47 protein-coding genes and 4 pseudogenes (1 of these 51 cut by a window edge) are annotated in these 57,350 nt (G+C 66.4%); 23 read left to right on the forward strand and 28 right to left on the reverse strand.

Features of this window, described 5'->3' with window-relative positions; genetic code table 11:
* Together SY91_RS26230 and SY91_RS26235 are read right to left on the reverse strand one after the other, a co-directional pair.
* On the reverse strand, positions 1 to 619 hold the 5' portion of the coding sequence (locus SY91_RS26230; RefSeq protein ID WP_012339104.1) for a p-hydroxycinnamoyl CoA hydratase/lyase. It extends 212 nt beyond the left edge of the window; the window shows 619 of its 831 coding nt (coding positions 1-619); its start codon is at positions 617 to 619; its stop codon lies off the left edge, out of view.
* A 237-nt stretch (positions 620 to 856) separates the two neighbouring features.
* Complete coding sequence (locus SY91_RS26235) at positions 857 to 1,360, reverse strand: MarR family winged helix-turn-helix transcriptional regulator (RefSeq protein WP_023476186.1); 504 nt, start codon at positions 1,358 to 1,360, stop codon at positions 857 to 859.
* Between the two features lie 283 nt (positions 1,361 to 1,643).
* Here SY91_RS26235 and SY91_RS26240 point away from each other — a divergent pair, with 283 nt between their 5' ends.
* Positions 1,644 to 2,864 (forward strand): DUF6402 family protein, encoded by a 1,221-nt coding sequence (locus SY91_RS26240; RefSeq protein ID WP_185921229.1) that lies wholly within the window; start codon positions 1,644 to 1,646, stop codon positions 2,862 to 2,864.
* Positions 2,865 to 3,348: 484 nt separating this feature from the next.
* On the opposite strand, the gene SY91_RS26245 is transcribed toward SY91_RS26240, so the two are convergent.
* From SY91_RS26245 to SY91_RS26275, 7 genes are all read right to left on the reverse strand, one after another.
* Positions 3,349 to 4,251 (reverse strand): SMP-30/gluconolactonase/LRE family protein, encoded by a 903-nt coding sequence (locus SY91_RS26245; RefSeq protein ID WP_023476185.1) that lies wholly within the window; start codon positions 4,249 to 4,251, stop codon positions 3,349 to 3,351.
* 56 nt (positions 4,252 to 4,307) lie between these two features.
* Positions 4,308 to 5,333 (reverse strand): L-arabinose ABC transporter permease AraH, encoded by a 1,026-nt coding sequence (gene araH / locus SY91_RS26250; RefSeq protein ID WP_043887509.1) that lies wholly within the window; start codon positions 5,331 to 5,333, stop codon positions 4,308 to 4,310.
* 36 nt (positions 5,334 to 5,369) lie between these two features.
* Positions 5,370 to 6,917: an L-arabinose ABC transporter ATP-binding protein AraG gene (gene araG, locus SY91_RS26255; protein ID WP_043887508.1), complete on the reverse strand. Its 1,548-nt coding sequence runs from the start codon at positions 6,915 to 6,917 to the stop codon at positions 5,370 to 5,372.
* A gap of 21 nt (positions 6,918 to 6,938) precedes the next feature.
* On the reverse strand, positions 6,939 to 7,952 hold the full coding sequence (locus SY91_RS26260) for an arabinose ABC transporter substrate-binding protein (protein ID WP_023476182.1): 1,014 nt from the start codon (positions 7,950 to 7,952) through the stop codon (positions 6,939 to 6,941).
* Positions 7,953 to 8,045: 93 nt separating this feature from the next.
* On the reverse strand, positions 8,046 to 8,975 hold the full coding sequence (locus tag SY91_RS26265; protein ID WP_023476181.1) for a Gfo/Idh/MocA family protein: 930 nt from the start codon (positions 8,973 to 8,975) through the stop codon (positions 8,046 to 8,048).
* 25 nt (positions 8,976 to 9,000) lie between these two features.
* Positions 9,001 to 9,930, reverse strand: a complete 930-nt coding sequence (locus tag SY91_RS26270) for a dihydrodipicolinate synthase family protein (RefSeq protein WP_023476180.1) — start codon at positions 9,928 to 9,930, stop codon at positions 9,001 to 9,003.
* 116 nt (positions 9,931 to 10,046) lie between these two features.
* Positions 10,047 to 11,798: an IlvD/Edd family dehydratase gene (locus SY91_RS26275; RefSeq protein ID WP_006480235.1), complete on the reverse strand. Its 1,752-nt coding sequence runs from the start codon at positions 11,796 to 11,798 to the stop codon at positions 10,047 to 10,049.
* Between the two features lie 114 nt (positions 11,799 to 11,912).
* Here SY91_RS26275 and SY91_RS26280 point away from each other — a divergent pair, with 114 nt between their 5' ends.
* Positions 11,913 to 12,863: a LysR substrate-binding domain-containing protein gene (locus SY91_RS26280; RefSeq protein ID WP_023476179.1), complete on the forward strand. Its 951-nt coding sequence runs from the start codon at positions 11,913 to 11,915 to the stop codon at positions 12,861 to 12,863.
* Between the two features lie 18 nt (positions 12,864 to 12,881).
* On the opposite strand, the gene SY91_RS26285 is transcribed toward SY91_RS26280, so the two are convergent.
* Entirely contained in the window at positions 12,882 to 13,358 is a 477-nt protein-coding gene (locus SY91_RS26285) for an OsmC family protein (RefSeq protein WP_023476178.1), read from the reverse strand.
* Positions 13,359 to 13,489: 131 nt separating this feature from the next.
* On the opposite strand from SY91_RS26285, the gene SY91_RS26290 reads away from it, so the two are divergent.
* On the forward strand, positions 13,490 to 14,131 hold the full coding sequence (locus tag SY91_RS26290) for a GntR family transcriptional regulator (protein WP_023476177.1): 642 nt from the start codon (positions 13,490 to 13,492) through the stop codon (positions 14,129 to 14,131).
* A 282-nt stretch (positions 14,132 to 14,413) separates the two neighbouring features.
* Here SY91_RS26290 and SY91_RS35205 read toward each other — a convergent pair whose 3' ends face one another.
* The 3 genes and pseudogenes from SY91_RS35205 to SY91_RS26300 all read right to left on the reverse strand — a co-directional run bounded on the left by SY91_RS35205 (position 14,414) and on the right by SY91_RS26300 (position 16,077).
* Complete coding sequence (locus tag SY91_RS35205) at positions 14,414 to 14,695, reverse strand: hypothetical protein (RefSeq protein ID WP_023476175.1); 282 nt, start codon at positions 14,693 to 14,695, stop codon at positions 14,414 to 14,416.
* Positions 14,696 to 14,701: 6 nt separating this feature from the next.
* Positions 14,702 to 14,779: pseudogene (locus tag SY91_RS35525) on the reverse strand (TetR/AcrR family transcriptional regulator); the annotation flags it as partial.
* A gap of 242 nt (positions 14,780 to 15,021) precedes the next feature.
* Positions 15,022 to 16,077 (reverse strand): LacI family DNA-binding transcriptional regulator, encoded by a 1,056-nt coding sequence (locus SY91_RS26300; RefSeq protein WP_043887506.1) that lies wholly within the window; start codon positions 16,075 to 16,077, stop codon positions 15,022 to 15,024.
* A gap of 189 nt (positions 16,078 to 16,266) precedes the next feature.
* On the opposite strand from SY91_RS26300, the gene SY91_RS26305 reads away from it, so the two are divergent.
* The 5 genes and pseudogenes from SY91_RS26305 to SY91_RS26325 all read left to right on the forward strand — a co-directional run bounded on the left by SY91_RS26305 (position 16,267) and on the right by SY91_RS26325 (position 22,624).
* Complete coding sequence (locus SY91_RS26305) at positions 16,267 to 17,424, forward strand: ABC transporter ATP-binding protein (RefSeq protein WP_023476173.1); 1,158 nt, start codon at positions 16,267 to 16,269, stop codon at positions 17,422 to 17,424.
* 9 nt (positions 17,425 to 17,433) lie between these two features.
* The gene (locus tag SY91_RS26310) at positions 17,434 to 19,428 is read left to right on the forward strand and encodes a beta-galactosidase (protein ID WP_023476172.1); all 1,995 of its coding nucleotides are present in this window, start codon (positions 17,434 to 17,436) and stop codon (positions 19,426 to 19,428) included.
* A 62-nt stretch (positions 19,429 to 19,490) separates the two neighbouring features.
* Positions 19,491 to 20,753: an ABC transporter substrate-binding protein gene (locus tag SY91_RS26315; RefSeq protein WP_023476171.1), complete on the forward strand. Its 1,263-nt coding sequence runs from the start codon at positions 19,491 to 19,493 to the stop codon at positions 20,751 to 20,753.
* A gap of 54 nt (positions 20,754 to 20,807) precedes the next feature.
* Positions 20,808 to 21,751: pseudogene (locus SY91_RS26320) on the forward strand (carbohydrate ABC transporter permease).
* Positions 21,752 to 21,772: 21 nt separating this feature from the next.
* Positions 21,773 to 22,624: a carbohydrate ABC transporter permease gene (locus SY91_RS26325; protein WP_023476169.1), complete on the forward strand. Its 852-nt coding sequence runs from the start codon at positions 21,773 to 21,775 to the stop codon at positions 22,622 to 22,624.
* A gap of 215 nt (positions 22,625 to 22,839) precedes the next feature.
* Here the strand turns inward: SY91_RS26325 and SY91_RS26330 are convergent, their stop codons facing one another.
* Complete coding sequence (locus SY91_RS26330) at positions 22,840 to 23,238, reverse strand: nuclear transport factor 2 family protein (protein WP_006480223.1); 399 nt, start codon at positions 23,236 to 23,238, stop codon at positions 22,840 to 22,842.
* Between the two features lie 82 nt (positions 23,239 to 23,320).
* Between SY91_RS26330 and SY91_RS26335 the strand changes: the two genes are divergently transcribed.
* Positions 23,321 to 24,262, forward strand: coding sequence for a LysR substrate-binding domain-containing protein (locus SY91_RS26335; protein WP_023476168.1), 942 nt, complete (start codon positions 23,321 to 23,323; stop codon positions 24,260 to 24,262).
* 38 nt (positions 24,263 to 24,300) lie between these two features.
* Here SY91_RS26335 and SY91_RS26340 read toward each other — a convergent pair whose 3' ends face one another.
* Positions 24,301 to 24,684 carry a hypothetical protein gene (locus SY91_RS26340; protein ID WP_023476167.1) on the reverse strand — a complete coding sequence of 128 codons (384 nt, stop codon included), beginning with the start codon at positions 24,682 to 24,684 and terminating at the stop codon, positions 24,301 to 24,303.
* A gap of 172 nt (positions 24,685 to 24,856) precedes the next feature.
* Positions 24,857 to 26,311, reverse strand: a complete 1,455-nt coding sequence (locus SY91_RS26345) for a DEAD/DEAH box helicase (protein ID WP_023476165.1) — start codon at positions 26,309 to 26,311, stop codon at positions 24,857 to 24,859.
* A 51-nt stretch (positions 26,312 to 26,362) separates the two neighbouring features.
* Here SY91_RS26345 and SY91_RS26350 point away from each other — a divergent pair.
* The 6 genes and pseudogenes from SY91_RS26350 to SY91_RS26375 form a co-directional block, all read left to right on the forward strand.
* A pseudogene (locus SY91_RS26350) lies at positions 26,363 to 26,660 on the forward strand (hypothetical protein); the annotation flags it as partial.
* Between the two features lie 25 nt (positions 26,661 to 26,685).
* Entirely contained in the window at positions 26,686 to 27,090 is a 405-nt protein-coding gene (locus SY91_RS26355) for a GlcG/HbpS family heme-binding protein (protein WP_023476164.1), read from the forward strand.
* Between the two features lie 39 nt (positions 27,091 to 27,129).
* On the forward strand, positions 27,130 to 29,304 hold the full coding sequence (locus SY91_RS26360) for a malate synthase G (protein WP_023476163.1): 2,175 nt from the start codon (positions 27,130 to 27,132) through the stop codon (positions 29,302 to 29,304).
* A gap of 558 nt (positions 29,305 to 29,862) precedes the next feature.
* On the forward strand, positions 29,863 to 31,428 hold the full coding sequence (locus SY91_RS26365) for a sensor domain-containing diguanylate cyclase (RefSeq protein WP_043887504.1): 1,566 nt from the start codon (positions 29,863 to 29,865) through the stop codon (positions 31,426 to 31,428).
* Between the two features lie 149 nt (positions 31,429 to 31,577).
* Positions 31,578 to 32,960 carry a cache domain-containing protein gene (locus tag SY91_RS26370; RefSeq protein ID WP_027806689.1) on the forward strand — a complete coding sequence of 461 codons (1,383 nt, stop codon included), beginning with the start codon at positions 31,578 to 31,580 and terminating at the stop codon, positions 32,958 to 32,960.
* A 31-nt stretch (positions 32,961 to 32,991) separates the two neighbouring features.
* Positions 32,992 to 33,639: a response regulator gene (locus SY91_RS26375; RefSeq protein ID WP_043887502.1), complete on the forward strand. Its 648-nt coding sequence runs from the start codon at positions 32,992 to 32,994 to the stop codon at positions 33,637 to 33,639.
* 354 nt (positions 33,640 to 33,993) lie between these two features.
* Here the strand turns inward: SY91_RS26375 and SY91_RS26380 are convergent, their stop codons facing one another.
* A complete protein-coding gene (locus SY91_RS26380) occupies positions 33,994 to 34,590 on the reverse strand; it encodes a phospholipid-binding protein MlaC (protein ID WP_006480212.1) in 597 nt (198 codons plus the stop codon).
* 326 nt (positions 34,591 to 34,916) lie between these two features.
* Here SY91_RS26380 and SY91_RS26385 point away from each other — a divergent pair, with 326 nt between their 5' ends.
* On the forward strand, positions 34,917 to 37,550 hold the full coding sequence (locus SY91_RS26385; RefSeq protein ID WP_023476159.1) for an MMPL family transporter: 2,634 nt from the start codon (positions 34,917 to 34,919) through the stop codon (positions 37,548 to 37,550).
* Positions 37,543 to 38,574 (forward strand): VacJ family lipoprotein, encoded by a 1,032-nt coding sequence (locus SY91_RS26390; protein WP_043887500.1) that lies wholly within the window; start codon positions 37,543 to 37,545, stop codon positions 38,572 to 38,574. Before SY91_RS26385 ends, SY91_RS26390 begins: the two co-directional genes overlap by 8 nt.
* Positions 38,575 to 38,687: 113 nt before the next feature.
* On the opposite strand, the gene SY91_RS26395 is transcribed toward SY91_RS26390, so the two are convergent.
* The 5 genes and pseudogenes from SY91_RS26395 to SY91_RS26415 form a co-directional block, all read right to left on the reverse strand.
* Positions 38,688 to 39,395, reverse strand: a complete 708-nt coding sequence (locus SY91_RS26395) for a phosphorylase (RefSeq protein ID WP_023476157.1) — start codon at positions 39,393 to 39,395, stop codon at positions 38,688 to 38,690.
* Between the two features lie 3 nt (positions 39,396 to 39,398).
* Positions 39,399 to 41,371: pseudogene (gene shc / locus SY91_RS26400) on the reverse strand (squalene--hopene cyclase).
* Between the two features lie 12 nt (positions 41,372 to 41,383).
* Entirely contained in the window at positions 41,384 to 42,637 is a 1,254-nt protein-coding gene (hpnE, locus tag SY91_RS26405; RefSeq protein WP_023476156.1) for a hydroxysqualene dehydroxylase HpnE, read from the reverse strand.
* Positions 42,638 to 42,650: 13 nt separating this feature from the next.
* Positions 42,651 to 43,499, reverse strand: coding sequence for a presqualene diphosphate synthase HpnD (gene hpnD / locus SY91_RS26410; protein WP_012339078.1), 849 nt, complete (start codon positions 43,497 to 43,499; stop codon positions 42,651 to 42,653).
* A 258-nt stretch (positions 43,500 to 43,757) separates the two neighbouring features.
* Positions 43,758 to 44,090, reverse strand: a complete 333-nt coding sequence (locus SY91_RS26415) for a hypothetical protein (protein WP_006480205.1) — start codon at positions 44,088 to 44,090, stop codon at positions 43,758 to 43,760.
* A 191-nt stretch (positions 44,091 to 44,281) separates the two neighbouring features.
* On the opposite strand from SY91_RS26415, the gene SY91_RS26420 reads away from it, so the two are divergent.
* On the forward strand, positions 44,282 to 45,166 hold the full coding sequence (locus SY91_RS26420) for an alpha/beta fold hydrolase (protein ID WP_023476155.1): 885 nt from the start codon (positions 44,282 to 44,284) through the stop codon (positions 45,164 to 45,166).
* 15 nt (positions 45,167 to 45,181) lie between these two features.
* On the opposite strand, the gene SY91_RS26425 is transcribed toward SY91_RS26420, so the two are convergent.
* Genes SY91_RS26425 through SY91_RS26435 form a run of 3 tightly spaced genes read right to left on the reverse strand, consistent with a single transcriptional unit; the run spans position 45,182 to position 47,107 of the window.
* Positions 45,182 to 46,123 (reverse strand): GGDEF domain-containing protein, encoded by a 942-nt coding sequence (locus tag SY91_RS26425; RefSeq protein ID WP_023476154.1) that lies wholly within the window; start codon positions 46,121 to 46,123, stop codon positions 45,182 to 45,184.
* The gene (locus SY91_RS26430; protein WP_011548760.1) at positions 46,120 to 46,746 is read right to left on the reverse strand and encodes a chemotaxis protein CheC; all 627 of its coding nucleotides are present in this window, start codon (positions 46,744 to 46,746) and stop codon (positions 46,120 to 46,122) included. The genes SY91_RS26425 and SY91_RS26430 overlap by 4 nt, the downstream gene beginning before the upstream one ends.
* On the reverse strand, positions 46,739 to 47,107 hold the full coding sequence (locus SY91_RS26435; RefSeq protein WP_011548759.1) for a response regulator: 369 nt from the start codon (positions 47,105 to 47,107) through the stop codon (positions 46,739 to 46,741). Before SY91_RS26435 ends, SY91_RS26430 begins: the two co-directional genes overlap by 8 nt.
* Positions 47,108 to 47,578: 471 nt before the next feature.
* Between SY91_RS26435 and SY91_RS26440 the strand changes: the two genes are divergently transcribed.
* Positions 47,579 to 49,828 carry a hybrid sensor histidine kinase/response regulator gene (locus SY91_RS26440; protein WP_043887498.1) on the forward strand — a complete coding sequence of 750 codons (2,250 nt, stop codon included), beginning with the start codon at positions 47,579 to 47,581 and terminating at the stop codon, positions 49,826 to 49,828.
* Positions 49,829 to 49,895: 67 nt separating this feature from the next.
* Here the strand turns inward: SY91_RS26440 and SY91_RS26445 are convergent, their stop codons facing one another.
* Positions 49,896 to 50,450, reverse strand: a complete 555-nt coding sequence (locus SY91_RS26445; RefSeq protein WP_006480199.1) for an NADPH-dependent FMN reductase — start codon at positions 50,448 to 50,450, stop codon at positions 49,896 to 49,898.
* A 368-nt stretch (positions 50,451 to 50,818) separates the two neighbouring features.
* On the opposite strand from SY91_RS26445, the gene SY91_RS26450 reads away from it, so the two are divergent.
* On the forward strand, positions 50,819 to 51,418 hold the full coding sequence (locus SY91_RS26450; RefSeq protein ID WP_023476151.1) for an RNA polymerase factor sigma-70: 600 nt from the start codon (positions 50,819 to 50,821) through the stop codon (positions 51,416 to 51,418).
* Entirely contained in the window at positions 51,396 to 51,614 is a 219-nt protein-coding gene (locus SY91_RS26455) for a zf-HC2 domain-containing protein (RefSeq protein ID WP_043887496.1), read from the forward strand. Before SY91_RS26450 ends, SY91_RS26455 begins: the two co-directional genes overlap by 23 nt.
* Before the next feature lie 145 nt (positions 51,615 to 51,759).
* Here SY91_RS26455 and arsC read toward each other — a convergent pair whose 3' ends face one another.
* Positions 51,760 to 52,116, reverse strand: a complete 357-nt coding sequence (gene arsC, locus SY91_RS26460) for an arsenate reductase (glutaredoxin) (protein WP_027808888.1) — start codon at positions 52,114 to 52,116, stop codon at positions 51,760 to 51,762.
* Between the two features lie 986 nt (positions 52,117 to 53,102).
* Between arsC and parA the strand changes: the two genes are divergently transcribed.
* On the forward strand, positions 53,103 to 53,765 hold the full coding sequence (parA, locus tag SY91_RS26465) for a ParA family partition ATPase (RefSeq protein ID WP_006480195.1): 663 nt from the start codon (positions 53,103 to 53,105) through the stop codon (positions 53,763 to 53,765).
* 23 nt (positions 53,766 to 53,788) lie between these two features.
* Entirely contained in the window at positions 53,789 to 54,850 is a 1,062-nt protein-coding gene (locus SY91_RS26470) for a ParB/RepB/Spo0J family partition protein (RefSeq protein WP_023476148.1), read from the forward strand.
* A gap of 92 nt (positions 54,851 to 54,942) precedes the next feature.
* Here the strand turns inward: SY91_RS26470 and SY91_RS26475 are convergent, their stop codons facing one another.
* Positions 54,943 to 56,310: a replication initiation protein gene (locus SY91_RS26475; RefSeq protein ID WP_006480193.1), complete on the reverse strand. Its 1,368-nt coding sequence runs from the start codon at positions 56,308 to 56,310 to the stop codon at positions 54,943 to 54,945.
* Positions 56,311 to 57,350: the final 1,040 nt, after the last annotated feature.

Here is a 57,350-nt window from a genome sequence, read left to right on the forward strand (position 1 = left end):
GCGCGGCGAGCGCGATCGTCGCGTCGCGCAGTTCGGCGAGCGGCACGCTGCTGTTCACGAGGCCCATCTCGGCCGCTTGTGCGCCGGTGAACGTGTCGCCGGTCATGATGTAGTGCAGCGCGCGGCGATGCCCGACCGTGTCCGCCATCGCCTTGCTGACGAGGTTGCCCGGCGGGATGCCCCAGTTGATCTCCGACAGCCCGAACACCGCGTCGTCCGCCGCGATCGCGAGGTCGCACGCGACGAGCGGCGAGAACCCGCCGCCGAAGCACCAGCCGTTCACCATCGCGATGGTCGGCTTGTTGTACATCCGCAGGCGGCGCCACTGCCATTCCGATGCGTCGCGGCGCACTTTTTCCTGCAGCGCGTCGGAGCCGCCGTCGATCTCGCGGAAATATTCCTTCAGATCCATGCCGGCCGTCCACGCGGCGCCCGCGCCGGTCAGCACCAGCACCTTTGCCTCGTCGTCGAACTCGACCGCGTCGAGGACTTCCAGCATCTCCCGGTTCAGCGTCGGGCTCATGGCATTGCGCTTCTCGGGGCGATTCAGCGTGACCCACGCGATGCCGGCCTCCACTTTCACTTCAACGGTCTGCCAACGGTTGTCGTACTTGCTCATGTCTGTTCCTGTCGTTCGTTTCCAGTGCGATTCGGTGCGCAGCATGCGTGCTGCGGACGACTTCATTTAATATCAGGCTACCTGATATTGCAAGCGGCACGAACGCCGGTGTAAACCCGGAGCGGAACGAGGAGAAAGCGCGGGGGAAATCAGGGCGCGGTCGGGCGAACGCCGATGGTGCGGACGCAGCGAGCGCGGGCCTGACGGCGGGCTCGCGTCGTGAAAACGGGGAAGCGGTCAGCCGCGCAGGTTGCGTGAGAACAGTTCGAGCGCGCGCTGCACGTGCGCGGCGTCGTCGGCCGAGATGTCGCCGAGCATGCGTGCCTCGACCGGCCGCAGCGCGGCTTCGCATTCGCGCAGCATCGCCGCGCCGGCGTCGGTCAGCGTCAGCAGGATGATGCGGCCGTGCGACGGGTCGGCTTCGCGCGTGACGAAACCGCGGGCGGCCATCACGCTCATCACCTCGTTCGCCGATTGTGGCGTGATCCACGAGCGCTCGGCCAGTTGCGCATTCGACGATGCGCCGCGCGCCTCGAGCACCGACAGCGCCGTGTATTGCGCGAGCGTGATGCCGAGCGGCGCGAGCGCGTCGGTCATATGGCGGCGCAGCAGCCGGTCGAGGCCGCCGATCACGTAGGTCAGGCGCTGTTGCACGCGCGCTTTCGGCTTGTCGGCCGGTGCGCGGGCGGCGTCCTTCGCGGCGGGTTTCGAACGAGCGGGCTTGGTCGGGGTGGAACTCATGGCGCGTGCTGGATGGAATTGCGGGCCATCTTACCAGCAGGTGGGGGGACGAACGCATAGTCGCGACATCACGCTCAGCGTCCCTCCATGTTCTCAGTTGCCTCGTATAAGTACGAAATTATCGGTCCGCACATCCATTAAATTACCAAAAACAATCGATTCTCATCTTGAAAATGGTTCGTCACTTCGTGATGGGGTAAAAGAACAGCTTCATTCCAATCTTCACAAGGCGGAGTGACTGCGATACCGGAACCAACAAAGGTTAATATGAGACGAGAATTTTATGGCTGACGTAAAAAAGATTCCTTACTATAGACCTCAAAAAGGGGTGCTAGGGCCAGAATTGAAGAAGTACGATGGCGCACAAGGATGCATCCCGCTCGAGACTCAAAAAACTGTATCAATCGATAAACTGGCTCCAGGCGAAAAGCCGCCGCCTCCCCCTCCACTGCCACTGCCACTAAAGCCGGTAGTGAAGCCGCCCAAAACTCGAAAGCAAGCAGAAGCACCGCAGTCGAAGACCAAAGAACCGCCAAGGCAGGACGAGGCCGAAGTTTGCGAGAATCCCCCGCCCTTTGATTTGCAAGATGTAGCTATTGCGATGGATAACTTGGGCTGGAGAGTGTCAGCCAAACTCGCACGCATTTGGTTTGCGAGTTCCGAGCATATTTATAATGATAATGCCAAATCAATTCAACCAATAAACAATGACAGTGTAACTTTTGACTGGACATTGAAATTTGGAAGTGTTCGGAGGAAATATGACAAGCTTCTTTCCGAGGATATTTATCGAGACGCCGCCATAGTCGAAGCAAAAACAAAAATTCTTGCAAAAATTAAAAAGACGTTTTCAGAAGATCGACAGGCAAACCTCAATATCAATACGACTCAATTTTTGTCTGACATTCGTCATTTCCATATAGATTGGCAATTTCAGCTTGCCTCAATCAGCAATTGGGACACACTCGAAAATCTCGCACCGACGGATCTCACGGGAGCCCTGGCGAATTTTAATATATACGCAGCCATAGGCAATCTTGAGATCACTGGCGAAAAATATTTCAGATATGAGAAAACGAGCAATTTTTATTGCGTAGACGCCATCGGAAAAATTACGCATGTGCACCTTTCCGTCAAAGACAACTACTCATTTAATGGAATTCAATATTTGGGGCATTGGAATAAGCGTGGTGTGATCATCGCGCCGGGGTCCGTGATAAGTGAGTCGGCGTCTAGTTCACCAAAGCGCGATACTGATGTGGATATCTGGGTAAAAAGCATCAACAAGCCCGTGGACACGAGAAAGAGCCTTTTCGGGAAGTTCAAAGAGCCCGACGTGTTCTATCCGATCTACAACTCCGACTATAGTCGATGGCGCGCCAAGCATCATAGGGGCGGCGACTTTATGATATATTCAAAACCCGTCTATCTAAAGCTGAAGAAACCTGTCGAAATAAAGCTTGGTGAAATATGCAGATTAGCGCCCTCCGAATCACTGGGCTAGCCATTCTTCTGTTTTTGCTGATTGGCTTTTCCATTCATATGACCAGACCAAATTATGGTCGGTGCGATTTTTTTGAAAAGGAACTGAATGGGGGAAGAAGGAATTTGGGGGCGTGGAATATTACGCAAAGTTGTGTGGAGCGAATGTTCGGAATGGGCATGAAGTGAGGCTTCAGCTTTTTGACGGAACCGGAGAATTGCGCGCTCAACGCTATTTTTCATACTATGTAAATTCAGCAACCGAGCGAGAACTGGTAGATGGTGCCGGTGGAATCATATATTACGATGGCTCGAGCAGTGATGTGATGCAGTTGCTTGCGATTCCGCCTACCAAGTGGGATCGGATTCGCGCCCAACTACCTTTATTTTAATTGTGGTGATCGTGTGCAAAAGAAAAGCCTCCGACCCTTCACAAGCCGGGGGCTTTCGTCGTTCTGCGCCACTTCGGGTTGCCAGCCGATAGCACCTGCCGTCCACACCGCCATTCATCCAGTACGAGTCCCCGCAAACCGCCCAGTCGGCAACCCCGCGTAGCGTGTCTGCGCGACGAACACGCCGCCCGCGTGCGCATCGTCGGCCAGCGCGTCATCGCTCAGGTCAACACGCGCACTCGTCACATACAGCCGGCCTTCACCGTCGATGGCAACGCAGCTCGGCTGCGCGGTCGGCACTTCAACGCGATCCGTCTCGATCCCGTCCGGCCCATAGCGCACGACGCGCCGCCCACCCCACTGCGCATTCCACAGCCCGCCGTCGCGATCGACGATCGAGCCGTCCGGGTCGCCGTCTACATCCGTCAGCCGCGCGAACGGCCGCACATTGGCCACATCGCCCTCCGCGCGGTAATCGCACACGAAAATCTCGCGCACCAGCGAATCGCAGAAATACATCTTCGAACCATCCGGCGAGAACCCGATGCTGTTCGCGATCGCGGCCGGCGGCAACGCGAGCCGTTCGAGCGTGAGATCGGAATTGAGCCGATAGAACCCGCCGACCGCGCGCGGCGGCTCGGCGCCTTCGTCCTTCATCCCGAACACGAACGCGCCGGCCCCGTCGCAGCGCCCGTCGTTCAGCCGCGTGGGCAGTTCAGGCTCGACGTCGACGATCCGCGTGAACGCGCCGCTGCGCAGATCGAAGAACGCGAGATGGGTCGCGAGCCCGACCAGCAGCACGTCTGGATCGTCGGTCAGCGCAAAGCAGGCGAGCCGCTCGGGCATCGCCCACTGCGCGAGATCCGAACCGTCCGCGCGACAGCGCCACAGCTGCGCGCCTTCGATGTCCACCCAGTACAGCGCGTGCGTCCTGTCGCACCACGTCGCGCCTTCGCCGAGCGTGTTGCGGCTGTCGGCCAGCAGCGTCGCCGGCGCGGCCGGATGAGTCTGTTGCATGCCGTCTCCCGATATCTGATCTGTCGCGTTCGCGGGCGGCCGCGCCATCACCAAAATCAGATCTTCATCGCGCGCCGCTGGTTGCGACGATACTGGTCGAACAGCACCGCGAGCAACAGAATTCCGCCGCGTATCAGATATTGGTAAAAGGTCGGCACGTTCAGCAGGCTCATCGCGTCCTGCACGGAACCCATGATCAGCACGCCGACCAGCACGCCGGAGATCGTCGCGACGCCGCCCGTCAGCGACACGCCACCGAGCACGCACGCGGAGATCACGCCGAGTTCGAGGCCGACCGACGTCTTCGGATCGCCGAGGCTCATCCGCGACGCGAGCATCACGCCGGCGAAGCCGGTCACGAGCCCCTGCAGCACGAACACGGCGATCTTGATGCGCATCACCGGCAGCCCCGCGAGCAGCGCGGCCTCGCCGTTGCCGCCGACGGCCAGCACGTTCTTGCCGAACACCGTCTTGCGCAGCAGGAAGCCGAACACGACGAAGCCGACGATGTTGCTCCAGATCGGAAACGAGATGCCCAGGAACGACCCGCCGCCGAGATCGAAGAAGCGCTCTTCGGAGATCATCACCGCGTCGCCGTTCGACGTGATGAACGCGAGCCCGCGCACGACTTCCATCATCGCGAGCGTGACGATCAGCGAGTTGATCCGGTAGCGCGCGATCAGCACGCCGTTCACGAGCCCCACCGCGCCGCCCGCGAGCACGCCGGCCGCGATCCCGAGCACGACGCTGTGCGTCGCGGTGATCAGTGTCGAGGCGACCACCCCCGAGAACGCGACGATCGACGCGACCGACAGGTCGACTTCGCCGAGCGCGAGCACGAACATCATCGTCACCGAGATCGAACCGATCAGCGTGACCGACAGCAGCAGGCCCTGGATGTTGCGCGGCGTGAGGAAGTCCGGCACGGTCAGCGACAGCGTCGCGAACAGCACCAGAAACACCATCACGATGCCGGAGCGGTTGATCAGCTGCCACACGCCGTTGCGTGGTCGCACGGGCGTGGCCGCGGCGGCGGCATCCGGGGACGGGGAAGTACGTTGGGGTTGCATTGCCTGGCTCATATCAGTTCACTTGCTTTCCGGTTGAACAGCACGCCGCTAGCGCGGCAGCGCGAGCTTGATCAGCGCGTCGGGCGTCGCGTGCGCCTTCGCGACCTCGCCCGCGATCCGTCCTTCCTTCATCACGACGATGCGGTCCGACACGCCGATCACCTCGGCCAGATCGCTCGACACGAGGATCACCGTGCGGCCCGCTTCCGCGAGTTCGTAGAACAGGTTGTAGATTTCGGCGCGCGCGCCGACGTCGATGCCGCGCGTCGGCTCGTCCATCAGGAACACGTCGATGCGTTCGGCGAGCCAGCGCGCGAGCACGACCTTCTGCTGGTTGCCGCCCGACAGCGCGCCGATCGGCGTGTCGCCGTCGCGGGTCTTGATCGCGAGGCGCTCGATGTATTTCTGTGCGAGTTCGCGTTCGCGTCGCCCGTCGAGCAGCACGCGCGCCGGGCTGAAATGACGGCGCGCGCTGATGTTCAGGTTGTCGGCCACCGACGCGATCGCGACGATGCCTTCCTGCTTGCGGTCTTCCGGGCACAGCGCGATGCCGGCACGCACCGCGTCGCGCGGGCTGCCGAACGCCACCCGCTTGCCGTTCAGCTCGACGTGCCCGGCGCTCGGTCGCACCGCGCCGTACAGCAGCTTCATCAGCTCGGAGCGGCCCGCGCCGACGAGCCCGAAGAAGCCGACGATCTCGCCGCGCCGCGCGGTGAACGACACGGGCTCGGCCAGCCCCGGCCCCGCCAGCCCTTTCGCTTCGATCAGCACGTCGCCGGCCGGGCGCGGCCGGTAGCCGTACACGTCCTCGATCGAACGGCCGACCATGCAGCCGATCAGCCGGTCGCGGTCGAGATCGGCGACGGAATCGAACGTATCGATGCGGCGACCGTCGCGAAACACCGTCACGCGGTCGCACAGTTCGTAGACTTCCTCCATCCGGTGCGTGACGTAGATGATCGCGCGGCCTTCGGCGCGCAACGCGCGGATGATCCGGAACAGTTGCGTGGTCTCGCGCGCGGACAGCGAACTCGTCGGTTCGTCGAACGCGATCACGCGTGCATCGCGCATCAGCGCCTTGCCGATCTCGATCATCTGGCGCTGGCCGATCGACAGATATTTCACCGGGATGCCCGGATCGATGTGCTCGCCGAGCCGCTCCAGCGCATCGAGCGCGCGTGCCGCGAGCGTGCGCTCGTCGACCACGCCGAGCCGGCTCGGCAATTGCCCGAGCATCAGGTTTTCCGCGACCGTCAGCTCGGGCACCAGATGCAGTTCCTGGTAGATGATCGCGATGCCGGCCTCGAGCGCCGCGCGCGTCGACGCGAAGCGCTGCGCGGTGCCGTTCAGCGTCAGCGTGCCGGCCTGCGGCTGGTTCACGCCGGACAGCACCTTCAGCAGCGTCGATTTACCCGCGCCGTTCTCGCCCATCAGCCCGTGCACTTCGCCCGCGCGCACCGACAGCGACACCGCGTCGAGCGCACGCACGCCCGGAAACGTCACGGTGATGCCGTCGAGCGCGAGCAGCGGGCCCTCCGGCGGCGTACCCGCTTCGGCGTCGTGGCCGGACGCGGCCGTCATCGTCTGCATCGTCATCGCGTTCTCGCCTCGCCCCGCTCAGATACCGAGTTCGGCGCGCACGGCCTGCCAGTTCGCGCGCGTCATCAGCTTGCCGCTCGTCTGCGTGTCGGCCGGCGGCGTCTTGCCGTTGCGAATCCAGTCGACGAGGTTCTGCGTGCTGTCCTTGCCGTGGTTCGTCGAGCTGACCGCGATCGTCCCGTAGAAGCCGGTCGGCTCCTTCTTCTGGAACTCGGCGAACGCCTCGCCCGCGCCGTTGATGCCGACGCCGATCACGTCGACCGCCGGGATGTGCAGCTGTTCGGTCGCGCGCACCGCGCCGAGCACGGTTTCCTCGTTCAGCGCGTAGATCACCCATTTCTTCACGTTCGGATGGCGCGCGAGCACCGGTGCCGCCGCGCTGAAGCCGCCTTCGTCGTCGGTCGTCTTCTGCGGCGCGTCGAAGATGTTCTCCTTGCGGAAGCCGTTCGCGAGCAGCGCCTGGGTCGCGCCGTCGGTGCGCAGCTTCGCGGTCGGCAACTCGTAGTTGGTGATGCGCAGCGCGCCGACTTCCTCCGGCTTCCAGCCGCGCCGCTTCATCTCGTCGGAGATCGCCTGGCCGACCTGGTTGCCGATCTTGGTCGCCGACATCCCGAGGTGCGGCACGTTCGGCAGCGGCTTGCCGCTCGAATCGACGAGCTGGTCGTCGACCGTCACGAACTTCATGTTGTAGCGCTTCGCGCGCGACGCGATCGCCGGCCCGAGACGCACGTCCGGCGCGCAGATCACGAAGCCCTGCGCGCCCTGCGAGCCGAGGTTGTCGATCGCGGCCAGCACCTTCTCGCCGTCCGGCGTGCCGATCTTCACGACCGAGAAATTCTCCTTCTGGCCGAGCGCCGACGCGGCGTTCTGCTCGTTGATGAACCACGCCTGCTCGGGCATCTTCACGAGGAAGCCGATCTTCAGCGGCGCGTCGGCGTGCGCGGCGCCCGTCATCCCGAGCGGCGCGATGCAAAGCGCGGCCAGCAGCGCGCGCAGGGTGTGTCGACGGATCGTGTGAGTCGTGCGGTTCATGGGTGTCTCCTTTGTACCGGCTGATGCCGTGATGTGTGCCGTAATCAATCATTCGTCGCGCGCGCTTCTTCGTACCGAAGCGCGCGCGCAGGTTCAGCGGCCGAACGCGTCGGTCTGCACGCGCCGGCCGAACAGGAAGGCATCGGCGACGAGCCGCAGCGGCCGCACGTCGACGTCGCTTTCGCCACGCGCGATCAGCGCGTGGAAGTGCGTATACAGCGCCGGGTACTCGCGTTCCACACCGATCTCGACCGGCTCGCCCGCGATCGACAGTTGCGCGCCGCCGCGGCTGATCGCGAGCACGCCGTCGGCCGTGTCGACCGCGATCTCCCATTGCTCGACCGGGCCGTGGCGCCAGTCGAATTCCGCGTGCACCGGCACGCCGTCGGTATCCGCGCAATCGAGTTCGGCCGCGATCGGCATCTGCGCGTCGCTCGGCACGATGAGCGTCGCCTCGCGCAGCACGAGCTCGCGCGGCAGGATTCGCGTGACGATCGACAGCGCGTTGATGCCCGGATCGAACACGCCGAGGCCGCCCGGCTCCCAGATCCACTGCTGCCCCGGATGCCAGCGTCGCACGTCTTCCTTCCAGCGCACCTTCACCGCGCGGATCGTGCGTTGCGCAAGCCACGCGCGCGCCGGCTCGACCGCGCTCGCGCAGCGCGAATGCCAGGTCGCGAACAGCGTGAGGCCGCGCTCGCGGGCCAGCGCGTCCAGCGCGGCCACTTCGCCGAGCGTCGCGCCCGGCGGCTTCTCGAGCATCACGTGCTTGCCGGCTTCGAGCGCCGCGCGCGCCTGCGCGTAGCGCACCTGCGGCGGCGCGCACAGCGACACGGCGTCGAGTTCGCGCTCCGCGGCCAGCAGCGCACGCAGATCGGGATAGTTGCGCACCCCCGCGACTTCCGCATGGCGGCTCGCGCAGGCGGTCAGCGCGAAGCCCGGCTCGGCGGCGATCGCCGGCAGATGCTGGTCGCGCGCGATCTTGCCGATCCCGACGACACCCAGCGAAATCGGATCACTCATCCTGCATGTCTCCTTCGTGAATCGCTCAGCGCGCCCAGCGCAGCACGAGCGGATCGAGCCGGCGCGCGATCGTGAGCAATTCCGCGCGCGTGTCCGGGTGCAGTTCCGGCATCGGATGCCGCGGCCGCTCGCACGCGATCACGCCGCCTTCGCGCATCAGCGCCTTCGCGGTGAGGATCCCGGACTGGCGGTTCTCGTGATTGATCAGCGGCAGCCATGCCTGGTAATGCGCGAACGCATCGTCGTGCCGGCCTTCGCGGAACGCTTCGAGGATCGGCCGGATGCCGTCCGGGAAGCCGCCGCCCGTCATCGCGCCGGTGGCGCCCGCATGGAGATCGGCGAGCAGCGTGATCGCCTCCTCGCCGTCCCACGGCCCCTCGATCGCGTCGCCGCCGAGCCGGATCAGTTCGCGCAGCTTGTTCGCGGCGCCCGGCGTCTCGATCTTGAAGTACGCGACCTGCTCGATCTCACGTGCCATTCGCGCGAGGAACGGCGCGGACAGCGGCGTGCCGCTCGCCGGCGCGTCCTGGATCATGATCGGGATGTCGATCGCATCCGACACGCGCGCGAAGAAATCGAAGATCTGCGCTTCCGGCACGCGGAACGTCGCGCCGTGATACGGCGGCATCGCCATCACCATCGCCGCGCCGAGTTGCTGCGCGCGCAGGCTGCGCGCCGCGCACACCTGCGTGCTGTAGTGCGACGTCGTGACGATCACCGGCACGCGGCCGGCCACGTGCTCGAGGATCGTGCGCGTGAGCACGTCGCGTTCGTCGTCGGTGACCGCGAACTGCTCGGAGAAGTTCGCGAGGATGCACAGCCCGTCCGAGCCGGCATCGATCATGAAATCGACCGCGCGCTTCTGGCTCGCGAGGTCGAGCTCGCCGGTGTCGGTAAACGTCGTCGGAACGACGGGAAAAATGCCGCGATGGCGCGGCGTGCTGCTCGATGTCATGGTTCGCGTCCTGCTTCGGCCCGGTTGTCACCGGCCGTCATGCGTTCACGGTTTCATGAAGCGCGGACCGGGAAGGCCCGCAACCGGCGGCGGCGCCTGTCGCGCCGCCCGCCTGCTCAATGCGAATGGCTCGGCACGTCCGCGCCGCGCGTGCCGACCAGGAAGTCGAGGTCGCACCCCTCGTCGGCCTGCAGCACGTGATCGATATACAGCCGCGCGTAGCCGCCCTTGCCGAGCTGGCCGGCCACGCCCGGCGCCGCGGTCGGATCGACGTCCGACAGGCGGCGTTGCAGTTCCTCATCCGTAATGTCGAGATGCAGCGTGCCGGCCTCGCAGTCGAGCTCGATCCAGTCGCCGTTGCGCACCGCGGCGAGCGGGCCGCCGGCGGCCGCTTCCGGCGCGACGTGCAGCACCACCGTGCCGTACGCGGTGCCGCTCATCCGTGCGTCGGAAATCCGCACCATGTCCTTCACGCCCTGGCGCAGCAGCTTCGGCGGCAGCCCCATGTTGCCGACCTCGGCCATGCCCGGATAGCCGCGCGGCCCGCAGTTCTTCAGCACCATCACCGAGCTCGCATCGATGTCGAGCGCTTCGTCGTTGATCGTCGCCTTGTAGTGGTCGAGGTTCTCGAACACCACCGCGCGGCCGCGATGCTTGAGTAGTTCGGGGCTCGCCGCCGACGGTTTCAGCACCGCACCGCGCGGCGCGAGATTGCCGCGCAGGATGCAGATCCCGCCGTCCGCGATCAGCGGCCGGTCGAGCGGGCGGATCACCTCGTCGTCGTAGTTCGGCGCTTCGCGCACGTTGTCCCACAGCGACTTGCCGTTCACCGTCAGTGCATCCGGGTGCGGCAGCAGCCCGCCTTCGCCGAGCCGGCGCAGCACGGCCGGCAGCCCGCCCGCGTAATAGAACTCCTCCATCAGGAAGCGCCCCGACGGCATCAGGTCGACGATCGTCGGCGTGTCGCGGCCGATGCGCATCCAGTCTTCCAGTTCGAGCGGCACGCCGATGCGGCCGGCGATCGCCTTCAGGTGGATCACCGCGTTGGTCGAGCCGCCGATCGCCGCGTTCGTGCGGATCGCGTTCTCGAACGCCGCGCGCGTCAGGATCTTCGACAGCACGAGCCCTTCGAGCGCCATCTCGACGATGCGGATGCCCGACATGTGCGCGAGCACGTAGCGGCGCGAGTCGACGGCCGGAATCGCCGCGTTGTGCGGCAGCGCGACGCCGAGCGCCTCGGCCATGCACGCCATCGTCGACGCGGTGCCCATCGTGTTGCAGGTGCCGGCCGAGCGCGACATCCCGGCTTCGGCCGACAGGAAGTGATGCACGTCGATCTCGCCGGCCTTCAGCGCTTCATGCAACTGCCACACGGCCGTGCCCGAACCGATGTTCTTGCCCTCGAGCTTGCCGTTCAGCATCGGGCCGCCCGACACGACGATCGCCGGCACGTCGCAGCTTGCCGCGCCCATCAGCAGCGCCGGTGTCGTCTTGTCGCAACCGGCGAGCAGCACGACCGCGTCGATCGGGTTGCCGCGGATCGCTTCCTCGACGTCCATCGACGCGAGGTTGCGCGTGAGCATCGCCGACGGCCGCAGATTCGATTCGCCGTTCGAGAACACCGGGAACTCGACCGGGAAACCGCCCGCTTCCGAGATCCCGCGCTTCACGTGCTCGGCGAGCTTGCGGAAGTGCGCGTTGCACGGCGTCAGTTCGGACCACGTGTTGCAGATGCCGATGATCGGCCGGCCGTCGAATTCGTGATCGGGAATGCCCTGATTCTTCATCCAGCTCCGGTACATGAAGCCGTTCTTGTCGTTCGTGCCGAACCATTGGGCGGAGCGCAGCCTGGGTTTTGTTGCCGACATCGTCAGTCCTGTGGTGACGGGATACCGGCGCAGTCTAGGCAGAATTTTGATAACTGGCTAATGACGATTTAGGCGATTACGATATCCATTCCGATATCGATATAAACCCGTACGATGACCGAAGCCAGCCCGTGGGGAAACCGCGCCCGTCTGAAGACGCGCCAGTTGCTGCTGGTCGTCGCGCTCGCCGACGAAGGCAGCATTCACCGCGCGGCGGCCGCGCTGAACATGACGCAGCCGGCCGCGTCGAAGCTGCTGCGGGAACTGGAGGAGTCGATCGGCGCGGTGCTGTTCGAGCGCCTGCCGCGCGGGATGCGGCCGACGTTGTACGGCGACGCGCTGATCCGCCACGCGCGCGCGGCGCTCGGCAGCCTCGACCAGGCGCGCGAGGAGTTGGCCGCGCTGAAGGCCGGCCATCTCGGCCACGTGGCGGTGGGGGCGATCACGTCGCCGGCCCTGCGGCTCGTGCCGCCGGCCGTCGCCGCGGTGAAGGGCACGCACGCGGGGCTGCACGTGTCGGTCGAGATCGACACCAGCAACGTGCTGCTCGAACATCTCGCGCAGGAAAAGATCGACATCGTGCTCGGCCGGCTGTCCGCCGAACATGACAAGCTGCGCCTGCGCTACGAGCCGCTGACCGGCGAATCGGTGGCCGCCGTCGTACGGCCCGACCATCCGCTGCTCGCGCAAGCGCCGGTTGCGCTCGCCGACGTGCAGCGCGCCGCGTGGGTCGTGCCGCCGGCCGGCAGCGTGCTGCGGCACCGCTTCGAGCTCGTGTTCCAGCGCGCGAGCCTCGCGCCGCCGGCGAACGTCGTCGAGACGGCCGCACTGCTGTTCATCACGCAACTGATCGAGCAGAGCGACATGATCGCGGTGCTCGCCGAGGACGTCGCGCACTACTACGCGCGGCACGGCATCGTCACGGTGCTGCCGCTGGAAATGGATTGCCGGATGGACGATTTCGGGCTCATCACGCGCACCGACCGGCTGCATTCGCCGGCCGTCGCGGTGATGGTCGATGCGATTCGGGCCGCGGCGCGGGAGGTTTACGGCGTCGCGCCGTGACCGCGCAGCCGCGGTTTCCTACTCCGCGGCCCACTCGATCACCGGTTCGCAGCGAATCGGGAAGTTGACCGAATTTGCGATATAGCACTGCGCATGCGCATCGTGATGCAGATGCACGGCCCGTTCGCGATCGTCGCCGGCCCGAATCGTCACCTGCGGCCGCAGCACGATTTCGGTGAAGCGGCCCGCTCCGGCGCCGTCGAGCATCGTGCCTTCCGCGTGGTCGACGTAGGCCAGCACACGGATGCCGGCCTCGGAACACAGGTGCAGATACCAGAGCTTGTGGCACGCTGACGCCGACGCGAGCAGCAGGTCTTCGGGGTTCCAGCGCGCCGCGTCGCCGCGGAACGCCGGGTCCGACGAACCGGGGATATCCGGCTTGGCCCCGGCGCGGATCACGTGATCGCGGCCGTACTCGCGATACCCCGACGTGCCGGTGCCGCGGTTGCCCGTCCACTCCACTGCGACGCGATAGTGATGTTCGCCCGATGCCATCTCGCTCTCCATTGATGTCGGTTGCCTTGACCGTGCCGGACGCCGTTGCGTGACGCCCGCCGATGATCGCCATTGTGGCACTGGATGGCCATTTGGTATACCATTATTCCAAAATGACGATACAGGCAGGCATGGAAGCCAAACTCGACTCCACGGCGGACGCGGTCGCCGCGTCGCTGCGCGACATGATCATCAACGGCGAGCTGGCGGCCGGCGAGCGGCTCGTCGAGCGCGATCTGGCCGAGCGGTTCGGCATCAGCCGGATTCCGATGCGCGAGGCGATCCAGCGGCTCGAACGCGAAGGCTTGCTCGATATCTTCAGGAATCGCGGCGCGGTCGTGCGGATGCTGAGCGCGTCCGACGTGCAGGAAATCTACGATCTGCGCGTGCTGCTCGAAGGCGACGCGATCTACCGCAGCGTGAAGCGGCTCGACGACGAGACGCTCGCGCGCGCCGAACTCGTGCATCGGCTGCTCGGCGATGCAACGGCGCCGCGCCGGCAGGGCGAGCTGAACCGCGAATTCCACGCGTTGCTGTATGCGTGCTGCGGCAACGCGCGGCAGTTGAAGTCGATCGCGGAGCTGCGCAGCCAGGTCGAACGTTACGAGCGCCTGCAGGCCACGCTGCTCGCGGATACGCCGTCGTTCCAGGTCGAGCACGAAGAGATTCTGCAGGCGTGCCACGAACGCAATGCACGCGCGGCACGCGCGATGACGGTCGCGCATCTCGAATCGGCGAGAAGCATCGTGCTGCGGCTCGTCGAAGGCGGCTGAGGCCGGCGCGACGATGCGCGCGGCCGACATCGTCAGCGGGATATCAGCGTGAAGCGCGGCGCTTGCCGGTTTTCGTGGGCGCCGGCGCAGGAGATTTCGCCATGTCCGCGATGTGCCGCAGCGCGATTTCGCGCCAGAGCGCGAACGCGGCCCGCGCCACGGCAGGGTCGCTGCCCGTCACGACATCGATGGTCAACCCGCGGATCATCGATCCGGCCAGTCACTGCAATTGCGTGATCTTGAGCGCAATCGCACGATCGAAACCCGCGACGGCATCGTCCATCAAGGCGCGAAACCCTCGTCGAACGGCTTGAGGATACGTGCCACGGCCTCGTCGAGTTCCTTGTCGGCGCGCCGCGCCAACTGGATCTCCATGCTGGCGGCGAACAGCGGCGTGCCGATGAGCGCGCCCGCGACATCCAGCATCCGGTCAATCCGCTCGAGCGGCGTCGTCGCGCTGCGCGACGCGCGTTCGAACTGCGCGAAGCGATCGCCGGTGAGCCGCTCCTGCACCGCGGCCATCAATTCCGCCTTGGTCGGAAACTGGTGCTGCAGCGCGCCCATGCTGACATCGGCTTCGCGCCGGATCGCGAGCGTCGTCGCGCCCGAATAGCCTTCCTTGTGCAGCAGCGATATCGCGGCGGCAATGACGCGTTCGCGCGTCGCGTGGCTGCGTTCCGCCTGCGTCTGCCGGCGTGCGCGCGGCGTGCCGGAAGCCGTTGCCGTACCTGTCTTGACGGTTTTCTTCGTTCACGTAGGGGATCGAGCGCCGAAGCGGGCGCGGGTCGGGCGTCGGGCGCAGCCGCTGGCGGTCTGGATCGCTGCCGGCGGCTGTCTACGGATGCGAACTCTACCGATGAACGTCGCCGCCACCTGGCCCGTTCGCGGCCTTACGTGCCGCGCGTGCGCCCGATGCGGCGCGTTGTGCGGCCGGGCACCGGCCCGGTCGTCCCGCGCACCGTCAGCGTCGGCAGCGACGCGACCCGCACACGCGATGCGTCGTCGCCCTGCCCGCCCGCCTCGCGCAGCGTATTGAGCAATTCGACCGCGATGCCGGCCGCCTCGGCGGTCGGGATCGCGACGGTCGTCAGCGTGGGCCGCGTGTCGCGGGCGAGATGGATGTCGGTGATGCCGACGATCGACAGATCGTCGGGCACGCGCCGGCCGCGATCGGCCGCCGCATGCATCGCGCCGATCGCCGGCAGGTCATTGGTCGCGACGAGCGCGGTCAGCTCGGGATGCGCATCGAGCAACTGCCCGGCCGCGCGCACGCCGCCCTCGATCGAATCGTGCCCGGCGCCGACGCGCGACGCGTCCACTCCGGCTTCGCGCATCACGTCGACGCAGCCGTCGTAGCGCGCGGCCTGCACGCCGTTTGCCGACCCGCCGACGATCACGCCGATCTCGCGATGGCCGAGTTCGAGCAGATGCCGCGTCGCGATCCGCCCCGCCTCGCGGAAATCGATCGCCACGCACGGCAGCCCATCGGGCGGCGCCTCGGGCCGCTCCCATAGGCACAGCACGACCGGCACGCCGCGCCGCGCGACGTCGAGCAGATCCGGCAAGTGCAGGTTCGCGTTGGTCACGAGAATCCCCTCGGAGATCGTGCCGGCGATCTGGTCGAGATACGCGCGCCCCTGCAACGGATCTTCGTTCGTATTGCAGACGATCAGGAACTGCCCGTTGCGGCGTACCGCGCGCTCGACCGCCAGCGCGAACTCCGGATAGAACGGATTCGCGATGCTCGATACCATCAGCGCGACCGTCGGCGCGCGCCCTTCCGCCAGCGCCCGCGCGGCGAGATGCGGCCGATACCCGAGCGCGTCGACCGCTTCGAGCACCCGCGCCCGCGTCGCGTCGCCGACCCGGCCGCGGTCGCGCAGCACGTTCGACACCGTCGCGGCCGTCACGCCGGCGCGGCGCGCCACTTCATCCAGTGTTGCCATCGTTTGCCCACTATATGAGACGTCGATCCAGTATTTGCTTCGCTCACCGAAGCGGCGCACTATCGCCGGACACCTTGCCGCCCGACCGACGGGCGCGACTCGGCCGCGATCGCATGGCCCCTTTTTTTGATCGCGATGATTAAGCGCTTAATCAAGCAGTACGGCGCATTAGAACATGGAGCGGAGACAATGGCGAGCATCTCGATGCGACGCGTGCAGAAAGCCTATGGCGAGCACGCGCCGGTCATTCGCGACGTCGATCTGGAGATCGGCGCGCACGAGTTCTGCGTGTTTCTCGGGCCGTCCGGATGCGGGAAATCGACGCTGCTGCGCATGATCGCCGGGCTCGAGGATCTGAGCGCGGGCGAGCTGTCGATCGACGGCCGCCGCGTCGACGACGTGCCGGCCGCCGAGCGCGGCGTCGCGATGGTGTTCCAGAGCTATGCGCTGTTTCCGCACATGACGGTGTACGAGAACATGGCGTTCGGGCTGAAGCTCGCGCGCGTGCCGAAGGCCGAGATCGACCGCAAGGTGCGCGACGCCGCGCGCATCCTGCAGCTCGACACGCTGCTCGAGCGCAAGCCGAAGGCGCTGTCCGGCGGCCAGCGGCAGCGCGTCGCGATCGGCCGCGCGATCGTGCGCGAGCCCGGCGTATTCCTGTTCGACGAACCGCTGTCGAATCTCGATGCGGCGCTGCGCGGCCAGACCCGCGTCGAAATCGCGAAGCTGCACCGGCAGTTCGAACGCGCGAGCGTCGTCTACGTGACGCACGACCAGACCGAGGCGATGACGCTCGCCGACAAGATCGTGCTGCTGCACGCCGGCGCGGATACCGCGCGGCACGGCAGCATCGCTCAGGTCGGCGCGCCGCTCGACCTCTACCACCATCCGGCCAGCCGCTTCGTCGCGGGCTTCATCGGCTCGCCGCGCATGAACTTCCTGCCGGCCGTCGTGACCGCGTGCGACGCGCGTCGCACGACCGTCACGCTCGTGCCGTCCGGCGAAACCTTCACGCTGCCGCGCGACGGCTCGGCGCTCTGCGCCGGCGCCGCCGTGACGCTCGGCATCCGTCCCGAACACCTGACGCTCGGCGCCGCTCTCGACGCGACGACGCTCGCGCGCGACGTCGCGCTCGTCGAACGCCTCGGCGAGCAGACGTACGTGCACCTCGATCCGTCCGGCCAGCCCAGCGCGACGCCGCTAATCGCGAAAGTACCCGGCGACGCGCCGGTGCGCACCGGCGAACGCGTGCACGTGCACGCGCCGGCCGCGGCCTGCCACCTGTTCACCGAAGACGGCCGCGCGGTGCCCGCGTGCGCCGACCTTCCCGTCCACCACTACGCATAAGGATCGGGCATGCGCCTCGGAGTCTGTTACTACCCGGAACACTGGCCGGAATCGATGTGGGCCGACGACGCCCGCCGGATGAAAGCGCTCGGCATCGAGCAGGTGCGGATCGCCGAATTCGCGTGGAGCCGCATCGAGCCGTCGCCGGGCGAATACGACTGGGGCTGGCTCGACCGTGCGGTCGACGTGCTCGGCGCGGCCGGCCTCGAAATCGTGATGTGCACGCCGACCGCGACGCCGCCGAAATGGCTGGTCGACCGCCATCCCGACATCCTCGCGATCGGTGCCGACGGCCTGCCGCGCAAGTTCGGTTCGCGCCGCCACTACGATTTCTCGTCGCCGGTCTATCTCGAAGCGTCGCGCCAGATCTGCACGGCGGTCGCCGAACGCTACGGTCGCCACCCGGCCGTGCGCTACTGGCAGACCGACAACGAACTCGGCTGCCACCAGACCGTCGTCAGCTATTCGCCGGCCGCGCTCGTGCGCTTTCGCGAATGGCTGAAAGCGCGCTACGGCACGATCGACGCGCTGAACCGCGCATGGGGCACCGTGTTCTGGAGCATGGAGTACCGCCATTTCGACGAAGTGGACGCGCCCGTGGGCACCGTGACCGAAGCCCATCCGTCGCATCGCCTCGATTACCGGCGCTTCGCGTCCGACGAGCTCGCACGCTATCACCGGATGCAGGTCGACGTGATCCGCGCGCATTCGCCGGGCCGCCCGGTCGCGCACAACTTCATGCAGCTCTTCACCGAGTTCGATCACTACGAAGTCGCGCGCGACCTCGATCTCGCGACGTGGGACAGCTATCCGCTCGGCGCGCTCGAGGAGCTGTGGTTCGCACCCGACGTGAAGGCGCGCTGGCTGCGTACCGGCCATCCGGATTTCGCGTCGTTCAATCACGACCTGTACCGCGGCATGTCGAAGCTGCCGTTCTGGGTGATGGAGCAGCAGCCGGGCCCCGTGAACTGGGCACACTGGAACCCCGCGCCGCTGCCGGGCATGGTACGGCTGTGGAGCTGGGAAGCGTTCGCGCACGGTGCCGGCTGCGTGTCGTACTTCCGCTGGCGGCAGGCGCCGTTCGCGCAGGAGCAGATGCACGCGGGCCTGAACACACCCGACAACCGGCTCGACGAAGGCGGCCGCGAAGCGCAGCGCGTCGCGCGGGAGATTGCCGCCGTGCTCGACGCCGGCGCCGATGCCGACGCGAACGGCGCGGTGCGCGCACCCGTCGCGCTGGTGTTCGACTACGACGCGAAGTGGCTGTTCGAAGTGCAGCCGCAAGGGGCCGATTTCCACTACCCGCGTTTCGCATTCGAGTACTACTCGGCGCTGCGTTCGCTCGGGCTCGACGTCGACATCGTTTCCGCGCACGCGCCGCTCGACGGCTACCGGCTCGTCGTCGTGCCGCCGCTGCCGGTCGTGCCGGACGATTTCGCGTCGCGGCTCGCCGCGTCGGGCGCCCATGCGGTGTTCGGCCCGCGCACCGGCTCGAAAACCATCGACCTGCAGATTCCGCCGGCGTTGCCGCCCGGCCCCCTCGCATCGATCCTGCCGATACGCGTGTGGCGCGTCGAGTCGCTGCGGCCGAACGTCACCGAACGGGTCGACGGCACGCTGCGCGACGGTTCGCCGCTCGCGGGCGACGCGCGTCACTGGCGCGATCTCGTCGAGCTCACCGACGACGACACGCGCAGCGTCGTGCACGCACGTTTCGCCGACGGTCATCCGGCCTGCCTGTCGCACGGCACGCTGCATTACTGGGCCGCGCTGTTCGACGAGGCGACCACCGTGCGCCTGTTCGCCGATATCGCGGCCGAAGCGGGCCTGGCCCCGACGCCGCTCGGCGACGCCGTACGCGTGAGCCGGCGCGGCGGCCTGACTTACGTATTCAACTACGCGGGCACGCCGCACACGATCGACGACGTGCCGCCGTCCGCGTTCGTGGTCGGCGCCGCGCAGGTCGAGCCGCAAGGCGTCGCCGTGTATCGAAGCCGTTCGTAGCAACCGCCCCGGCGCCGCCGCGCGCCGGTCACGCACAACGACACACAGGACTGGAGACACTCATGACCCATCGCCCCCTTCGCGTCGCTGCCCGCCAGGCGACCGCCGCCGTCGCCTTCGGCCTCGCGTCGCTCGCCATGACGACGCCTGCCGATGCCGGCACGCTGACCGTCAACATCGCATTCAAGGGCGCGAGCCAGCGCGCGGTGTGGCAATCGACGATCGAAGCGTTCCACAAGGCCCATCCCGACATCGACGTGAAGCCGACCTTCGTCGACGAGGAAGCGTACAAGGTGCAGCTCCCCGCGTGGCTCACCACCGTCGCGCCGGACATCGTGAACTGGCACGCGGGCGAGCGGATGGCGTATTACGCGAAGCGCGGGCTGTTCGAGGACCTGAGCGGCGACTGGACGAAGAACGGCTGGGACGCGATGTATGCGTCGACGCGCAGCGCGTCGTCCTATAACGGCAAACAGTACGCGGCGCCGACCGTCTACTACTCGTGGGGGCTGTTCTACCGCAAGGACCTGTTCCGCAAGGTCGGCATCGCCGACGAACCGAAGACCTGGGACCAGTTTCTCGATGCATGCAAGAAGCTGAAGGCCGCGGGCATCACGCCGATCGCGATCGGCGGCCGCGACGCGTGGACGCTCGCCGGCTGGTTCGACTATCTCGACCTGCGCCTGAACGGCAACGCGTTCCACCAGCAACTGATGGCCGGCGACGTGCCGTACACCGACCCGCGCGTGAAGAAGGTCTACACGACGTGGAAATCGCTGATCGACTCGGGCTACTTCATCGACAACGCGCTGTCCTACGATCTCGACGGCGCACAGCCGTTCCTGTTCCAGGGCAAGGCCGCGATGATGCTGATGGGCACCTTCATCGCGGCGGGTTTCCCGCCGAACGTGAAGCAGGAAATGGGCTATTACCGCTTCCCGATCATCGACCCGAAGGTGCCGACCGCCGAGGACGGCCCGGTCGAATCGCTGCACATCCCGACCAAGGCGAAGAACAAGGCCGACGCGCACACGTTCCTCGCGTTCGTCGAAACCCCCGAGATGGGTGCGAAGCTCGCCGAAGGGCTCGGCTCGCTGTCGGCCAACAGCAAGTCGCCCGAGCCGGCCGATCCGATCTCGCGCATCGGCTTCCGGATCCTCGCCGACACGAAGGGCGGCGTCGCGCAGTTCTACGACCGCGACATGACCAAGGAAATGGCCGACGAGGGGATGAAGGGCATGCAGCAGTTCCTCGCGAATCCCGCGCAGCTCGATACGGTGCTCGCGCAACTCGAACAGACCCGCAAGCGGATCTACAAGAAGTGACCGCGTGACCCAACCGGCGGCTGCGCGCCGCCGTGTCCGTTCAGGAGGCTTGCCGTGTCCAGTCCGATCACATCCCCCCGCCCGCCGGCACCGCGCCGCCGCCGCGCGGCTCATCCGCCAGCGCGCTGCCCGCGCGCCGCCCGTCGCCCGCCTTGCGGCGGCAACGGCGCGCCGCGTGGCTCTTTCTCGCCCCGGCCTGCGCGATGGTTGCCATTTATGTGATCTGGCCGATCCTGTCGACGTTGTCGCTGAGCCTGTACAACTGGGACGGAATGACCGAGCGCACCTTCGTCGGTCTCGCGAACTATGCGGAGCTGCTGCATGCGCCGACGTTCTACACGGCGCTGCGCAACAACGTGATCTGGCTCGTGCTGTTCATGCTCGCGCCGCCGCTCGGCCTCGCGCTCGCGCTGTACCTGAACCAGGCGGTCGGCGGCATCCGGCTCGTGAAGTCGCTGTTCTTCGCGCCGTTCGTGCTGTCGGGCGTGGTCGTCGGGCTGATCTTCTCGTGGTTCTACGATCCGACCTTCGGACTGCTCGCGCTCATCGCCGGGCACGGCATCCCGGTGCTCGGCGACGCGCGCTATGCGACCTTCGGCATCGTGTTCGCCGCGCTGTGGCCGCAAACGGCGTACTGCATGATCCTGTACCTGACCGGCCTCACGTCGGTCAACCCGGAACAGATCGAAGCCGCGCGGATGGAAGGCGCGCGCGGCTTCGCGCTGCTGTGGCACGTCGTGCTGCCGCAACTGCGGCCGACCACCTTCATGGCGATCGTCGTCACCGTGATCGGCGCGCTGCGCAGCTTCGACCTGATCTCGGTGATGACGGGCGGCGGCCCGTTCGAAAGCTCGACCGTCCTCGCGTATTACATGTACGACCAGGCGATCAAGTACTACCGGCTCGGCTATTCCGCATCGATCGCGGTCGTGCTGTTCGCGATCATGCTCGTCTACATCGTGTTCCAGTTGCGCCGGATGCTGCGCAACGAACAGTGACCTTCCGGGAGCCCACTCATCATGTTTCCGATACCCGTTGCCCACTGGAAGCCGATATCGCGCCGGCTGTACAAGCTGTCGCTGCCCGTCGCGCTCGTGATCTGGCTGCTGCCGATGATCGCGGTGTTCGTCACGTCGGTGCGCTCGACCGAGGAGCTCGTCGAAGGCCACTACTGGGGCTGGCCTCGGCATTTCTCGATGATCGAGAACTATCGCGACGCGCTGACGACGTCGCCGATGCTGCATTACTTCTGGAACAGCGTGCAGATCACGGTGCCGTCGGTCATCGGCTCGATCGCGCTCGCGGCGATGGCCGGCTTCGCGCTGGCGACCTACCGGTTTCGCGGCAATACCGTGCTGTTCGGCACGTTCGTCGCCGGCAATTTCGTGCCGGTGCAGGTGCTGATGATTCCGGTGCGCGACCTGTCGCTGCGGCTCGGCGTGTTCAACACCGTCGAAGCGCTGATCCTGTTCCACGTCGCGTTTCAGACGGGGTTCTGCACGCTGTTCCTGCGCAACTTCATCAAGCAGTTGCCGTTCGAGCTGATCGAGGCGGCACGCATCGAAGGCGCGGGCGAATGGACGGTGTTCTGGCGCATCGTGCTGCCGCTGATCCGGCCGGCGCTGGCCGCGCTCGCGATTCTCGTGTTCACGTTCGTGTGGAACGATTACTTCTGGGCGCTGTGTCTGACGCAAGGCGACGAGGCCGCGCCGATCACGGCGGGTGTCGCGGCGCTGAAGGGGCAATGGACGACTTCGTGGAATCTCGTATCCGCCGGGTCGATTCTCGCCGCGCTGCCGTCGGTCGCGATGTTCTTCGCGATGCAGAAGCATTTCGTCGCGGGGCTCACGTTCGGCGCGACGAAAGGCTGAACGCGCGCCGCTCGCGTTTCGAATCTCCCCCTCCGCATCGTGAGGTTGCCCGCTTCGGCGGGCTTTTTTCATGCTTTGCGGATCGGGGCGATGTCGGTTGGCGAGCCTGGCCCGCCATCCAGGCTTCAACGCCGTCAACCGATTAGATGCGCAGCTTGCTGGCGGTTTCGACGCGCCCGGACGTCTGGGCGCCACTTTGCTCGACATCGATTCGGCTACGCGTACTTGTCGCCGACCGTACTGCGAATCGGATGGGTGTCGTAGACGATGATCATCCGTTCGATGAGCCCCTGGATGTCGAACTCGAACACGTCGACGCACTCGAAGCGCGCCACCGAACCGTCTTTCAAGGCCCAGTCGTAGATGAAGTAACCTGTCGCACGTGGGGCCCCGGTTGCGCTGACGCAGATGTCGATCGGTGTAATTCTGCTGTCGCCCGACGCGGCGGCGACCTTCGAAAAGAAGGGCTCGGGCTGCATCCAGCCGAGAAATGGCGAGAAAATCTGCGCGTCCGGCGTGAATAACGCACAGATCGCACCGACATCGCCTCGCTCCAGTTCTCGAAGGTAAGCGCGAACCTGTTGCGTATGGAGTGATTCCGACGTTGAGTCCAAAACTATCCTCCGATCATTCGTTGACGACCCCGTTCACTCGCAAGAACAGGGCATCCGGTACACGCACGATAGCGACGCCCCGATGACCGAACAATCGAAAAATTTGCAACCCGGGTATGCCGCGCATGCATACCCGCTGGCCGACCTGACGCGGCCGCTCCCGCCGTTGGCGGCGATTCAGTCGTTCGTCGCCGCGGCACAGCTGGGCAGCGTCAGCAAGGCTGCGGATCATCTATGCCGCACGCAAGGTGCGGTCAGCCGCCAGATACAGCAGCTGGAAACGCATTACCGATGCGCGCTCTTCGTGCGCCATGTATCGGGCCTGACGTTGACGGCAGAAGGCAATGCACTGCTGACGGTCGCGGTCGACGTGCTCACGCAATTGGTCCGGCACGCGGACGTTCATGCACGGGCGACTTCGGTGCTCACGTTGAAGTTGCCGTCCACGTTCGCCGTCCGCTGGCTGCTCCCGCGGCTGCCGGACATTCATCGCGCGATGAGCGGCACGGAGCTTCGTATTTCGACATCCGCGGACGATACGCCGGATTTCACGACGTCCGACGTCGATGCCATCGTCGTGCGCGGCACGGGACAGTGGACCGGCATGGCGGCGATACCGCTGTTCTCCGAGAGGCTCACGCCGATGTGCGCGCCCGCATTGGCACCCTCACTGCGATCCGTTGCCGATCTCGCGCAGGTCGATTTGCTGCATCCCGGGCCGAGCCACGCAGAGTGGCGGTGCTGGCTCGATCATGTCGGGGCACGCCAGATCGACGCCGGACGCGGACTCGTATTCGATACCCTCGAATTGACGCTCGCGGCATCGACGGAAGGACACGGCATTGCCATCGGCGACCCGCGAATGGCGAGAGACCGGCTCCGTGCCGGATCGCTGGTGACACCGTTCGAGGATGTGGCTCAAGACGGCCTGTCCTACTTCCTCGTCTATCCGCCCCAACGGGCGGCACAACCGAAAATCCGCGCGCTCGCCGAGGTCTTGCTACGACTTGCGCGAGAAGACTGATTGATGGGCGGGAGTCGAGGCACCACGGTCACCCGTGGTCAGAGATCCCCGCGCACTTCGCCGGTTCCCAGCGCGCTCCGCTGCCGGTTGACTTCCGCCCACAGCTCGTCGCTGTCGTCCTCGCGCAGCACGACCATGCAGTCCAGTTGATCGTCGGTCACGCCGAAGTACGCCAGGATTTCCCGCCGAACCCCATCGACGAACTCCGCGTATTCCGGCGTTGCCTGGGCCCGCGCGTGCAAGGCGTCGTATTCCGCATCGTCCGCGCCGCCGCCGTGCTCGTCGATATAGCGCGAGATCCACTGGTCTCGTTCGTGGTCGTAATCCGCCTCGGCGCGCATCGCTTGCACGGCCGTGTACAAATCCAGTTGGGCAAACGCGGCGATCGCCGCCGTTGTCGCCTCGTCGAATGTCGTCGTCATTGCCTCTCTCACTTCAGTCATCGCACATCGTCGGTCATGCCGGGAAGCCTTGTCGCGGGCGGTTTCAGGTCGCTCACGAGAAAACCGGCTGCGCTGTTCCGAACCGCTCGTATTCGTTCATCGTATCGGACGAATCAATCCTGTCAGGCGCCTTGAACGGGAAGGGTTCGGGCTACCTGGACGGTTTGCCGGGCTTGCCCCGACCACCCGCCGATTTGCCGGCCGGCTTCCCCGCCGCCGCCTTGCCCGCCGGTTTGCTGCGCGGCTTCTGCACGCTGAACGGGCTCCCGATGGTGTAGTCCGTTCCCGTGCCGACGGCGGGCTTCGCATGCTGCGCCACGGGCTTGCGCTTGCCTTCGCCACCTTGCGTAGGCGGCTTCTTGCCCGGCTGCGCCTGTCTGCCGACCGGCGCAGCTTGCTGCACCTTCGGCTTCTTCGGCTTTTTCGGTTTCTTGATGATCTCGCCCGTCGCGCTGGTTTCCGGCACGCGGTGTTCGGCTTCGAAACCCGGCTCTTCTTCGCGCCGCAGCGTCTGCCGGATCAGCGCTTCGATCGCGGCGAGTTGCGGCGCTTCGTCGGCGCACACGAGGGATACCGCCACGCCGCTCGCGCCCGCGCGTCCGGTCCGGCCAATACGGTGCACGTAGTCTTGCGCGACGATCGGCAGATCGACGTTGATCACGAGCGGCAGATCGTCGATATCCAGCCCGCGCGCCGCCACATCGGTGGCGACCAGCATCTGTACTTCACCCGTCTTGAAACGCTCCAGCGCGCGCAAACGCGCGGGTTGCGGCTTGTCGCCGTGGATCGTATCGACCGCATAGCCGGCCTTCTCCAGCATGAGCGCCAGATAGTCGACGCCGTTGCGGGTCTTGACGAACACCAGCGCGTGCTCCCACCTGTTCTGGGCCACCAGGTGCATGAAGAGGTCGGGCTTGTTCCGCTTGTCGACCGGCACGACCCACTGCTTGATCTTGCTGGCCGTGGCATTGGGCGGGCTGACGCTGATATCGACCGGGCTGCGCAGAATGCCGGCCGCCATCTTGCGGATCTCGTCGGAGAACGTGGCCGAGAACAACAGCGTCTGCCGCTTGGCGGGCAACGCGGCAAAGACCGCGTCGAGTTCGCGCGCGAAGCCGAGATCGAGCATGCGGTCGGCTTCGTCGAGCACCAGCGTCTGCACCTGGTCGAACTGCACCGCGTTCTGGCGATTGAGGTCGAGCAAGCGGCCCGGCGTGGCAACGAGCACGTCCACGCCCTTGCGCAGCTTCATCATCTGAGGATTGATGCTCACTCCGCCGTAGGCGGCCAGAAATCGCAGATCGAGACCTTTGCCGTACTCGACGAAGCTTTGCAGCACCTGTTCGGCCAGCTCGCGCGTGGGCACCAGCACCAGCACGCGCGCGCGGTTGCTGGATACCGCCGGGCCGTGTTGCACCAGCCGTTGCAGCAGCGGCAGCGCGAAACCGGCCGTCTTGCCGGTGCCGGTCTGGGCCGCGGCCATGACGTCCTTGCCGCCGAGCACCACAGGAATCGCCTTGGCCTGCACCGGCGTGGGTGTCTGGTAATTGAGGCCCTGCAGATTACGCAGTAACGGCTCGATCAGGCCAAGCGAGGCAAAAGACATGGACGTGTTCCGGGCTAAAACCGCAATTCTAGCGGTTACCGGGTGACCCAAGCCCCGTCCGCTCACGTCCCTCGTTCGAGCCGCAACGTCGACGCGTGGTGGCCCGCGATCGCAGCCGGCGCGGAAGCGATCGTACTGACGCGAGCGGCTGCGGTGCGTTCGTGAAGGAATACGGCGACCTGCTGCGCTCCGACCCCGTCTATGCGGACAAGGCGGGTCGCGTCAGCGCGCCCGCACGCAGCCGGAATCGATTGTCACCGCCGACGTCGGCTGTCAGACTCATCTGCACGACGCGGGCCGCACGCCCGTGCGCCAATGGATCGAGCTCGTCGACAACCGGCTGGTCAACCGACCGCCGTTTCCGGAGGAACGCCATGCAAACGAAACCCGAACTCGAACTGGCCGATGCCGAGCGCATGCTCGCCGCCGCCCGCGCGGAAGCGGAACACCACGGCTGGGCCGTGTCGATCGCCGTCGTCGACGATGGCGGCCACCTGCTCGCCTTCGCGCGGCTGAACGGCGCCTCGCCGGCCAGCAGCACCATTGCGCAGGACAAGGCGCGCGCGGCGGCGCTCGGCCGTCGCGAGACGAAGGCGTATGAAGATATGATCAACGGTGGCCGCACCGCGTTTCTGAGCGCGCCGCTGTCCGGGTTGCTCGAAGGCGGCGTGCCGGTCACGGTCGGCGGCCGGATCGCAGGCGCGATCGGTGTGTCTGGCGTAAAGTCCGAACAGGACGCGCAGATCGCCCGCGCCGGTACACAGAGCGTCGCGGAATAACCAGCCAAACCGCGCGCATTTTCCCCGGGAGGAATCACGATGATCGACCAAGCAGGACTGCAAGTCGCGCCAGCGCTGAGCCAGTTCATTGAAAACGAAGCGCTGCCGGGCACCGGCATCGACAAGGCCGCGTTCTGGAGCGGTTTCTCGGCCCTGGTGCACGACCTCGCGCCGCGCAACCGCGAGCTGCTCGCCGAACGCGACCGCCTGCAGCAGGAACTCGACGCGTGGCATCGCGCGCACCCCGGCCCGGTACGCGACCATGCCGCGTATCGCGCGTTCCTCGAAAAAATCGGCTACCTCGTGCCGGTCCCGTCGAACGTCGCGGCAGCCACCGCGAACGTCGACAGCGAGATCGCCACGCAGGCCGGCCCGCAGCTCGTCGTGCCGCTGTCGAACGCACGCTATGCGCTGAACGCCGCGAACGCACGCTGGGGCAGCCTGTACGACGCGCTGTACGGCACCGACGCGCTGCCGGAAGACGGCGGCGCCGAACGCACCGCGGCCTACAACCCGACGCGCGGCCAGCGCGTGATCGACTACGCGCGCAACGTGCTCGACAACGCCGCGCCGCTCGCGAGCGGCTCGCACCGCGACGCGCTGCGCTACCGCGTGCAGGACGGCCAGCTCGCGGTCGAAACCGCGCAGGGCAACGTCGCGCTCGCGCAGCCGGCGCAATTCGTCGGCTACCAGGGCGCGGCCGATGCGCCGTCCGCGATCCTGCTGAAGCACAACGGCCTGCACCTCGAGATCCAGATCGATGCGTCGACGCCCATCGGCCGCGCCGATCTCGCGAACGTGAAGGACGTCGTGCTCGAAGCCGCGGTCAGCACGATCATCGACTGCGAGGATTCGGTCGCGGCAGTCGACGCCGACGACAAGGTCCAGCTCTACCGCAACTGGCTCGGCCTGATGCAGGGCACGCTGGTCGAGGAAGTCGCGAAGGGCGGCAAGACCTTCACGCGCCGCCTGAACGCCGATCGCGAATACACGACGCCGGCCGGCGGCACGCTGTCGCTGCACGGCCGCTCGCTGCTGTTCGTGCGCAACGTCGGCCACCTGATGACCAACGGCGCGGTGCTCGACCGCGACGGCAACGAGATTCCGGAAGGGATTCTCGATGGCGTCGTCACGACGCTGTGCGCGCTGCACGACCTGAAGGCGAAGCGCAATTCGCGCACGGGCTCGATCTACATCGTGAAGCCGAAGATGCACGGCCCGGCCGAAGTCGCGTTCGCCGACACGCTGTTCGCACGCATCGAAGATCTGTACAACCTGCCGCGCAACACGCTGAAGATGGGCATCATGGACGAGGAACGCCGCACCAGCGTGAACCTCGCCGCGTGTATCGCGGCGGCGGCCGCGCGCGTCGCGTTCATCAACACCGGCTTCCTCGACCGCACCGGCGACGAGATGCATACCGCGATGGAAGCGGGCCCGATGATCCGCAAGGGCGACATGAAGTCGTCGGCGTGGATCCAGTCGTACGAGCGCAACAACGTGCTCGCGGGCCTGTCGGCCGGCCTGCGCGGCCGCGCGCAGATCGGCAAGGGCATGTGGGCGATGCCGGACCTGATGCATGCGATGCTCGAGCAGAAGATCGCGCATCCGCGCGCCGGCGCGAACACCGCATGGGTGCCGTCGCCGACCGCCGCGACGCTGCACGCGCTGCACTACCACCTCGTCGACGTGCAGGCCGTCCAGCAGGAACTCGAGAAAACGCCGTATGCCAGCGAGCGCGACGCGCTGCTCGAAGGGCTGCTGACCGTGCCGGTCGTCGAGCGTGCCGCGTGGAACGAGGCCGAGATCCTGAGCGAGGTCGAGAACAACGCGCAGGGCATCCTCGGCTACGTCGTGCGCTGGGTCGAACAGGGCGTCGGCTGCTCGAAGGTGCCGGACATCCACGACGTCGGCCTGATGGAGGATCGCGCGACGCTGCGCATTTCGAGCCAGCACATCGCGAACTGGCTGCGCCACGGCGTGATCACCGAGGCGTTCGTGCTCGACGTGTTCAAGCGGATGGCCCGCGTCGTCGACCAGCAGAACGCCGGCGATCCGAACTATCGCCCGATGGCGCCCGGCTACGACCAGTCGACCGCGTTCAAGGCCGCGTGCGCGCTCGCGCTGCAAGGCACGTCGCAGCCGAGCGGCTATACCGAGCCGCTGCTGCATCGGTTCCGGCTCGCGTTCAAGGCGCAGCAGCACGGCGCATAAACCTGCGCAGGCGGGCGCGTCCCGCATGCGGGGGCGCCGGTTGTACACCGGCCTGGCGAAACGGGCAGCCTCACGGCTGCCCGTTTTTCATATTCGTGTTCACCCGATCGTTGAAACCGATAATCGGCACCTATCGCCGGCTTTCGCGTGCGACGGTCCGCCGATCGTTAATTCGCCGTTTCCGCGGCCGTATGGCGCCCCGCCTTCCGCCGCGCCGCAAAGCCTTGCGGGGCAACGCTTCCCCCGATATTTGCAAGTCCGGGATTACACCATAATTTGACCCCGATCAACCCGGCGCAACATTTTCCGCGCACGCAAACACGCGCGTTATACTCCGGGGAATTCGCATCGCGCGATTCATCGGATCGTCGAATTGCAGTAGACGTTTACCTATGAATATAGGGTTTATCCGGCCGCGATCGTCGATAATCGGTGCCCGTTTTCTCCGCTGAATGGAAGGCTGGCACGGGCAGGGCTGCGCACCGGATCGCCACCGGTAGTCATACGAACAATCGCATCGATCCGCCGCCCGGCGACGATGCCCCCGATCCACGGACCATGGCCGAAACCGACTACGCAATGCCCAGCGAATCCGGCCTGACGAGCCGTGTCGCCGCTCATCTGCGCCGGTTCCTCCTGCCGCACCTGATCTTCTATACGGGGCTGCTGATCGCGCTGATCCTGCTGCTCCTGTGCGGGATCGTCCTGTACGAAGGCCGTATCGATGCGCGCGACCGCTCGCGCAGCATGCAGCAAAACCTCGCGCTGATGGCGTCGTGGGACATCGAGCGCAACATCGAGATCTATTCGCTGTCGCTGCAGGCGGTGGTCGAAGGCGCGAACGACCCCGAAGTCACCAGGCTGCCGATGCCGCTGCGCCGCCAGGTGCTGTTCGACCGCGCGACGACGGCCAAGTACCTCGGCGGCATCTACGTGCTCGACGCGAAGGGCGACATCGCGGTCGACGGCAAGAGCGACGTGCCGCGCAAGGCCAACTTCGGCAACGAGCCGTACTTCACCGTGCACCGCGACCGCCCCGACGTCGGCCTGTACGTCAGCGATCCGTATCATTCCCGCCTGCGCGGGGGCTCGCCGAGCATCGCGCTGAGCCGGCGGATCACGCGGCCCGACGGGTCGTTCGGCGGCGTCGCGGTGATGTCGATCCGGCTCGAATATTTCCAGAACCTGTTCTCGCGCCTGTCGCTTGGCGATCGCGGTTCGGTTGCGCTGATCAACACGGACGGCAAGATGGTCGCGCGCGAGCCGTACGACCCCAAGATCGTCGGCCGCGACATCAGCCGCGCGAGCACGTTCCGGCAGTTCATGACCGCCAGCGAAGGCAGCTTCGCCGATACCGCATCGATCGACGGCGTGCGGCGCCTGTACGTGTTCCGGCACCTCGACGGCCTGCCGCTCATCGTCATGGTCGCGCGCTCGGAAGCGGACACCTACGCTGCGTGGTACGACCGTGCGATCCCGATCGGCTCCGCGATGGTCTTGCTCGCGATCGGCTTCGTCGGCCTGTCGCTGCTGCTCGACGTGCAGCTGCGCAAGCGCCACCGCGCGGAAACCGAGCTGCAGGCGCTCGCGCGCACCGACGGCCTGACGGGCCTCGACAACCGCCGGATGCTCGACGTCACGCTCGCGCGCGAATGGCGCCGCGCCGCACGTTCGCAACATGCGCTGTCGCTGCTGTTCATCGACGTCGATTACTTCAAGCACTACAACGACACGCAGGGCCACCAGGCCGGCGACGACGCGCTCGCCGCGGTCGGCCACTGCATCGCCGGCTGCCTGCGTCGGCCGGCCGACTATGCGGCGCGCTACGGCGGCGAGGAATTCGTCGTGGTGCTGCCGGATATCGACACGGACGGCGCGGTGACGATCGCCGAAACGATCCGCACGGGCATCCTCGATCTCGGCATCCGGCACGACGCCGGCACGGTCGGCCGGCTGACGGTGAGCATCGGCGTGACGACCAGCTATCCGGAGCGCGACGACAACATCCAGGCCGCGCTGAAGCTGGCCGACGAGGCGTTGTACCGGGCGAAGGAAGGCGGGCGCAACCGCATCGTCGTACAGGCGGCCACGTCGCCGGACGATCTCGAATCGCGGCAGGCCTGAGCGTACGGGCAACGGCTGGGCCGCCGCCGTCCGCGTGCAAAATCACCGACAATATCGGCTCGATACGCCACCGCGCCGCCGCGCGGCCGATGCGCGCGGCCAGCCCGCGCCTGACCGGCCGCACCCGTTCGCGGCCGCTTCGCACCACCATGAGACTCAAGGCAAAGATCTTCCTTCTGGCCATCGTGCCGTTCCTGCTCGCGATCGCCGGCATCGGCTTCGGCGTGCGCCAGCAGGCGACGTCGCTCGCGCGCACGCAGCACGCGACGATCCAGGCTGCGTACCTGTCGAGCAAGGAAGTCGAGCTGAAACACTACGTCGAGCTCGCGACGAGCGCGATCATGCCGCTCTACGACGCGAGCGGCCGCAATGCGCGCGACGATGCACTGCTGCGCACGCAGGCGCTCGCGATGCTGCAGAAGATGGATTTCGGCCCCGACGGCTATTTCTTCGTGTACGACCTGCACGGCAATTCGCTGATGCATCCGCGCGAGCCGGAGCGCGTCGGCCACAACTTCTGGTCGATGCGCGACCCGCAGGGCGCGCTGACGATCCAGAAGCTGATCGGCGCGGCGTCGCACGGCGGCGGCTACGTGCGCTACGCCTGGCAGCGGCCGTCGACGGGCCGCGTCGCGCCGAAGCTCGGCTATGTCGTCGCGCTCGAGCGCTGGGGCTGGATGGTCGGCACCGGCATCTATCTCGACGACGTCGACACCGCGCTGCAGCGCATCGACGCGCGCGCGTCCGCGAACATCGAACGCACGATGAGCTGGCTCACCGCGATCGCGCTCACCGGCGCGGCGGCGATCGCCGTATGCGCGCTGGTGCTGAACGTCAGCGAGTCGCGCAGCGCCGATGCGAAGCTCAAGCTGCTCGCGCAGCGCGTCGTCGAATCGCAGGAGCAGGAGCGCGCGCGGCTGTCGCGCGAACTGCACGACGGGATCAGCCAGATGATGGTGTCCGCGAAGCTGATGCTCGAATCGGCGCTCGCACGCTTCGAGCGCGGCACGTCCCGCGTGCCCGAAGCCGAGCAGGCGCTCGCGTCGGGCGTCGGGCGGCTCGGCGACACGCTGCGCGAAGTCCGGCGCATCTCGCATGCGCTACGGCCATCGATGCTCGACGATCTCGGCCTCGCGGCCGCGCTCGAGCAACTCGTGCGTGAACTCGGCGCCGAAAGCGGCATCGACATCGGCTATACGCAGGTCGCGCACAGCGGCACGCAGCCGCTGCCCGAAGCCGTCAACACCGCGCTGTTCCGGATTGCACAGGAAGCGCTCAGCAACATCGTGCATCATGCGCGGGCGTCGCGCGCGGCCGTCACGCTCGACGTCGGCGCGCACGCCGTCACGCTGACGATCGCCGACAACGGCTGCGGCTTCGACGCCGAACGCTCGCAGGCCGACGCGCGCCGCGGCATCGGCCTGCGCAACATGCGCGAACGCCTCGACGCACTCGGCGGCACGCTGACGATCACGTCGCAGGTCGGCCACACGATCGTCGCCGCGAGCGTGCCGCTGCCCGGCGCGGCGTGACGACGCGCCCTATCACAGGAGACTTTCACGCATGAGCGCCCCCGATACCGCCCGGCCCGCCGCTGCCCGATTGCTGCTCGTCGACGATCACCCGCTCGTGCGCGACGGCTTGCGGATGCGGCTCGAAGCGGCCGACCTGTCGGTGGTCGGCGAGGCCGGCAACGCGGACGAGGCGCTCGCGCTCGCCGAGTCGCTCGAGCCCGATCTCGCGCTGATGGACGTCGGCATGAACGGAATGAACGGCATCACGCTCGCGGGCGTGTTCCACGAGCGGTTTCCGGGCATCCGCGTGCTGATGCTGTCGATGCACGACAACATCGAATACGTGACGCAGGCAGTACGCGCCGGCGCGAGCGGCTACCTGCTGAAGGATTCGCCCGCGAGCGAGATCGTCCGCGCGATCGGCGCGGTGCTGGCCGGGCAGACGTTCTTCAGCGAAGGGCTGGCCGCGCGGATGATCCAGGCCAGCGCGACCGCGTCGCCGCTGGACCGCTTGACGCCGCGCGAGCGCGACATCCTCGACGCGCTGGCCGAAGGGCTGTCGAGCAAGCAGATCGCGCAACAGACGGGGCTGTCGGTGCGCACGGTCGAGACGCATCGGCTCAACCTGAAGCGCAAGCTGGAGATCGAAGGGCAGGCCGAGCTGATCAAGTTCGCGGTCGAGCATCGGCGGCGATAGAGCAAGCACGCCCGGATGGCGCGCCGGGACGCGCACATCACCCTCGAATTTCATACTTGTCCAATCGACCTCACCTTGGGGGCGATGGAATCCTCTCGCTTGCCGAAACGAGCACCGTGCTCGGATTTGCCTTCGCGGGCTGAAGAATAGGGCGGCGACGGGCGACACGGCAGAAGGTACTGTGCTCCTTGGCTACTTTGATCGCCCCTACGATGCTGTTTTTTCTCGCTTCGTATCCGATTCGCTCAGTCAGCATCGCGCAGGAGTCGCCCCCTCTCCACCGCTCGGCCGACCTACGAATAGAAAAGGCACCCGAAGGCGCCTTCCATGCATCCGAACTACGCGCAACAGCCGTCAGTTCGTCCGCGAATTGTGTTTCTGCAGATACGCGATCAGGCCGTCGATCCCGCCCGTCGCGAGCTGGCTCTTGAATTGACCCTGATAGACCTGGATCAGCCACGCGCCCGACATGTCGATGTCGTAGATCTTCCAGTCGTTGCCGACCTTGCCGAGACGATAGCCGACCGACTGGCTGTCGCCCGGCGTCGTCACCGTCGACTGCACGAGCGCGTCCGCGCCCGACGCGCCGCCCGGCTTGAACGAGAACTTCGCGTCCTGGTTGCCGAGCTGCGCGAGCGACGCGGCGTAGGTGCGCGTCATCAGCAAGCGGAACTGCTTGTACAGCTCCTGTTGCTGTTGCGGCGTGGCCTGCTTCCACGCGTCGCCGACCGCGATGCGGGTCGTGCGCTCGAAGTTGGTCACAGGCAGGAAGCGCTGCTCGACGACCTGCGTGATCTTCGCCATGTCGCCGCCGCGCGCGGCCGGATCGGCCTTCATCGCATTGACGGTACCCTCGACCGCCGTGCGGACGACATCGACCGGCGCGCTCTGCGCGAAAGCGGAAACCGACACGGCGGCCGCCGCGACGAAAGCAAACAGATGACGTTTCATACGAATTTCGCACTCGATGGGAAAAAACGGCCGGCTCTTTGCATCGGCCGGTGGAGCAAAGTATACCGGGCCTGACGCCCCGTTGCCGCCCGGTGACCGACTGTTACCTTTCAGCGCCGTTTGTCACAGGCCCTTGGCGGCGTGTCGACGCATCGCCGCGGCGATTATGTAAATATCCCCATACAAATGGACCGGCCGCGCGATCCGATTGCCACGCCGGTAGCAAATATCCTTCCCGCCCCGATTCTCCGCAACGTCACGACCGTCGCCGCGCCGCGCCGGTATACTTGGCTACTTTGCCCTAGCCAGCCGCTCCCCACCGCCACATGGTGACATCTCTCATCGTCCGACTCGTTGCGTGGTCGGTGCGCCGCCCCGTCTGGGTCGTCGTCCTGTCGCTCGTCATCGCCGCCTTCAGCGGCGTCTACGTCGCGCAGCATTTCAAGATCAACACCGACATCAGCAAGCTCGTCGATGCGGAGCCGCAATGGGCCGCACTGAGCAAGGCGGTCGACAACGCGTTCCCGCAACGCAACGGCACGATCCTCGCCGTCGTCGAGGCACCCGCGCCCGAATTCGCGACTGCCGCCGCGCATGCGCTCACCGAAGCGCTGCGCAAGGACGCCGATGCCGGCCGTATCGGCCCGGTCGCCGAACCGGGCGGCGGGCCGTTCTTCGAGCACAACGGGCTGCTGTTCCTGTCGCCGCAGGAGGTCTCCGATACGACCGCGCAGCTCGCGAGCGCCCGCCCGCTCGTCAACGAACTCGCGAAGAACCCGAGCCTCACCGGGCTCGCCACCACGCTGTCCACCACGCTCGGCCAGCCGCTGCTGACCGGCCAGGTGAAGCTGCCCGCGATGGCGAAGCTGCTCGCGCGCAGCGCCGCGACGGTCGACGACGTGCTGGCCGGCAAGCCGGCCGCGTTTTCGTGGCGCGCGCTGGTCGACAACGACGCGGCGCGGCAGCCCGCGCGCGCGTTCGTCACCGTGCAACCGGTGGTCAACTACGGCGCGCTGAAGGCCGGCGCGGCAACGAGCCAGGTGATCCGCGACGCGGCCCGTTCGCTCGACCTCGAAAAGCGCTACGGCGCGGCCGTGCGCCTGACCGGCGAGCAGCCGCTCGCCGACGACGAATTCGCGTCGGTGGAAGACGGCGCCGCGCTCAACGGCGTGCTCACGCTGCTCGCCGTGCTCGTGATCCTGTGGCTTGCGCTGCGCTCGAAGCGGATGATCGGCTCGGTGCTCGTCACGCTGTTCGTCGGCCTCGTCGTGACGGCCGCGCTCGGCCTCGCGATGGTCGGCTCGCTGAACATGATCTCGGTCGCGTTCATGGTGCTGTTCGTCGGCCTCGGCGTCGATTTCTCGATCCAGTACGGCGTGAAGTACCGCGAGGAGCGCTTCCGCGACGAGCGCATCGATCACGCGCTGATCGGCGCCGCGCATTCGATGGGCATGCCGCTCGCGCTGGCCACCGCGGCCGTCGCGGCGAGCTTCTTCTCGTTCATCCCGACCGCGTATCGCGGCGTGTCCGAGCTCGGCCTGATCGCGGGCGTCGGGATGTTCGTCGCGCTGCTGACCACGCTCACGCTGCTGCCCGCGCTGCTGCGCCTGTTCGCGCCGCCGGGCGAATCGAAGACGCCGGGCTTCCCGTGGCTCGCGCCGGTCGACGATTACCTCGATCGCCATCGCAAGCCGATCCTGATCGGCACGCTCGCGGTCGTGATCGGCGCGCTGCCGCTGCTCGCTTTCCTGCATTTCGACTTCAACCCGCTGCACCTGAAGGACCCGAACAGCGAATCGATGGCGACGCTGCTCGCGCTGAAAGATTCGCCGGAAGCCGCCGTCAACGACGTCACGCTGCTCGCGCCGTCGCTCGCGCAGGCCGAGGCGGCCGCGAAGCGGCTCGACGCGCTGCCCGAAGTCGGCCGCACGACCACGCTGTCGACCTTCATCCCGGCCGACCAGCCGGCCAAGCGTGCGGCGATCGCCACGGCCGCGAGCGAACTGCTGCCCGCGCTGACGCAGCCGGCCGCGCCGCCCGCGACCGACGCGCAACGCGTGGCCGCGCTCAAGCGCGTGTCCGACCTGCTGGGCTATGCAGCCGAAGATCACCCTGGCCCGGGCGCCGCGGCCGCGCAGCATCTGTCCGCGTCGCTCGCGAAGCTCGCCGCCGCCGACAGCGCGACGCGCGACCGGGCCGAGCGCGCGTTCTCCGATACGCTGCGCATCGCGCTCAACCAGCTCGCCGCGCTGCTGCAGCCGCAGGACATCACGCGCGAATCGCTGCCGCCGCAGATCGTGCGCGACTGGGTCGCGCCGGACGGCCACGCGCTCGTGCAGATCTCGCCGAAGGTGCCGAAGGGCGTCGATCCGAACGACGACACGATGCTGCGCCGTTTCGCCAAGGCCGTGAAGGCCGCGGAACCGGGTGCGACCGGCGGGCCGATCTCGATCCTGCATTCGGCCGACACGATCATCAACGCGTTCCTGCATGCGGCGCTGTGGTCGATCATCTCGATCACGGTCCTGCTGTGGGTCACGCTGCGCCGCTTCGGCGACGTGCTGCGCACGCTGGTGCCGCTGCTCGTGTCGGGCATCGTGACGCTCGAGATGTGCGTCGTGCTCGGCATGTCGCTGAACTTCGCGAACATCATTGCGCTGCCGCTGATGCTCGGCGTCGGCGTCGCGTTCAAGGTGTATTTCGTGATGGCGTGGCGCGCGGGGCAGACGGGGCTGCTGCATTCGAGCCTTACGCACGCCGTGCTGTTCAGCGCCGCGACGACAGCGACCGCCTTCGGCAGCCTGTGGCTGTCGCACCATCCGGGCACGTCGAGCATGGGCAAGCTGCTCGCGCTGGCCCTGACCTGTACGCTGATCGGCGCCGTGGTGTTCCAGCCCGTCCTGATGGGCAAACCGCGCGTCAAACGCGCCAAGAACCAATCGCAAGGAATCAATGAATAAGGTGCGAATCATTGCGGCGACCGTCGCCGCCAGCGCGATGCTGACCGGCTGCGCGACGGGACCGAACCGCAACCCCAACGACCCGCTCGAACCGATGAACCGGGCGATGTACAAGTTCAACGACACGGTCGACACGAACATCGCCCAGCCGATCGCGAAGGGCTACCAGAAAGTCACGCCGACGCCGGTGCGCACCGCGATCAGCAACTTCTTCTCGAACCTCGGCGATCTCGGCAACATGGCCAACAACCTGCTGCAGTTGCGCATCACCGATGCGACGCAGGATCTGATGCGCGTGGCGATGAACTCGCTGTTCGGCGTCGCCGGCCTGATCGACATTGCGACGCCGGCCGGGCTGCCGAAGCATCACCAGGATTTCGGGCTGACGATGGCGCGCTGGGGCATGCCGTCCGGCCCGTACCTCGTGCTGCCGGTGTTCGGGCCGAGCACGATCCGCGACGGCGTCGGCCGCGCGGTGGACGTGCGCTTCAACCTGCTGAACTACATCGAGCCGGCCGCGCGCAATCCGATGTACATCGCGCAGTTCATCAGCGCACGCTCGGACCTGCTCGGCGCGACCGACCTGCTGAAGCAGGCCGCGCTCGATCCGTATTCGTTCGTGCGCGACGCGTACCTGCAGCAGCGCAAGTCGCTCACGTATCACGGCCAGTCGGCATCGGCCGCCGCGCCGAACTACGCGGAGCCGGGTGAAGCCGGCGCGGTGCCGGCGGCCACGCCGACCACGCCGGGCGGCTTGCCGAACTATGAGGATCCGGGCGAGTCGGGCGGCGCATCGGGCGCGGCGCCGAACAACGCGCCGGCCGCGCCGGGGTTGCCGCAATACGACGATCCGGGTGCGGATAGTGCGATGCCGGCGAGTGCGCCTGCTGCTGCGCCGGTCGCTGCGTCGGCTGCTGCACCTGCAGCTGCGTCGGCCGGTGCGACGACGGCGCCGGCTGCCAATGGCGCGCCGATCGCGCCGGCGATGCCGACGCTGCCCGCGAGCCGTCCCGCCGCGCAGTAACGCCGCCACGGCGGCCGCGCAAAAGCAAAGAGCGCTGCATCATGCAGCGCTCTTTTTTTGTCCGCGCGAAACGGCAGACCGAAAGGCGGGGAGAAGGCAGCGGCGAATGCCGCTCAAACGATCCGCATCGCGCCCGCCCGTCCGAACGCATGCCGTGCCTGAATCAGCGTCGTGCGCGCTGCGCGCGCATCGCTGGCAACTTGCAGCAGCGGCCCGAGCTGCGACGGCTGCTTCAGCAGTTCGCGCAGGATCGGCAGGATCGCCGTGCTGCCGTCGTCGCGCAGGCCGGCCGTCGCTGCGCTCGGCAGCGTGCGCCACGCCGGATCGACGATCGCGCGGCACACCGCGAACGGCACGCCGCGTGCGGCCGCGAAGGCCGCCGCGATATGCGACTCCATGTCGACGGCCAGCGCGCCCTTCGCGTGATGCAGCGCCGCCTTGTCCTGTTCGCTGACGACCGGCGCGCCGACGGCCGCGATCGTGCCGCGCGTGACGCGCGCCCACACCGGCGTGTCGTGCAGCGCGGCGACGAGCCGCGTGCTCCAGCCCGCGTCGGTCTCCACGCGACCGAACGGCCCGTCGATCGCGTTCGCGATCACGAGCGCACCGGGCGCAAGATCCGGTGCGAGCCCGCCCGCCGTGCCGAAGCTGACGATGCCCGCGCAACCGCGCGAAGTCGCCTCGGTCAGCGCCCGCTCGAGCCGGTCGGCCCGCGCGGCGAACACGGCCTCGACGCCGTCGCCGCGCGCGATGCGCGCCTCGAACGCCATACCGGTCACCGCGATGACGGGCAATACGCCGTCGTGCTGCGTCGTCGCCACGCGTTACATCCCGACCGTCACGCGCGTCGCATTCGCGCGCTTCAGGTTGCGGTAGCGCGCCAGCGCCCACAGCGGGAAGAACTTGCGATAGCCGTGGTAGCGCAGATAGAACACGCGCGGGAAGCCCGTTGCCGTGAAGCGCGTCTCGTCCCACAGCCCTTCTTCGTTCTGCTGGGCGACCAGGTAGTCGACGCCGCGCGCCACGGCCGGGTTGTTCACTTCGCCGGCCGCCATCAGGCCGAGCAGCGCCCAGGCCGTCTGCGACGCCGTGCTCGGCGCCTGCTCGTAACCGCGGTAGTTCAGCTTGTAGCTGTCGCCGTCCTCGCCCCAGCCGCCGTCCTTGTTCTGGATCGACAGCAGCCACTGCGCGGCGCGCTTCATGCGCGGGTCGTCCGGCGTCAGGCCGGCCGCATTCAGCGAGCACAGCGCCGTCCACGTGCCGTACACGTAGTTCATCCCCAGCGGCCGTACCAGCTGCCGTCCGGCTCCTGTTCCTTCAGCATGTAGTCGAGCGCGCGGCGCGCCGGCTCGCTGTTCAACGGTGTCTCGCCGAGCTGCGACAGCATCGACAGGCAGCGGCCCGACACGTCGGCCGTCGGTGGATCGAGCAGCGCGCCGTGATCGGAGAACGGGATGTTGTTCAGGTAGTACTGCGTGTTTTCCGGTTCGAACGCGCCCCAGCCGCCGTCGCTGCTCTGCATGCCGACGACCCATTCGCGCGCCCGCGCCATCGATTCGCGATACGTGTCCGACTGCTTGAGCTTTTGCGCGCGATCCATCGCCATCACGACCACGGCCGTATCGTCGACGTCAGGGTAGTGCGCGTTCGCGTACTGGAACGCCCAGCCGCCGGGCCGCACGTTCGGGCGGCGCGAGATCCAGTCGCCGCGCACGTCGAGAATCTGCAGCGGGCGCAGCCATTCGAGGCCGCGCAGCACGGCTTCCTCGGCACGCGCATCGCCGGTCTCGAGCAGCGCATGCGCGACGAGCGACGTATCCCACACCGGCGACAGGCACGGCTGGCAATACGCCTCGTCGTCGTGCACGACGAGCAGCTTCTCGAGCGCCTTGCGCGCGATCGCGCGGTTCGGATGATCTTCCGCATAGCCGAGCACGTCGTACATCATCACCGCGTTGGCCATCGCCGGATAGATCGCGCCGAGGCCGTCCTCGCCGTTCAGGCGCTCGTCGACGAACGACACGGCCTGACGGATCGCCCGTTCGCGCGTATAGCTCGGGAACAGGCCGTCGACCGCGCGCAGCGCATGATCGACCACGCGGAAGAACGCGAACCAGCCGGCGCTCTGATGGCCCTGGCGCGGCAGCAGCCCGGCATTGACGGGCGGATCGATGAACAGCTCGTCGATGCGCACGCCGCGCGGGTTCTTCGCGAGCGGACGCTTCGCGTTCAGCACGAGCAGCGGCACGATCACGGTGCGCGCCCAGTACGACACCTTCGACAGGTGGAACGGGAACCACTGCGGCAGCAGCATGATCTCGACCGGCATCATCGGCACCGCACGCCACGGAATCGCACCGTACAGCGCGAGCTGGATGCGCGTGAACACGTTCGACATCTCGGCGCCGCCCATCGCATGGATGGCACGGCGCGCGCGCTGCATGTGCTCGGCGTTCTCGTCGTCGCCGATCACCTTCAGCGCGAAATACGCCTTCACGCTCGCGCTGATGTTCGGCGCGCCGTCGGTGAACAGCGGCCAGCCGCCGTCGGCCTGCTGGATGCGGCGCAGATACTTGCCGATCTTCTGTTCGAGCTCGAGGTTCGGCGTCTCGCCAAGATAGTGGACGAGCAGCACGTATTCGGCGGGAATCGTCGAATCCGCCTCGAGTTCGTAGACCCAGTGGCCATCCGCTTGCTGCGCGGCGAGCAGCGCGTCGGTCGCACGCGCGACAGCCGCGTCGACGCCGGCCGGCACGGCGCCGGCGGACAAGGTAGCCATTTCGGTGAGATCGTTCATCGGTCCCTCTCTTTATTGCGTCTGGAGCACGTCCGCGGCCAGCTGGCCGGAACGGATCGCGCCCTCGATCGTGGCGGGCAAGCCGGTGGCAATCCAGTCGCCCGCGAGTACAAGATTGGTCCAGCGCGTACGCACGGCCGGACGTTTCATTTCCTGCGACGGCACCGCCGCAAAGCCCGCGCGCGGCTCGACGACGAGCTGCCACGCGGGAATGGTTTCCGGGTTCGCGCCACTCACGCGCGCGACGTCTTCCCAGATGCGCCGCGCGAGCGTGTCGCGCGGCATGTCGAGCCAGCGGCCCGCATCGCGGATCGTCGCCGCGAGCAGCCCGTCGCCGGTCCGCACCGCATCGACGACGCCGTTGACGACGGTCGTCTGCAGCGGATTGCCGGTCGACGCGTCGACCGCGAAATACGCGGTCACGGCCGCGCTGAACGTGTCGGGCGCCGCGAGTTCGGGCACGAGCGGCTGCGCGACCTCGGGCGGCACGGCCAGCACGACCGCGTCGCCCGGCGCGAGATCGATGCGCTCGCCGCCGATCGACACCGCATCGACCGCATTGCCGTGCGCGCCGAATTCGAACGCGTCGAGCCGCGAATTCAGGCGGATCTGCGCGCCGCCGTACTGCAGCATCCGCAGCGCCGGTTCGACGAACGCGCTGCCGAGCCCGCGACGCGCGACGAGCGGGCGGCAGCCGGGGCCGCCCGCGGCAAACGCGCCGCACAGCGCGGCGCGCGCGAGCTCGGCGCTCGCGTGGCGCGGCTCGATATTCAGCACCCCGAGGAAAAACGGCCGCAGCCAGCGATCCCACAGCACGCCGTCGCATCGCATCGTCTGCGCGAGCGAGCGGCCCGTGCGGGCGAACGCGAGCGGGGCGAGCGCGAGGTAGTCGAGCGGCGTCGTGCCCGGCGCGCGCGACGCGGCATCGAACAGCCACGACGGCCAGCGACCGTTGCCGAAGCGCAGCGTCCAGCGCTGCTGCGACGCGACGTCCACGACCGGGAATTCAGCCAGCGCGGGCCCCGCGAGTTGATCGAACGCGCCGATCGCGCGCAGGTAGCGCTGCGTCGCGGGCTGCCCCGCGAAAACCGTATGCAGCCCGCTGTCGAGCGTCGTGTTCAGCGTCCCGTCGAACCACGAGCGGCAGCGGCCGCCCGCGTGTGCATGCGCGTCGTGCAACACGATGCGACGCCCGCGACGTTGCAACTCGACCGCGGCCGACAGGCCCGCGAGTCCTGCGCCGATCACGTGGACGGTTCTGGGCATCGCCTCGGCCGACTCAGAACAGCGCGTAGCGCGCGGCGATCATCAGCATGCGCGCCTTCGGCTTGCGCAGCGGCGCGCGCGGCGCGGCAAAGCCGCGTGCGATCGCGGCCTCGAGAATGCAGCGATACGCGCCCGACATGATGCGCGGCGCCTTCACCTGCGCACGCGGACAGGTGTCCATCACCGCGTCGGCCTGGCGGAAGTGCTCGAGCGCACGCTCGACGAGCGTCGCGCACACGCGCGGCAGCGCCGGATCGCGCACGATCGTCGCCGGATCGGTGATCGCGATGCCCTCGCGCGCGAGCAGCTCGCGCGGCAGGTAGCACCGGTTGATCGCCGCGTCGTCGTCGATGTCGCGCAGGATGTTCGTCAGTTGCAGCGCGCGGCCCAGGTGGTGCGACAGCGTGATCCCTTCGGCTTCCGGCATCCCGAAGATCCTCACCGACAGCCGGCCGGCCGCGCTCGCCACGCGATCGCAGAAGAGGTCGAGCGTCGGCTCGTCGGGCGCGCAGATATCTTCGGCCGCATCCATCGCCATCCCGTCGATCATCGCGTGGAAATCGTCGCGCTGCAGGTTGAACGCGCGAATCTCGCGATCGAGCGCGACCAGGTGGCGCGGCGGGCGACCGGCGAAGCAGGCGTCGATGTCCGCGCGCCAGCGATTCAAGCCCGCGTTGCGCTCGGCGCGCGGCAGGTCGCTGTCGGCGATGTCGTCGACCGCGCGGCAAAACGCGTAGACCTGGAACATCGCATCGCGCTGCACGGCCGGCAGGATGCGCATCGCCAGATAGAAAGAACTGCCCGATGTGACGGCAGCGGCGTCGGTTTCTTGTTCGTCCACGACGGAATGGGAAACGGCCAAGACGAGCTCCACGGAGACACCCACGCGGGGCGATTGAAGAAGCCATGCCCGGCTGGGATGGTCAGGGCGTCGAATGCGTGCGGGATAGGCGAACGATCGACGCAGACAGGCACAAATTACCGGCCGGAAGCCGGAATTGGCCGAAAGTATAGCAATCTTTGAAGTTCGATGGCGGACACGCGCCATGTGTGGCGGGGTGTTGAGCGCCCTGGAGAGGGCGGCGCGGCCGGCCTCGGCGAATGGGCGTCGCGCGGCGCGTCAGCCGTAGACGATGTCGCGCTGCAGATCGAGTGCGATGAGCCCCATTTCGCGTGTGAGCTGCAGCATCGAGCGGCGCTCGAGGCGCGAGCCCATGAAGCTCGTCACGCGGCCGTCGGGTTCGGCGGTGAACTGGAAAACCGCGCCGCCCGTACCGAACCACGCGCCCGGCACGTCGGGCGATTCCTGCCAGTCGATCTGCTCGAACACGCGCGCGATGCCCGCGCGCACCAGGTCGCCAGGGCCGATCGGCGGCGCGATGTCGCCCAGGTCGTCGAGCGAATAGGGGCCGGGTTTGTTCGGCTTCCGGTAGAAGAGATAGTCGACGTTCATGGGGCGCAATCGCGAGTAAAGCAACAAATTAGCGTGCTTCGGCACAAATTCAAATCAGATATGGACGAAATGTGGCCTGCGCGACACAAAAGGGGCGGATCGTTGCCGCCCGGGAGACGCGCCGCGCGAGCGCGTTTCGATGGCGGCGGGTTCGTCTAAGATGACACCTTTCTCGAAAAAATACGGACACCATGGAGACGAACGACACCGCCAACCCGCAGTCCGATCATCCCGTTTTCGTGCTCGTGCACGGCGCGTGGCATGGCGCGTGGTGCTACGCCCACCTGGCGGCCGCGCTGGCCGCGCGCGGCTACCTGTCGATCGCGCGCGACCTGCCCGCGCACGGCATCCATGCGCGCTTTCCCGCGTCGTACCTCGCCCGGCCGCTCGACAAGGACGCGTTCGGCGCCGAGCCGTCGCCGGTCGCGAACACGACGCTCGACGATTACGCGACGCAGGTGATGCAGGCCGTCGACGACGCATACGCGCTCGGCCACGGCAAGGTCGTGCTGGTCGGGCACAGCATGGGCGGCCTCGCGATCACGGCGGCCGCCGAACGTGCGCCGGAAAAGATCGCGAAGATCGTCTATCTCGCGGCCTTCATGCCCGCGTCGGGCGTGCCGGGTCTCGACTACGTGCGCGCGCCGGAAAACAAGGGCGAGCTGCTCGGCCCGCTGATGCTCGCGAGCCCGCGCGTGGCCGGTGCGCTGCGCGTCGATCCGCACAGCGGCGATGCCGCGTATCGCGAACTGATGAAGCGCGCGCTGTACGAAGACGTGCCGCAGGCCGACTTCGATGCGGTCGCGAACCTGATGAGCTGCGACGTGCCGGCCGCGCCGTTCGCAACCGCGATCCCGACGACCGCCGCCCGCTGGGGTGCGATCGACCGTCACTACGTCAAGTGCCTGCAGGATCGCGTGATCCTGCCCGCGCTGCAGCAGCGCTTCATCGACGAAGCCGACGCATTCGCGCCCGGCAACCCGACCCACGTACACCAGCTCGACAGCAGCCATTCGCCGTTCGTGTCGCAGCCGGCCGTGCTGGCCGGCGTGCTCGCCGACATCGCGAAAAGCTGAGGGGGGCGGGCGCGGTCAGTCAGCGTACGCGACCGACCGATCGCGCCCGAGCCGCTTCGCACGATAGAGCGCGGCGTCGGCCTCGTTGACGAGTACGTCGCAGGTCAGCGCGCCGGCTTTCGCGCAGGCGCCGCCGACGCTCGCCGTGACCGGCACGCTGACGCCCTCGGCATCGACCGGCATGCTGCCGATCGCCTCGCGCACCTTGTCGGCCACCCGCATCGCCTCGTCGAGATTCGTGCACGGCAGCAGCAGCGCGAATTCCTCGCCGCCGAAACGCCCGAACGTATCCTGCGCGCGCACGATCGACGCGACGCGGCGCGCGGTCTCGCGCAGCACGGCGTCGCCCGCCGCATGCCCGAAGCGGTCGTTGATCGTCTTGAAGTGATCGAGGTCGAACAGCAGCACCGACAGGTCGCCGCCGTAGCGCTGCCAGCGCGCGAATTCGTCGCCGAGCCGCGCCTCGAAGAAGCGCCGGTTCGCGATGCCGGTCAGCCCGTCGCGGTTCGCGTGTTCGCGCAGCTTCGCGACCGCTTCCTCGCGCTCTCGTTGCATCACGCTCACGTGCGTGACGTCCGAGATCGTCACGCACACGGCCTCGACGTCGCGGCCGCGCGTGAGCGGCATGAACGTGCAGTCCTGCTGCATGTAGTCGACGCCGCCCGTGATCGGCCGGTCATGCTCGAAGCGGAACAGGTAGGGCCGCTGCTCCCACGAGCTGAACGCGAAGCTGCCAAGCTGGAACACGCTCTCGAGCTTGCGCGACAGCCACGCGCGCGGCAGGTCCGGAAAGCGGTCGAAGATGTTGCGGCCGATCACGTCGGCGGCCGGGATGCCGCTGTGGTCCTGCATGAAGCGATTCCACATCAGGACGGTCATCGAACGGTCGAGCACGAACAGGCCGAAGCCGACCCGCTCGATCACGAGGTCGCTCAGCGACGGGGCGGCGGCCGTCATAGCGCGGACAGCAACGCGTCGAGCGCGTCGCCCATCAGCCGGATCGAATCCTCGGCCATCAGCATCACGAAATGCGCGCGGAACGTGTGGTCCTCGAGCCCGAAGTTCACCTCGAGCAGCAGCGCGACGCTCCACCCCAGTTCGTTCGGCTGGAAGACGTCGTCGAACGACACGTTCGCACCGAGCAGCCCCGGCGGAAAGAACACGGGCTTGCGGCCGAGTTCGTCGAGGATCGACGCGACGCAGGCGCCCATCAGCACGTTCGCGACGTCGAACACGATCTCGTCCGGCGTCGCCATCCCGCCGTACACGCCGTCGCCGAACGTGCGGTCGACGACCGACATGAGCCGCGCGACACCCGCCGTGCGGCACAGCACGATCGCCTCGCCCTTGATGTCGGAACGGAAGCCCTGGCGCACGGCGGTCACGTTGTCGTGGATGCCCGTCATCTCGCGCAGCGCGTCGCCCGCGTCGGCCGCTTTCACGACGCGCACGCGCGGCACCGACAACTCGATGAAATGCCCGAGCAACAACGCCAGCCGCGCGGCGGCGCGGCCCATTGCAAGGTTGGCGATTTCCTGCAACGCGTCGCGTTGCTCCGCCGTGAACACCGATTCAGGCATACAACCCATACTCCTTGAGAATGGGCAGCAATGCCTCCGACGTCACGGGCTTGGCAACGAATGCGATCGCGCCCAATTCACGCACGCGTGCTTGCGCCTGCGGCTGGATATCGGCGGATACCACGATCACGAACGTGTTCAGATCTTCGTGGCGCAGTGTTTCCAGGACCTGATATCCGCTCATGTCGGGCATCGTCAGGTCCAGAAACATCACGGAAGCTTTGCCGTCACGATAGAGCGCCAAGGCCTCGCGACCATTCGCTGCATACGCGACGTCAACGTCCCAGTCTCCCGGCAGCGCCTTTGTCAGAAGTTTGCGAGCGAGCAGCGAATCGTCGGCAATTACAATCGGCAAAGGCATGGGGCGATGCGGTATACGGAATGGTCTCTCTCGCGTTAACGACCGCGCGGCGCTCTTCTTTAGTGCCTTGCGTTTCGGGCGCGGCCAACCGCCTTGCGACCAGGCACGGGCGCCGCGACGCAGGTGCGCGCGACGCACCGCGCGGCAATCGCCGACGGGCGCATGTATCTGTCATAGGGAAAGCAAGGCGCGATTCTCGGAGTAAACCGGAGGCGATGCAACTCGCCATTTTCACCATTTCGAACAGAATCGGTCCGATCGCGCGTGATTCCGAAAACAGCCGCGACCATTTTCGAGATAAGCACGCAAAATTTTTCCTTGTGTACGTTTGCGCTGCCGGATTCGTCGCGTTTTCAATCTGACGGTTTACCTCTGTCATATACGACAGGTTTGCGCCCGTACGGCACCGCACGGCGGACCGCCGCAACTCGTTTATGATGGCAGACACCTCTGCCTCACCCGCTTTCCTCGATGACGTCCGAACGGCCTGCCGACTCCCGCGCCCCTGCCCCTTCTCCCGCCGACGACTGGCAGGATGACGGCAGCTACGCGTCCGGCGCACCCGAGCACGATTTCGCGGTGCGCCGCGTGACGCTGATCGTGCTGCTCGTCGCGGCGATCGTGCTGCCGTGCATCTACGTGGTGGTGATGGCGTACAACGACCTGAAGGCGCGCGAGGCCGCCGCGAGCGACGTGACGATGCGCACGGTGCGGGTCGCCGAGGAACACGCGCTCAAGGTGTTCGACCTGAGCGAAACGCTCGATGCGCGCATCGTCGACCTCGTGCAGGACATGGACGACGCGACCGTGCGCAGCAAGGAGTCCGACATCCACGAAGCGCTGAACACGATCGGCGGCGGCTATCCGCAGGTGGCTGCCGTGTCGATCTTCGGCGCAAGCGGGATGCTGCTCGCCAACAGCCTCTACTATCCGGCGCCCTATGCGTCGATCGCGAACCGCGACGATTTCGCCGGCATCCGCGACGGCAAGGTCATCGAACACATCTCGCGGCTGATGATGGGGCCGCTCAAGCTCGAGAACATTCCCGTCTTCAACACCGGCGTCGCGCGACGCCATAGCGACGGTTCGTTCGCCGGCATGGTGTCGATCGCGCTGAAGTCGTCGTATTTCAATGCGTTCTACCGCGACCTGCTCGGCGGCGCGAGCACGCCGATGACGATGGCGCTCGCGCGCTCGGACGGCGCGGTGATCGCGTCGTATCCGCCGCCGCCGTCGCTCGCGCACACCGATCGCTCGGTCACGTTCGGCAACCCGCGCAACGATCCGCGCGCGGGCGTGGTGCGCGTGGGCCACGACGGCGCGAGCAGCGAGATCGTCGCGTATCGCCAGGTCGGCAGCTATCCCGTCTACGTGACCTGCGCGTACCGCACGTCGGCGATCTGGCATGAATGGTACGAACACCTGAGCGTGCTGTTCATCTCGATGTTCGCGCCGTCGGTCGCGCTGTGGTCCGTGATCTGGCTGTCGCTCAAGCGGCTGAAGGCGGAAGAGGAAGCGTGGGACCGCTGGCAGGCCGAAGCGTCGATGCGGCGCTCGATCGAATCGGCGTACCGGCAGTCGCGCAAGATGCAGGCGCTCGGCAACCTCGTCGGCAGCGTCGCGCACGACTTCAACAACCTGCTGATGATCATCTCGAGCAACGTGCAGATCGCGCGGCGACGCGGGGTCCAGCATCTCGACAAGGAGCTCGGCGCGATCGAGCGCGCGTTGAAGAACGGCCAGTCGCTCACGCGTCAGCTGCTCGGCGTCGCGCGCAAGCAGCCGCTGCACAACGAGACGATCGACATCGGGCAATGGGTCGGCACGTGCCGCGAACTGCTGAAGACGTCGCTCGGGTCGAAGTCGTCGCTGGTCGTCGCGATCGAGCCGGGCGTCTGGCCGATTCGCGTCGATGTCGCGGAGCTCGAGCTCGCGGTGATCAACCTCGCGGTCAACGCGCGCGACGCGATGGCGACCGGCGGACGCTTCACGGTCGGCGCACGCAACGTCACGCTGCGCCGCGAGGACGGCTTCCCGCTCACCGGCGACTTCGTGCAGATCTCGCTCGACGACACGGGTTCGGGCATGGCGCCCGACGTGCTCGCCCGTGCGTTCGAGCCGCTGTTCACGACGAAGGCGCAGGGGATGGGGACGGGGCTCGGCCTGCCGCAGGTATTCGCGTTCTGCGAACGCTCGGGCGGCCTCGCGACGATCGACAGCGCGGTCGGCGCGGGGACGTCGGTGCGTCTGTACCTGCCGCGCGCGCGGGCCGAGGACGTCGTCGCGCGGCCGGCAGCCGTCGCGCACGACGCGGGCAACGGCGCGCTCGCCGGTCTGCACGTACTGCTGGTCGAGGACAACGACGAAGTCGCGGCCGGCACGGAAGCGCTGCTGTCGCTGCTCGGTCATCGCGTGACCTATGCGCCCACCGCCGACGACGCGTTGCGCCTGATCGAAGGCGCCGCCGCGAACGACGCGTTCGATCTCGTGATTTCGGATATCCACATGCCGGGCCGCCTGAACGGCATCGACCTGGCAGAAGCGGTCGAAAAGCGGCCGGGGAAGCTGCCCGTGATTCTCGTCACGGGTTATGCGGAGGAGCTCGACCGTACGCGCACCGTCAACGTCCGCGTGCTGTCGAAGCCGTTCGACATCGCGCTGCTCGACGAGATCCTGCAGGGCATCCGCGAAGCGCGCGACGCACGACACGCCGGCGCGTGATCCGCTCTTGGTTGGGGGCGCCGCCGCGACGGCGTGAGCGCGCGCGGCGGCGGTCAGGCCAACGAGGTCAGGCCGATTTCAGCAAGCGCACCCAGCTCGCGTAGCGATCGACGAAGCCCTGCAGGAACTTGCGGGTGTCCTCGCTGACGATCTGCCCCTGGTCGTCGATGCGCGCCGGGTCGTGCTTGATGAACATCTCGGGCTGACCGAGCGTCTTCACGTCGAGGTACGCGAGCACGTTGCGCAGGTGCTGCTGTGCGAGCGCGGTACCCACCGCGCCCGGCGACGTGCCGAGCACCGCGCCCGGCTTGCCCGACCACGAGTTGGAACCCCACGGGCGCGAGCCCCAGTCGAGCGCATTCTTCAGGACGCCGGGAATCGACCGGTTGTACTCGGGCGTGACGAACAGCAGCGCGTCGGCGGCTTCGATCGACTGCTTGAAGCGTTTCGCGACTTCCGGGAAATCCGCGTCGTAGTCCTGGCTGTACAGCGGCAGCTCGCCGATCTCGACGAACTCGAACGAAAAATCGGCGGGGGCGAGCGAGATCACGGCGTGCGCGAGCGCGCGGTTGGTCGAAGCGCGACGCAGGCTGCCGACGACGACCGCAATACGATAGGACATGGCATTCTCCTTCCGGTGAGTGAGGAATCGGATCGATTGCTTCCGAATGGGCGACAAAGGTCTGTTTATAGGCAAGCCAGCCCGCGAGCCGTCCCACGGGGCCGTCCGGCCGACTTTCCACAAGGTTTTCCACAGAAATTGTGGATAACTCGACCGTTATGTTCTGACGTTACAGATTGCCCGACGCGCATCGCCGGCGACGCGCGAGACGGGGTTCGGCAAGCATAGCGCAGCACGGCAGCCGGTTCCGCGAATTCGTGACGGAACATTGCGTTGCAGGCGGAGACCGCGCCCAGTAAGCTGCACGCACCGCGATGCGTCCGCTCCGTGACGCACGCGCGATCGCTTCGAGACACCGCCATTCACCCATGCTGTCCGCACACGACGACCCCGCCTATCTCGCGCAACTGCGGCACGACCTGCTGCGCTTCGCACGACTCCAGCTCCGCGATGCCGACGCGGCCGAAGACGCCGTGCAGGAAGCGCTGACTGCCGCGTGGTCGCATGCCGGCGAGTTCGCCGGGCTGTCGGCCCACAAGACTTGGGTGTTCGGCATCCTGCGCAACAAGCTGATCGACGTGCTGCGCGCACGGCAGCGGATGGTGAGCCTGACCGCGCTCGATGCGGAACTCGACGGCGAATCGATACTCGATCGCGAATTGTTCAAGGACAACGGGCACTGGGCCGCGCATGCGAAACCGCGACCGTGGCCGAAGCCCGACACGCTGTTGCAGCAACAGCAGTTCTGGACGCTGTTCCAGGTGTGCCTCGACCATCTGCCGGAGCAGATCGGACGCGTGTTCATGATGCGCGAATTCCTCGATGTCGAGATCGCGGACATCTGCAACGAATTGACGCTGACGACGAATCATTGCAGCGTGCTGCTGTACCGGGCGCGCACGCGCCTGCGAACCTGTCTGAGCGAAAAAGGACTGACGACCGAAGATGCTGCCGGGGAAATGTACTGACGTGACACGCCTGCTGTCGGATGCGCTCGATCGGCATCTGACGCTGCACGAGCGCCTGCAGGTGCGCGTGCATCTGCCGACCTGCAGTGGATGCCGCGCCTATCGTGGGCAGATCTCGCTGTTGCGGATGGCCGCGAAGGCGGCGGCGGGGCGGGAGCCGGACGATGATGATGGGACGTCTTCCGGTAAAAGCTAGACGCCGCGGTGGCGACATATCGTTCCGGGGGCGGGTGGCGGCGCGGGCAGCCTGACGGTCGCGTCGGTCTGGATTGCCGTTGTTTACGTGTGCAGGGCTGGGCCAGGCCGCGTTGATGCAATAAGAAAAATACGCCGGGCAAGAATTATTCGAACAACGCCTTCACCGACTCGGGCGGACGACCGATAGCCGCCTTGCCGCGGTACACGACGATGGGGCGTTGCAGCAGGATCGGATGAGCGACGATCGCCGCGTAGGCTTCAGCGTCGGTCAGGTCCGCACGGGCAAGGTTCAGTGTCTTGTACGGCTCCTCGCCGTCGCGCAGCATGTCGCGGACCGGACGGCCGAGTTGCCGATGCAGCGTTTCGAGCTCCTCGACTGTCGGCGGCGTCTTCAGATACTCGACGACGTTCAGCGGCGCGCCGGCCGTATTCAGCGACTCGACCAACGCAAGCGTCTCGCGGGACTTCGAGCATCGGGGGTTGTGGTAGATCGTGATCATCATTCAAGCCTGGATGGTGGAGCCCTGTATTGTAGCCAGTCTGCGTGGGAGGCTCGGCGGGCGGGGCAGCTGAGATCGTGTGGCTTTCCTCGTGGCAGTGGGTCGCTGGCGTGATTCGGTTTAGTGATGCGTCGTGATCGCGAGACGGCGAGTGTTTGATGTCGTGGGACACACCTGAGCGAGTGGTTGTTTATGCGCATAAAGTGCGGGCACGCAACGGCTTCATGGAGACAGGGACTTGCGATTAGCCCGCCTAATGTCTCGTGAGGGCTGTCTCGGGCGGCGAAAAGAGAGCGGGGATCGCGGGACACTTGGGGTCGGTTTATGCGCATAAAGCCTGTGATTGTCAGGCGAGGTGAGATGCGGCTCCAGGCGTAGACGTATGTCGACAGGGATACGGCACCGGACGACGGTCGTATCGATAGGCTATCGTCCCAACATCATTGCGTGCCTGACGTAGGCCAGGTCTCTGCCTTGCCCTCCACTGCAGGCCATCGTTGCGTCCGGTTTATGCGCATAAACGCTGTGGGCAAACGGAACGTTGCCTCGATGCATACACGTTCAACGACGTGCCTCGTGGCCGTGCGTCTGCCTCCGGCCAGCAGAACACACTTCTCTGTGGCGTATCCCGAGCGCTCCAGCCACGAAGTCGATCACCCCGATCGCCGCGGACTTTATGCGCACAAACTTCCGGCTCCTCGGCCACTCGCCGCGTCCAGCGAGAGGGCAGCACACCGAGACATCGCCGCGACGAACCGCCCCGGCGTTGGAGCACGAGAGATCCACCATCGAGCACTGCATCGACCGCTCTACATCAGTCTCGCCATCTCCCACACGCCGTCCCAACCAGCAATCCAACCTCCACCATCCCGTTTATGCGCATAAACCGATAGTCCGAATGGCCAACGCGTAGTTGTTGAACGACAATTTCATTGAAATTCAAATATCGTCCTGTAGAATTCCAACGACCAAAACAGGAGTGAAAATTGGCCGCGGAAATCATTGCAGTCACTCAACAAAAAGGTGGCGTCGGCAAAAGCACGATTGCCATGCATCTCGGCGCCGCGTTCCATGAAAAAGGGAAGCGCGTCCTCGTCATCGACGCAGACCGTCAAAACACGCTGGTTCACTGGTCGAGCGCATCCGGCGACAGCGACAACGGCATCCCGTTTCCGGTCGTCAATCTTGCCGAAGCCGACGGCCAGATCCATCGCGAGATCAAGAAGTTCATCAACGACTACGACATCATCGTCGTGGACTGCCCGCCGTCGATCACCGAAAAAGTCTCCGGCGTCGTCCTGCTGGCCGCATCGATTGCCGTGATCCCGACATCGTCGTCGCCGGCCGATTACTGGTCGAGCGTCGGGCTGGTCAAACTGATTCAGCAGGCGCAGGTGATGAACGAAGACCTCCGCGCGGTCTTCCTGCTGAACAAGACCGAAGAGAAGCGCATGCTGACCCGCGAGCTCAAGCGTGCACTCGAAGAACTCGGCTTCCCGCTGCTGAAGACGCAGATCCCGACTCGGGAAGCGTACAAGCAGGCGATGGCGCTCGGTCAGACCGTGCTGCAAATGAACGATCGCGGCGGCAAGCTGGCCGCCGCCGAAATTCGCGCATGTGCCGACGAAATCGTCGCCATGCTGCCCTGACTTTATGCGCATAAAGGAGTCACATGAAACCCTCCCAATTCGCCAAAGGATTCCAAGCGCGCCCGGATATCACGACGAGCGAGAAGCGCACCGCGCTTGATCGGCTCAATGCGATCGACGGCATCGTCAAGTCCGAGACGCCGACCCCGGTGCCGACCAAATCAGCGAAGAAGGACATCGCACCGCCGCCTGCTCCGGAATTCGCGATCGATCCGTCCATCGACGAATCGCCGCAATACCGCGCGTGGCGCCTCGAGAATCGCTATGCGCCCGGGCAGGTGATCGAACTGCCGCTGAAGTCCATCAAGCACAGCCCGTTCAACCCGCGGCACTTCTATCTGAAATCGTCGATTGCCGAACTCGCGGTCAACCTTGCGAAGCAGGGGCAGCAGCAGGCGATCCACGTAATTCCGGATTACGACAATCCGGGCACGTATTTCGTCAGCGACGGTGGCCGCCGCGTGCGGGCGCTGAAGGAAGCGAACAAGGAGTCGGTCAAGGCGATCGTGATCGACGTGCCGATCGGCATCCAGAGCTACAAGCTCGGCTACGACCTCAACGTTCAGCGCGATTCGCAGACGGTGTTCGACAACGCGGTCGTGTGGCGCCGCTTCCTCGACGACAAGCATTTCCAGAGCCAGAAGGAGCTCTCCGAGCATCTCGGCCTCGACGAGTCGACGGTGGCCGTCGCGCTGTCGATCGGCAAGTTGCCGGAAGCGATCATGCAGGAAATGGTCGCGCGTCCCGATCGCTTCGGGTCGAACATGGCGTATCAGGTCGGCCGCTATCACAATGCGCGCGGCACCGAGGCCACGCTGCGGCTGATCAACAAGATCGTGTCGGACGATCTCAGCACGCGCCAGGTGTCGGACATCGTCAAGGGCCGCGTCGCGGCGCAGGAGACGCCGAAGGCCGCGGGCCGTCAGCGCTATGCGCAGCGTCTCGAGATCAAGCTTGGCGGCAAGTCGGTCGGCGACCTGAAGTCGTATGGCGAAGACCGCATCGAACTGCGCCTGCGTGGCCTCCCGAAGGACAAGCGCGACGCGATCCTCGAGCAGCTCGAGCGAATGCTGTTGTCGGAGTAAGGGAAACGGCCGGCAAGGCCTGGTGAGGCCGCCGGCCCTGCCCGATCGGGGGTGGGGACCGGCGGTGGCCCGTCAGCGGGCCTGAGCGGGCCTCAAGCGGCCCGCGACTGGTTCAGCGTGAACGACAACAGGTCGCCATCCGTCGGCTCGCCCCAGGTCTTCTGGGCCAGCCAGTCGAAAAAGGCCGTCTCGGCCAGCTTGGAATCGAGGCCGCGCTTGCGCCAGTCGTCGCGCAGATGCGAGCCCATCGTCGGCAACGCCTCGGACTCGAACGACTCGCGCGCCACTTCGCGCTCCGCGTCGCCCTGCTCTTCGTACAGCACCTTCGCTTCCTTGCGGCGGAACGCTGCGAACTCGCTCAGCAGGCGCGCCTTCAGATCGTCCGGCTGCGCAGCCGCAACCTTCGCGGAAGGCGTGCCGGCCGGCAGCGCGTCGACCGACTCCACCGGCGGCGCATAACCCTTCTTCAGCGCGTCCTTGAACAGCGCCGGCGCGCTCCGCACCGGCGGCAGCGTCGTGCTGCGCATCCGCTGCTCGGTCATCTGCAGCGCGGCGCGAATCCGGTTTTCCTCGCTGTCCGCATAGAGCGTCTGCGCTTCCTTCAGCGGGATCCCGAGCTTCACCATCCGGTCGACCAGCGTGCTGTCGAACACGTTCGGGTGCTCGTCGAGCGCGAGCATCGGCTGCTTGCGCTCGGTCACGCGGAACTGGATCTCGGCCACCCGACGCCCTTCGCGGTGCTCGATCAGCTCGACGAAGATGTTGGTGACCGCGTTGACTTCCGCGATCGCGGGACGCAGGTAGTCGCGCTTGAAGTACTTGTACTCGCGCTTCGCTTCGTCGCCGGCTTCCGTGTCGGGCGTGCCTGACAGGATCGGCCGCCACCATTCCCACGGCTCGCGCATCGTCAGATGACTCGGGTTCGTCAGGTAGCGCACGCAGATCTCGTACAGCGCGAGACCGGCGCTGCTGCGCAACTGGCTCTGAAACTGCAGGCTCAGCCGCGCATACTGGACCGGGTCGAGCAGCTTCTTCTTGATCTTCGGCGCGAACGAGAATTCGACCCACACGCGGCGGGTGGTCGGGTCCTCGAGAATTTCCGCATCGGCGATCAGCGTGGAAATCCCCCACTTGCGGCCCGGCTTCTGACTCGACGTCCCCGTGCTCCATTCGACCTGCACCGACACCATGCGGCGCAGGTGTTCCTTCACCAATGCGGTGTCGTTCGAATCGAAAGCAGAGTTCGCGACGATGTCCGACAGCAGCGCGCGATATGTATCGCCCGAGTCGTCGGCTTGCTGCGCGACGGCCAGCAGGACATTGAACAGCTTGCGAGTGAGGAGCGTGATCTTGCCGCTCTTCGGCTGAATGGCGATCGCCTCGACGGCCTTTCGCAATTCGGCTGAACTGGCACTCACCACATCCACATCGGTTTTCTTGGCGCGCTTCGTCGTGGCCATACGTCGGGTCGGAGGAGAAGTTTCCCGGAAGGATAGCGCCTGCGGTGATGTGCGTCCAGAACGACATGCTCACCATAGCCGGTGAAGCGCGCCGGCAAAACGGCACTCACCCGAACCGCTCCCGAAAATGCTCACCGGTCCGCCAGTGCGGTGTTCCGGACTCTTCCAGACGTGCCGCGGCATGCGCCGATTCACAGAATTTCACCTGTGCACGACACGTGCGAAATTGGCTCCCGTATCGGCTCACCTTTCGATTTGTCGTAATTTTGCGACTGCGCAGACGTGAGTTCGACACAGGGCCGCGATTGCACCTCACCGTCCCTTTTCCGACTGTGCCGATCGGCCTGTATGCATGTACAGGCGCGGCTCGCCGAGATATCGATTTGGCTTCGACACATGGAAAAGCGCGGTCGAAACCGGCACGCGCGACCCGATCGGTGCCTATTTGGCCGGACCGGGCGCGCATTGTACAGCGCGCCAATCGTATCCGGTCCCGAAAATGCTCACCTCAAGCACAGCATGTTGATTCGTCCGGGTGCCGACGAAGGCCCGACACACGGGCGACCGGCTGCCAATGGCTCCCGAAAACACTCACCTCAACGAAAAAATGCGGCACAGCAACGGGTACGGAAATGGCTCCCGAAAAATCTCACCGTAACCGCCGCGGTATCAAAAATCCCAATCTCTTCCGATACTTATGCACAGAAGGCATTTGCCTGTGCATCGCCAGGAGCCCCCGAAAAGCCTCACCTTTCGACGGGTATCCTTCATACGACAACCGTATGTCGCCCCCCGAAAATTCTCACCTGTGCCAAAAAGTGGCACAGCAAAAACGAGATTTCTTCCAGTCCTGGCGGGCTTTTCGACGAATTCCGCCAGTCACAGGTCCCGAAAAGCCTCACCTTTGACCATTTTTTCAGCAAATACGTCTCCCGGAAAACCTCACCTGTAAGCCAAGTCGGAGCCTGTGATCCATGCCCCGAAAAAGCTCACCTTAAGGCGAACGGGGCAGGAAAACCCGGATTTCCCTCCCGAAAAGT

It is taken from the genome of Burkholderia cenocepacia (assembly GCF_014211915.1).
GTDB lineage: Bacteria > Pseudomonadota > Gammaproteobacteria > Burkholderiales > Burkholderiaceae > Burkholderia > Burkholderia orbicola.

Excerpts from the sequence above, each read along its gene's own strand:
- SY91_RS26470 (WP_023476148.1), top strand. The coding sequence starts at position 53,789 with ATGAAACCCTCCCAATTCGCCAAAGGATTCCAAGCGCGCCCGGATATC.
- SY91_RS26305 (WP_023476173.1), top strand. The coding sequence starts at position 16,267 with ATGGCGAGCATCTCGATGCGACGCGTGCAGAAAGCCTATGGCGAGCAC.
- hpnE (WP_023476156.1), bottom strand. The coding sequence starts at position 42,637 with ATGCCCAGAACCGTCCACGTGATCGGCGCAGGACTCGCGGGCCTGTCG.
- SY91_RS26390 (WP_043887500.1), top strand. The coding sequence starts at position 37,543 with ATGAATAAGGTGCGAATCATTGCGGCGACCGTCGCCGCCAGCGCGATG.
- SY91_RS26365 (WP_043887504.1), top strand. The coding sequence starts at position 29,863 with ATGGCCGAAACCGACTACGCAATGCCCAGCGAATCCGGCCTGACGAGC.
- SY91_RS26475 (WP_006480193.1), bottom strand. The coding sequence starts at position 56,310 with ATGGCCACGACGAAGCGCGCCAAGAAAACCGATGTGGATGTGGTGAGT.
- SY91_RS26370 (WP_027806689.1), top strand. The coding sequence starts at position 31,578 with ATGAGACTCAAGGCAAAGATCTTCCTTCTGGCCATCGTGCCGTTCCTG.
- SY91_RS26375 (WP_043887502.1), top strand. The coding sequence starts at position 32,992 with ATGAGCGCCCCCGATACCGCCCGGCCCGCCGCTGCCCGATTGCTGCTC.
- SY91_RS26245 (WP_023476185.1), bottom strand. The coding sequence starts at position 4,251 with ATGCAACAGACTCATCCGGCCGCGCCGGCGACGCTGCTGGCCGACAGC.
- SY91_RS26240 (WP_185921229.1), top strand. The coding sequence starts at position 1,644 with ATGGCTGACGTAAAAAAGATTCCTTACTATAGACCTCAAAAAGGGGTG.
- SY91_RS26415 (WP_006480205.1), bottom strand. The coding sequence starts at position 44,090 with ATGAACGTCGACTATCTCTTCTACCGGAAGCCGAACAAACCCGGCCCC.
- SY91_RS26420 (WP_023476155.1), top strand. The coding sequence starts at position 44,282 with ATGGAGACGAACGACACCGCCAACCCGCAGTCCGATCATCCCGTTTTC.
- SY91_RS26445 (WP_006480199.1), bottom strand. The coding sequence starts at position 50,450 with ATGTCCTATCGTATTGCGGTCGTCGTCGGCAGCCTGCGTCGCGCTTCG.
- SY91_RS26235 (WP_023476186.1), bottom strand. The coding sequence starts at position 1,360 with ATGAGTTCCACCCCGACCAAGCCCGCTCGTTCGAAACCCGCCGCGAAG.
- SY91_RS26360 (WP_023476163.1), top strand. The coding sequence starts at position 27,130 with ATGATCGACCAAGCAGGACTGCAAGTCGCGCCAGCGCTGAGCCAGTTC.
- araG (WP_043887508.1), bottom strand. The coding sequence starts at position 6,917 with ATGACGATGCAGACGATGACGGCCGCGTCCGGCCACGACGCCGAAGCG.
- SY91_RS26270 (WP_023476180.1), bottom strand. The coding sequence starts at position 9,930 with ATGACATCGAGCAGCACGCCGCGCCATCGCGGCATTTTTCCCGTCGTT.
- SY91_RS26450 (WP_023476151.1), top strand. The coding sequence starts at position 50,819 with ATGCTGTCCGCACACGACGACCCCGCCTATCTCGCGCAACTGCGGCAC.
- SY91_RS26325 (WP_023476169.1), top strand. The coding sequence starts at position 21,773 with ATGTTTCCGATACCCGTTGCCCACTGGAAGCCGATATCGCGCCGGCTG.
- araH (WP_043887509.1), bottom strand. The coding sequence starts at position 5,333 with ATGAGCCAGGCAATGCAACCCCAACGTACTTCCCCGTCCCCGGATGCC.
- SY91_RS26435 (WP_011548759.1), bottom strand. The coding sequence starts at position 47,107 with ATGCCTTTGCCGATTGTAATTGCCGACGATTCGCTGCTCGCTCGCAAA.
- SY91_RS26340 (WP_023476167.1), bottom strand. The coding sequence starts at position 24,684 with ATGACGACGACATTCGACGAGGCGACAACGGCGGCGATCGCCGCGTTT.
- SY91_RS26425 (WP_023476154.1), bottom strand. The coding sequence starts at position 46,123 with ATGACGGCCGCCGCCCCGTCGCTGAGCGACCTCGTGATCGAGCGGGTC.
- SY91_RS26315 (WP_023476171.1), top strand. The coding sequence starts at position 19,491 with ATGACCCATCGCCCCCTTCGCGTCGCTGCCCGCCAGGCGACCGCCGCC.
- SY91_RS26385 (WP_023476159.1), top strand. The coding sequence starts at position 34,917 with ATGGTGACATCTCTCATCGTCCGACTCGTTGCGTGGTCGGTGCGCCGC.
- SY91_RS26345 (WP_023476165.1), bottom strand. The coding sequence starts at position 26,311 with ATGTCTTTTGCCTCGCTTGGCCTGATCGAGCCGTTACTGCGTAATCTG.
- SY91_RS26280 (WP_023476179.1), top strand. The coding sequence starts at position 11,913 with ATGACCGAAGCCAGCCCGTGGGGAAACCGCGCCCGTCTGAAGACGCGC.
- SY91_RS26455 (WP_043887496.1), top strand. The coding sequence starts at position 51,396 with ATGCTGCCGGGGAAATGTACTGACGTGACACGCCTGCTGTCGGATGCG.
- SY91_RS26440 (WP_043887498.1), top strand. The coding sequence starts at position 47,579 with ATGACGTCCGAACGGCCTGCCGACTCCCGCGCCCCTGCCCCTTCTCCC.
- SY91_RS26290 (WP_023476177.1), top strand. The coding sequence starts at position 13,490 with ATGGAAGCCAAACTCGACTCCACGGCGGACGCGGTCGCCGCGTCGCTG.
- SY91_RS35205 (WP_023476175.1), bottom strand. The coding sequence starts at position 14,695 with ATGGGCGCGCTGCAGCACCAGTTTCCGACCAAGGCGGAATTGATGGCC.
- SY91_RS26380 (WP_006480212.1), bottom strand. The coding sequence starts at position 34,590 with ATGAAACGTCATCTGTTTGCTTTCGTCGCGGCGGCCGCCGTGTCGGTT.
- SY91_RS26275 (WP_006480235.1), bottom strand. The coding sequence starts at position 11,798 with ATGTCGGCAACAAAACCCAGGCTGCGCTCCGCCCAATGGTTCGGCACG.
- SY91_RS26260 (WP_023476182.1), bottom strand. The coding sequence starts at position 7,952 with ATGAACCGCACGACTCACACGATCCGTCGACACACCCTGCGCGCGCTG.
- SY91_RS26310 (WP_023476172.1), top strand. The coding sequence starts at position 17,434 with ATGCGCCTCGGAGTCTGTTACTACCCGGAACACTGGCCGGAATCGATG.
- arsC (WP_027808888.1), bottom strand. The coding sequence starts at position 52,116 with ATGATCACGATCTACCACAACCCCCGATGCTCGAAGTCCCGCGAGACG.
- SY91_RS26355 (WP_023476164.1), top strand. The coding sequence starts at position 26,686 with ATGCAAACGAAACCCGAACTCGAACTGGCCGATGCCGAGCGCATGCTC.
- SY91_RS26430 (WP_011548760.1), bottom strand. The coding sequence starts at position 46,746 with ATGCCTGAATCGGTGTTCACGGCGGAGCAACGCGACGCGTTGCAGGAA.
- SY91_RS26335 (WP_023476168.1), top strand. The coding sequence starts at position 23,321 with ATGACCGAACAATCGAAAAATTTGCAACCCGGGTATGCCGCGCATGCA.
- SY91_RS26300 (WP_043887506.1), bottom strand. The coding sequence starts at position 16,077 with ATGGCAACACTGGATGAAGTGGCGCGCCGCGCCGGCGTGACGGCCGCG.
- SY91_RS26285 (WP_023476178.1), bottom strand. The coding sequence starts at position 13,358 with ATGGCATCGGGCGAACATCACTATCGCGTCGCAGTGGAGTGGACGGGC.
- SY91_RS26265 (WP_023476181.1), bottom strand. The coding sequence starts at position 8,975 with ATGAGTGATCCGATTTCGCTGGGTGTCGTCGGGATCGGCAAGATCGCG.